This is a genomic window from Streptococcus pseudopneumoniae (assembly GCF_001074975.1).
Taxonomy (GTDB): Bacteria; Bacillota; Bacilli; order Lactobacillales; family Streptococcaceae; genus Streptococcus; species Streptococcus pseudopneumoniae_D.
This window is the reverse complement of sequence record NZ_JUUO01000067.1, coordinates 1-52,553: the sequence shown is the minus strand read 5'-3', so window position 1 is coordinate 52,553 and position 52,553 is coordinate 1. Positions and strand designations below refer to the sequence as shown.

The 52,553-nt window shown below is 37.4% G+C and carries 48 protein-coding genes and 5 pseudogenes; 9 read left to right on the top strand and 44 right to left on the bottom strand.

The genetic code is table 11. From position 1 onward, the window contains the following. On the top strand, nt 1–223 hold a 223-nt coding region (locus tag ADI86_RS03375; RefSeq protein WP_049531792.1), incomplete at its 5' end, for an ISL3 family transposase. A 75-nt stretch (nt 224–298) separates the two neighbouring features. Here ADI86_RS03375 and eno read toward each other — a convergent pair. Further along, nucleotides 299–1,603 carry a surface-displayed alpha-enolase gene (eno, locus tag ADI86_RS03370; RefSeq protein WP_049531791.1) on the bottom strand — a complete coding sequence of 435 codons (1,305 nt, stop codon included), beginning with the start codon at nt 1,601–1,603 and terminating at the stop codon, nt 299–301. Between the two features lie 165 nt (nt 1,604–1,768). On the opposite strand from eno, the gene ADI86_RS03365 reads away from it, so the two are divergent. After that, nucleotides 1,769–2,215, top strand: a complete 447-nt coding sequence (locus ADI86_RS03365; RefSeq protein WP_049531790.1) for a DUF1694 domain-containing protein — start codon at nt 1,769–1,771, stop codon at nt 2,213–2,215. On the opposite strand, the gene ADI86_RS03360 is transcribed toward ADI86_RS03365, so the two are convergent. The 11 genes and pseudogenes from ADI86_RS03360 to ADI86_RS03310 all read right to left on the bottom strand — a co-directional run bounded on the left by ADI86_RS03360 (nt 2,212) and on the right by ADI86_RS03310 (nt 18,745). Further along, nucleotides 2,212–3,327, bottom strand: a complete 1,116-nt coding sequence (locus ADI86_RS03360) for a glycerate kinase (RefSeq protein WP_049531789.1) — start codon at nt 3,325–3,327, stop codon at nt 2,212–2,214. The two genes, ADI86_RS03365 and ADI86_RS03360, sit on opposite strands and share 4 nt — an antisense overlap. A gap of 8 nt (nt 3,328–3,335) precedes the next feature. Then, nucleotides 3,336–3,980 carry a phosphoserine phosphatase SerB gene (gene serB / locus ADI86_RS03355; protein ID WP_049531788.1) on the bottom strand — a complete coding sequence of 215 codons (645 nt, stop codon included), beginning with the start codon at nt 3,978–3,980 and terminating at the stop codon, nt 3,336–3,338. Between the two features lie 163 nt (nt 3,981–4,143). Continuing rightward, nucleotides 4,144–5,577: a glycogen synthase GlgA gene (gene glgA / locus ADI86_RS03350; RefSeq protein WP_049531787.1), complete on the bottom strand. Its 1,434-nt coding sequence runs from the start codon at nt 5,575–5,577 to the stop codon at nt 4,144–4,146. After that, nucleotides 5,574–6,713, bottom strand: coding sequence for a glucose-1-phosphate adenylyltransferase subunit GlgD (gene glgD / locus ADI86_RS03345; RefSeq protein ID WP_049531786.1), 1,140 nt, complete (start codon nt 6,711–6,713; stop codon nt 5,574–5,576). Before glgD ends, glgA begins: the two co-directional genes overlap by 4 nt. Beyond that, the gene (locus tag ADI86_RS03340) at nt 6,703–7,845 is read right to left on the bottom strand and encodes a glucose-1-phosphate adenylyltransferase (RefSeq protein WP_049531785.1); all 1,143 of its coding nucleotides are present in this window, start codon (nt 7,843–7,845) and stop codon (nt 6,703–6,705) included. Before ADI86_RS03340 ends, glgD begins: the two co-directional genes overlap by 11 nt. Beyond that, complete coding sequence (gene glgB / locus ADI86_RS03335) at nt 7,835–9,763, bottom strand: 1,4-alpha-glucan branching protein GlgB (RefSeq protein ID WP_049531784.1); 1,929 nt, start codon at nt 9,761–9,763, stop codon at nt 7,835–7,837. The genes ADI86_RS03340 and glgB overlap by 11 nt, the downstream gene beginning before the upstream one ends. Nucleotides 9,764–10,238: 475 nt before the next feature. Then, entirely contained in the window at nt 10,239–12,521 is a 2,283-nt protein-coding gene (gene pulA / locus ADI86_RS03330; protein ID WP_049531783.1) for a type I pullulanase, read from the bottom strand. Between the two features lie 147 nt (nt 12,522–12,668). Next, on the bottom strand, nt 12,669–14,627 hold the full coding sequence (gene ligA, locus ADI86_RS03325) for an NAD-dependent DNA ligase LigA (protein ID WP_049531782.1): 1,959 nt from the start codon (nt 14,625–14,627) through the stop codon (nt 12,669–12,671). Nucleotides 14,628–14,732: 105 nt separating this feature from the next. Further along, nucleotides 14,733–15,898, bottom strand: a pseudogene (locus ADI86_RS03320) (MFS transporter). Between the two features lie 79 nt (nt 15,899–15,977). Then, the gene (locus tag ADI86_RS03315) at nt 15,978–16,841 is read right to left on the bottom strand and encodes an XRE/MutR family transcriptional regulator (protein WP_049531781.1); all 864 of its coding nucleotides are present in this window, start codon (nt 16,839–16,841) and stop codon (nt 15,978–15,980) included. Nucleotides 16,842–16,843: 2 nt separating this feature from the next. Continuing rightward, a complete protein-coding gene (locus ADI86_RS03310) occupies nt 16,844–18,745 on the bottom strand; it encodes an ATP-binding cassette domain-containing protein (protein ID WP_049531780.1) in 1,902 nt (633 codons plus the stop codon). Nucleotides 18,746–18,898: 153 nt separating this feature from the next. Between ADI86_RS03310 and ADI86_RS03305 the strand changes: the two genes are divergently transcribed. Both ADI86_RS03305 and ADI86_RS03300 read left to right on the top strand, forming a co-directional pair. Continuing rightward, nucleotides 18,899–20,617: a phospho-sugar mutase gene (locus ADI86_RS03305; protein ID WP_049531779.1), complete on the top strand. Its 1,719-nt coding sequence runs from the start codon at nt 18,899–18,901 to the stop codon at nt 20,615–20,617. A 111-nt stretch (nt 20,618–20,728) separates the two neighbouring features. Next, the gene (locus ADI86_RS03300; protein WP_023944304.1) at nt 20,729–21,076 is read left to right on the top strand and encodes a thioredoxin; all 348 of its coding nucleotides are present in this window, start codon (nt 20,729–20,731) and stop codon (nt 21,074–21,076) included. Between the two features lie 196 nt (nt 21,077–21,272). Here the strand turns inward: ADI86_RS03300 and ADI86_RS03295 are convergent, their stop codons facing one another. After that, nucleotides 21,273–22,151: a sensor histidine kinase gene (locus tag ADI86_RS03295; RefSeq protein WP_049531778.1), complete on the bottom strand. Its 879-nt coding sequence runs from the start codon at nt 22,149–22,151 to the stop codon at nt 21,273–21,275. Next, nucleotides 22,148–22,849, bottom strand: a complete 702-nt coding sequence (locus tag ADI86_RS03290) for a response regulator transcription factor (RefSeq protein WP_049531777.1) — start codon at nt 22,847–22,849, stop codon at nt 22,148–22,150. The genes ADI86_RS03295 and ADI86_RS03290 overlap by 4 nt, the downstream gene beginning before the upstream one ends. 163 nt (nt 22,850–23,012) lie before the next feature. Between ADI86_RS03290 and ADI86_RS03285 the strand changes: the two genes are divergently transcribed. After that, nucleotides 23,013–23,708: a VIT1/CCC1 transporter family protein gene (locus ADI86_RS03285; RefSeq protein WP_049531776.1), complete on the top strand. Its 696-nt coding sequence runs from the start codon at nt 23,013–23,015 to the stop codon at nt 23,706–23,708. A 41-nt stretch (nt 23,709–23,749) separates the two neighbouring features. Here the strand turns inward: ADI86_RS03285 and ADI86_RS03280 are convergent, their stop codons facing one another. Both ADI86_RS03280 and ADI86_RS03275 read right to left on the bottom strand, forming a co-directional pair. After that, complete coding sequence (locus tag ADI86_RS03280; protein WP_049531775.1) at nt 23,750–25,738, bottom strand: ABC transporter permease; 1,989 nt, start codon at nt 25,736–25,738, stop codon at nt 23,750–23,752. 1 nt (nt 25,739) lies between these two features. After that, nucleotides 25,740–26,498: an ABC transporter ATP-binding protein gene (locus ADI86_RS03275; RefSeq protein WP_000173372.1), complete on the bottom strand. Its 759-nt coding sequence runs from the start codon at nt 26,496–26,498 to the stop codon at nt 25,740–25,742. Between the two features lie 427 nt (nt 26,499–26,925). On the opposite strand from ADI86_RS03275, the gene ADI86_RS03270 reads away from it, so the two are divergent. Beyond that, complete coding sequence (locus tag ADI86_RS03270) at nt 26,926–27,123, top strand: hypothetical protein (RefSeq protein ID WP_000680771.1); 198 nt, start codon at nt 26,926–26,928, stop codon at nt 27,121–27,123. A 137-nt stretch (nt 27,124–27,260) separates the two neighbouring features. Here ADI86_RS03270 and ADI86_RS03265 read toward each other — a convergent pair whose 3' ends face one another. The 4 genes from ADI86_RS03265 to ADI86_RS03250 all read right to left on the bottom strand — a co-directional run bounded on the left by ADI86_RS03265 (nt 27,261) and on the right by ADI86_RS03250 (nt 31,623). Further along, the gene (locus tag ADI86_RS03265) at nt 27,261–27,533 is read right to left on the bottom strand and encodes a PspC domain-containing protein (protein WP_001085044.1); all 273 of its coding nucleotides are present in this window, start codon (nt 27,531–27,533) and stop codon (nt 27,261–27,263) included. A gap of 58 nt (nt 27,534–27,591) precedes the next feature. Further along, nucleotides 27,592–28,041, bottom strand: a complete 450-nt coding sequence (locus ADI86_RS03260) for a SprT family protein (RefSeq protein WP_049531774.1) — start codon at nt 28,039–28,041, stop codon at nt 27,592–27,594. Next, complete coding sequence (locus ADI86_RS03255; protein WP_049531773.1) at nt 28,028–30,157, bottom strand: Tex family protein; 2,130 nt, start codon at nt 30,155–30,157, stop codon at nt 28,028–28,030. The genes ADI86_RS03260 and ADI86_RS03255 overlap by 14 nt, the downstream gene beginning before the upstream one ends. 101 nt (nt 30,158–30,258) lie before the next feature. After that, a complete protein-coding gene (locus ADI86_RS03250; RefSeq protein WP_049531793.1) occupies nt 30,259–31,623 on the bottom strand; it encodes a DUF1919 domain-containing protein in 1,365 nt (454 codons plus the stop codon). Between the two features lie 204 nt (nt 31,624–31,827). Between ADI86_RS03250 and ADI86_RS12425 the strand changes: the two genes are divergently transcribed. The 3 genes from ADI86_RS12425 to ADI86_RS03235 are packed head-to-tail and all read left to right on the top strand — an operon-like array spanning nt 31,828 to nt 33,677. Continuing rightward, on the top strand, nt 31,828–31,959 hold the full coding sequence (locus ADI86_RS12425; RefSeq protein ID WP_049531772.1) for an SPJ_0845 family protein: 132 nt from the start codon (nt 31,828–31,830) through the stop codon (nt 31,957–31,959). Next, complete coding sequence (locus ADI86_RS03240) at nt 31,960–32,865, top strand: permease (protein WP_049531771.1); 906 nt, start codon at nt 31,960–31,962, stop codon at nt 32,863–32,865. It begins immediately after the preceding gene. Continuing rightward, on the top strand, nt 32,862–33,677 hold the full coding sequence (locus ADI86_RS03235) for a TIGR03943 family putative permease subunit (RefSeq protein WP_049531770.1): 816 nt from the start codon (nt 32,862–32,864) through the stop codon (nt 33,675–33,677). Before ADI86_RS03240 ends, ADI86_RS03235 begins: the two co-directional genes overlap by 4 nt. Nucleotides 33,678–33,771: 94 nt before the next feature. Here ADI86_RS03235 and ADI86_RS03230 read toward each other — a convergent pair whose 3' ends face one another. The 24 genes and pseudogenes from ADI86_RS03230 to ADI86_RS11620 all read right to left on the bottom strand — a co-directional run. After that, a complete protein-coding gene (locus ADI86_RS03230; RefSeq protein ID WP_049531769.1) occupies nt 33,772–34,185 on the bottom strand; it encodes a type II toxin-antitoxin system death-on-curing family toxin in 414 nt (137 codons plus the stop codon). Continuing rightward, the gene (locus ADI86_RS03225) at nt 34,182–34,418 is read right to left on the bottom strand and encodes a hypothetical protein (protein WP_049531768.1); all 237 of its coding nucleotides are present in this window, start codon (nt 34,416–34,418) and stop codon (nt 34,182–34,184) included. Before ADI86_RS03225 ends, ADI86_RS03230 begins: the two co-directional genes overlap by 4 nt. A gap of 195 nt (nt 34,419–34,613) precedes the next feature. After that, the gene (locus ADI86_RS03220) at nt 34,614–35,330 is read right to left on the bottom strand and encodes an alpha/beta hydrolase (RefSeq protein WP_049531767.1); all 717 of its coding nucleotides are present in this window, start codon (nt 35,328–35,330) and stop codon (nt 34,614–34,616) included. A gap of 3 nt (nt 35,331–35,333) precedes the next feature. After that, nucleotides 35,334–35,645, bottom strand: coding sequence for a hypothetical protein (locus ADI86_RS03215; RefSeq protein WP_000420573.1), 312 nt, complete (start codon nt 35,643–35,645; stop codon nt 35,334–35,336). Nucleotides 35,646–35,746: 101 nt separating this feature from the next. Beyond that, a complete protein-coding gene (locus ADI86_RS03210; RefSeq protein ID WP_049531766.1) occupies nt 35,747–35,926 on the bottom strand; it encodes a hypothetical protein in 180 nt (59 codons plus the stop codon). A 12-nt stretch (nt 35,927–35,938) separates the two neighbouring features. Then, nucleotides 35,939–36,046 (bottom strand): annotated as a pseudogene (locus tag ADI86_RS12090) (DUF4300 family protein); the annotation flags it as partial. Next, nucleotides 36,041–36,166, bottom strand: a pseudogene (locus ADI86_RS12550) (DUF4300 domain-containing protein); the annotation flags it as partial. The pseudogenes ADI86_RS12090 and ADI86_RS12550, both read right to left, overlap by 6 nt. 84 nt (nt 36,167–36,250) lie before the next feature. Continuing rightward, nucleotides 36,251–37,996, bottom strand: coding sequence for a glycoside hydrolase family 13 protein (locus ADI86_RS03200; protein WP_049531764.1), 1,746 nt, complete (start codon nt 37,994–37,996; stop codon nt 36,251–36,253). Nucleotides 37,997–38,171: 175 nt separating this feature from the next. Next, the gene (locus ADI86_RS03195; RefSeq protein ID WP_049531763.1) at nt 38,172–38,663 is read right to left on the bottom strand and encodes a nucleotidyltransferase domain-containing protein; all 492 of its coding nucleotides are present in this window, start codon (nt 38,661–38,663) and stop codon (nt 38,172–38,174) included. A gap of 63 nt (nt 38,664–38,726) precedes the next feature. Further along, nucleotides 38,727–39,608, bottom strand: coding sequence for a diacylglycerol/lipid kinase family protein (locus ADI86_RS03190; RefSeq protein WP_049531762.1), 882 nt, complete (start codon nt 39,606–39,608; stop codon nt 38,727–38,729). A gap of 122 nt (nt 39,609–39,730) precedes the next feature. Continuing rightward, nucleotides 39,731–40,583: pseudogene (locus ADI86_RS03185) on the bottom strand (ADP-ribosylglycohydrolase family protein). Nucleotides 40,584–40,616: 33 nt separating this feature from the next. Next, a complete protein-coding gene (locus ADI86_RS03180) occupies nt 40,617–41,183 on the bottom strand; it encodes a hypothetical protein (protein ID WP_049531761.1) in 567 nt (188 codons plus the stop codon). 263 nt (nt 41,184–41,446) lie between these two features. Next, nucleotides 41,447–43,198: a recombinase family protein gene (locus ADI86_RS03175; protein ID WP_049531760.1), complete on the bottom strand. Its 1,752-nt coding sequence runs from the start codon at nt 43,196–43,198 to the stop codon at nt 41,447–41,449. A gap of 457 nt (nt 43,199–43,655) precedes the next feature. Further along, complete coding sequence (locus tag ADI86_RS03170; RefSeq protein ID WP_049531759.1) at nt 43,656–43,880, bottom strand: helix-turn-helix domain-containing protein; 225 nt, start codon at nt 43,878–43,880, stop codon at nt 43,656–43,658. A 103-nt stretch (nt 43,881–43,983) separates the two neighbouring features. After that, the gene (locus ADI86_RS03165; protein WP_049531758.1) at nt 43,984–45,813 is read right to left on the bottom strand and encodes an SAG1250 family conjugative relaxase; all 1,830 of its coding nucleotides are present in this window, start codon (nt 45,811–45,813) and stop codon (nt 43,984–43,986) included. Next, complete coding sequence (locus tag ADI86_RS03160) at nt 45,800–46,165, bottom strand: MobC family plasmid mobilization relaxosome protein (protein ID WP_049531757.1); 366 nt, start codon at nt 46,163–46,165, stop codon at nt 45,800–45,802. Before ADI86_RS03160 ends, ADI86_RS03165 begins: the two co-directional genes overlap by 14 nt. A gap of 1 nt (nt 46,166) precedes the next feature. Then, nucleotides 46,167–46,526 (bottom strand): SAG1252 family conjugative relaxosome accessory protein, encoded by a 360-nt coding sequence (locus ADI86_RS03155; protein ID WP_049531756.1) that lies wholly within the window; start codon nt 46,524–46,526, stop codon nt 46,167–46,169. Nucleotides 46,527–46,819: 293 nt separating this feature from the next. After that, entirely contained in the window at nt 46,820–47,110 is a 291-nt protein-coding gene (locus tag ADI86_RS03150) for a DUF5960 family protein (protein ID WP_001080187.1), read from the bottom strand. Continuing rightward, entirely contained in the window at nt 47,100–47,465 is a 366-nt protein-coding gene (locus ADI86_RS03145; RefSeq protein ID WP_049531755.1) for a hypothetical protein, read from the bottom strand. The genes ADI86_RS03150 and ADI86_RS03145 overlap by 11 nt, the downstream gene beginning before the upstream one ends. Continuing rightward, the gene (locus ADI86_RS03140; RefSeq protein ID WP_049531754.1) at nt 47,462–48,877 is read right to left on the bottom strand and encodes a Y-family DNA polymerase; all 1,416 of its coding nucleotides are present in this window, start codon (nt 48,875–48,877) and stop codon (nt 47,462–47,464) included. Before ADI86_RS03140 ends, ADI86_RS03145 begins: the two co-directional genes overlap by 4 nt. Nucleotides 48,878–48,879: 2 nt before the next feature. Then, nucleotides 48,880–49,563 carry a LexA family transcriptional regulator gene (locus ADI86_RS03135; protein WP_049531753.1) on the bottom strand — a complete coding sequence of 228 codons (684 nt, stop codon included), beginning with the start codon at nt 49,561–49,563 and terminating at the stop codon, nt 48,880–48,882. Between the two features lie 181 nt (nt 49,564–49,744). After that, complete coding sequence (locus ADI86_RS03130; protein WP_049531752.1) at nt 49,745–50,032, bottom strand: hypothetical protein; 288 nt, start codon at nt 50,030–50,032, stop codon at nt 49,745–49,747. Between the two features lie 48 nt (nt 50,033–50,080). Beyond that, nucleotides 50,081–52,213 (bottom strand): AAA family ATPase, encoded by a 2,133-nt coding sequence (locus ADI86_RS03125; protein WP_049531751.1) that lies wholly within the window; start codon nt 52,211–52,213, stop codon nt 50,081–50,083. A gap of 231 nt (nt 52,214–52,444) precedes the next feature. Next, nucleotides 52,445–52,553: pseudogene (locus tag ADI86_RS11620) on the bottom strand (IS630 family transposase); the annotation flags it as partial.

Sequence of the window (52,553 nt, the reverse complement as noted above, 5' to 3'; positions counted from 1 at the left end):
TTTTCAGACTGTCTTTAAAACCTTTCTAAAGGACAAAGAGAAAATCGTCAACGCCCTTCAACTTCCCTATTCTAACGCCAAATTAGAAGCGACTAATAATCTCATCAAACTTATCAAGCGAAATGCATTTGGATTTCGAAACTTTGAAAACTTCAAAAAAAGGATTTTTATCGCTCTGAACATCAAAAAAGAAAGGACGAAATGTGTCCTTTCTAGATCTTAGCTTTTCTTCAACCCACTACAGTTGACAAAGAGCCTGAATTTCAAGGTTCAGGATAAAATAGTTCACTGAACTATTTTATTTTTTCAAGTTGTAGAATGATTTCAATCCACGGTATTCAGCTACTTCACCAAGTTGGTCTTCGATACGAAGCAATTGGTTATATTTAGCGATACGGTCTGTACGTGAAAGTGAACCAGTCTTGATTTGTCCTGCGTTTGTTGCAACTGCGATGTCAGCGATTGTTGAATCTTCAGTTTCACCAGAACGGTGTGATACAACAGCAGTGTAACCAGCTTCTTTAGCCATTTCGATAGCGTCGAATGTTTCAGTAAGAGTACCGATTTGGTTAACTTTGATAAGGATTGAGTTAGCAGCGCCTTCAGCGATACCTCTTTCAAGGTAAGCAGTGTTTGTTACGAAGAAGTCGTCACCAACCAATTGAACTTTACCACCAAGACGTTCAGTAAGAGCTTTCCATCCGTCCCAGTCGTTTTCGTCCATACCATCTTCGATAGTGATGATTGGGTATTTGTTTACCAATTCTTCAAGGTAATCGATTTGTTCTGCAGAAGTACGAACAGCAGCTCCTTCACCTTCGAATTTAGTGTAATCGTAAACTTTACGTTCTTTATCGTAGAACTCTGATGATGCACAGTCAAATCCGATAAATACGTCTTTACCTGGAACATATCCAGCAGCTTCGATAGCAGCAAGGATTGTTTCAACACCATCTTCAGTTCCTTCGAAACGAGGAGCGAATCCACCTTCGTCACCTACGGCAGTTTCCAAACCACGACCTTTAAGGATTTTCTTAAGAGCGTGGAAGATTTCAGCACCCCAACGAAGAGCTTCTTTGAATGTAGGTGCACCAGCAGGTACGATCATGAATTCTTGGAAAGCGATTGGAGCATCTGAGTGAGAACCACCGTTGATGATGTTCATCATTGGAGTTGGAAGAACTTTAGTGTTGAATCCACCAAGGTAGCTGTAAAGTGGGATTTCAAGGTAGTCAGCAGCAGCACGAGCTACAGCGATAGACACACCAAGGATTGCGTTCGCACCCAATTTACCTTTGTTAGGAGTACCGTCAAGAGCGATCATAGCACGGTCGATAGCTTGTTGATCACGTACATCGTAGCCGATGATAGCTTCAGCAATGATGTTGTTTACGTTGTCAACAGCTTTTTGTGTACCAAGACCACCGTAACGAGATTTGTCACCATCGCGAAGTTCAACTGCTTCGTGTTCACCAGTAGAAGCTCCTGATGGAACCATACCACGTCCGAAAGCACCTGATTCAGTGTAAACTTCTACTTCAAGTGTTGGGTTACCGCGTGAGTCTAGGACTTCGCGAGCGTAAACATCAGTAATAATTGACATTTTTTACTCTCCTTATGAGTTAAAATTTTTTACACCTCTATAATACCTTAAATACCCTCCTTTTTCAAGAAAAAACGTTATCTTTGTGCAAATTTTCCTTAACTTTATAAAGTAATCGCTTTCTTTTTGTCTGTTTTATTCTAACTTTTATGATATACTGTTTTTATGACAGATTTATCAAAACAATTACTTGAAAAAGCTCATGGTGGGTCAAAATTAAATCCGGATGAGCAAAGACGCTATCTTGGTACTTTTGAGGAAAGAGTTCTTGGATATGCAGATATTGACACGGCAAATAGCCCTCAGCTAGAAAAAGGCTTTTTATCTATTTTAGAAAACCTTCAGGAAAAGGCAGAGCCACTATTTGTGAAGATTTCGCCAAATATCGAATTTGATAAGCAAGTTTTCTACTTAAAAGAAGCAAAAGAAACGAATAGTCAAGCAACCATAGTATCTGAAGAGCATACTTCTTCTCCTTTTGGCCTGATTATCCATAGTAATGCACCAGTTCAAGTAGAAGAAAAGGACCTTCGACTTGCTTTTGCTAAACTTTGGGAAGTTAAAAAGGAAGAACCAGCCAAAACATCCTTATGGAAGAAATGGTTTGGCTAAATATTGCGCATACTTAATAAACGCCCAATATTGGCAGCCGTGTGCTCCAGATAGAGACTGGCATTTTTCAAACTATCTTCCAAAGGTTCGCATTTCTCCAAAATAGAAAAGGCCGCTTGGATATTTTCAAATGGTAAGGGAGGTAAATCTTCAGCAAGACTACCGCAAATAGCAATCACAGGAACTCCGGCAGGGGTTCTTTTTGTAACACCTATAGGCGCTTTACCTGCTAAACTTTGACGATCTAGCCTTCCTTCTCCAACAATAACCAAGTCAGCATATGCCACTTTCTTATCAAAGTTGATTAAGTTCAAGCAGGTATCAATACCAGACACAATATTGGCCTGAGCAAAGGCACACAAGTCACCAGCAATGCCTCCACCAGCTCCTGCTCCTTTAATTTCCAATGTTGCAGGTGAAACTTTTCCATAAAAATCTTGAATTGCCTGATCCACGGTCTCAAACTTAGTATGATCTAGGCCTTTTTGTTTTCCAAAAGTAGAGGTTGCCCATTGATGACCACACAAGGGACTCACAACATCTGCTAAAATATTAATTTGAACTCCTTCAGGAATTTCATAGCAATTTTCTGTTGAAACAGAAGCTAATTTTAGTAAGGATTGACCGCATGCAGGCAAGACATTTCCATCCCTATCATAAAATCGATAACCCAAACCAGCAGCAATCCCCAGTCCTCCGTCATTACTAGCCGTACCACCAACGCCAATATGGATATCTTTAATCCCTTGAGCAACGAGATGGCGAATCAACTCTCCAATTCCACAAGTTTGGATTTGAAGTGGATTTCGTTTCTCTAGCGGAATCTTTCCAAGGCCAACCAAGTCGGCAACTTCAAAGAGTGCCAGTTCCCCTTTTTGAAAATAGCGCATGGCTTCTTTTTGTCCAAAAGGTCCTGTAACTTGGATCCATTTTTCTTCTAGGTCAAGAGAATGTCGAATAGCATCAACAGTACCTTCGCCACCATCACCAACAGGGCAGAGGAGACATTCTACATCTGCTATCGATTGTTGGAAGCCTCTTTTTATTGCTTCAGCTACCTGTTGAGCGGACAAGCTTTCCTTAAACGAATCTGGTGCAATTACAATCTTCATATTTTCCCTCATTCTAAACAGTCAATCAAAGGAAGTACTTCTAAAAAATCCCTCTTATCAACATGAATCGGTATTTCTTTTTTGAGTACTTCTTTGGCACAAAAGGCGATTCCTAATCCCGCCGACTTCAACATGAATAAATCATTAGCACCATCACCGATTGCAACTGTGCTTTCTTTAGGAAGTTTTAGTTCCTTTCTCCATTGTTCCAGAGTCTCTTTTTTAACCTCGGGACTGATAATTTGTCCGACTAATTTTCCTGTCACAAGACCGTCTTTGACTTCAAGTTTATTGGCAGAGAAATAGGCAATACCGAGGGATTTTGCTAATCTATCAACTATTGGTGTAAAACCACCGGACACTAGACCGACAAGGATACCATTCTTTTGGAGAATAGAGATGAATTCTTGGGCATTTGGCGATAGATAAATAGAGTTACAGACTTTATCAAAGACCGAAATAGGAAGGCCTTCCAACAAGGAAACTCTTTTTCTTAAACTGCTTTCAAAGTCTATCTCTCCTCGCATTGCCCGACTTGTAATCTGCGAAATTTCCTCCTCACGACCTACCTCTCTTCCCAACAAATCAATCACTTCTTCTAAGATTAAAGTTCCATCAACATCCATAACACACAAGCCTTTTACTTGAGACATAATTTCTCCTCTCTAATACTCAATGAAAATCAAAGAACAAACTAGGAAACTAGCCGTAGGCTGTACTTGAGTACGACAAGGCGACGTTGATGCGGTTTGAAGAGATTTTCGAAGAGTATAAATAGCCCAAAAATCGTATGAAGTCATCATACGATTTTATCTATTAATCAACTAAACTATGGTACAAGTCAAGGTATGACTTGCAGGCTGTATCCCATGAGAAATCACACTCCATAGCTTGTTTTTGTAGATTTCTCCAAATGTCTGGATGGTTTCTATACAAGTCCAAAGCTGTTTGGAAAGTCCAATTTAACCAATAAGGAGATAGATTGTCAAAGCTAAAGCCAGTACCGCTTCCTTCAATCGGATTAAAGGCTTGAACGGTATCTCGCAATCCACCAACTTCATGGACTAATGGCAAGGTTCCGTAACGCATAGCCATCATTTGAGACAAGCCACACGGTTCAAAACGACTCGGCATGAGGAAGAGGTCACAGGCAGCGTAGATTTCTTGAGCTAGTTTGACATCAAAAGTGATATTAGATGATAGCTTATCAGGATAAATCTGAGCAAACCATGAGAAAGCTCCTTCAAAGGCAGAATCGCCAGTTCCCAAAAGAACAATCTGAACATCTTCTTGCAAGATATGGTGCAGACCTTCCACCACCACATCAAAACCTTTTTGACGTGTCAAACGAGAAACAATTCCCACCAATGGAACGTCAGATCTAACTGGCAAACCAACTCTCTCTTGTAATTTTGCCTTATTCTGGGCTTTTCCAGACAAATCTTCCTGACTAAAATGATAGTCTAAAAGGGTATCCGTCTGAGGATTATACAAATCAGCATCAATCCCATTCACGATACCAGAAACTTTACCAGACTCCATTCGAAGAATCTGATCCAAGTTACATCCGAACTGGCTGGTCATAATTTCATGAGCATAGCTAGGTGAAACGGTTGAAACACGGTCTGCGTAAAGAATACCAGCCTTCATCCAGTTCAGACAGTTGTTCCAGCGAAGGGTGCCATCAGCATAACGCTCAAAGCCAACTCCAAACAAATCCCACAACATTCCTTCAGAAAACTGTCCTTGGAATTCCAAATTATGAATGGTTAAAACAGTTTTAATTCCTTGATAGGCTTGAATCCAACGGTATTTTTCCTTTAACAAGAACGGAATCATAGCTGTATGGTAGTCATGAACATGGAGAAGGTCAGGGATAAAGTCAATTCTTTCCATAGCCTCAACGGCAGCAAGTTGGAAGAAAGCAAAGCGTTCTCCGTCATCAAAATCACCGTAAACATGACCGCGGAAGAAATAATATTGGTTGTCAATAAAGTAGAAGGTTACACTGTTTAAGACTGTTTTCTTAATCCCACAGTACTGTCTGCGCCAACCAACACTCACCTCAAAATGAAGAACATCTTCAACCTGATTTCCAAATTTAGCCTCTACCATGTCATAGTAGGGTAAAATCACTGCAACTTCATGTCCAGCTTTTACCAGTGATTTGGGAAGAGCACCAATGACGTCTCCCAAACCACCTGTTTTTGAAAAGGGTGCACCCTCTGCTGCTACAAATAAAATTTTCATGAATGAATATCCTCTGTTACTTTAGCATCTTTCTTAACGACAACTGGATGCTCTGCCGTTCCTCGAATCACAACGCCATCCGCAACTTCCACACCCTTGTCCAAGATAGCATATTCGACCTGAGCTCCTTCTCCAATCACAACACGAGGGAAGAGTAGGCTATCTTTAACCAAGCTATCCTTGTGAACATGAATATTACGTGATAAGACAGAATTAGCCACTTGACCTTCAATGATACTACCAGAAGCAAACTGAGAAGTGCTTACCTTAGATGTGTTAGCGTAGTAAGTTGGTTCTTCATTCTTAACCTTTGTATAAATCTTTTGGTTTGGAGTAAAGAGAGAGTAAAATTTTTGAGATTCAAGCATATCTTTGTTAGCTTGGTAATAAGACTCTACAGAATGAATATTTGCCAGATAACCTGTGTATTCGTAGGCAAAAGCCCCTTCTTTTGCAGCCAAATCACGTAGTACATAGCGCAATTTCTCTGGATGTTCTTTCTTAGCTTCTTCTTCTAAACGTTCAATCAACCAAGGTGTGTCAACGACAAAGATATCTGTGGACATATTGTAAACTTCATCTGTTGATTTGCCATCAAAGAGTTTATGAGAACGAACATGATCTGTTTCATCTACGTCCAAGATTGCATTTACTTCTGAAATGTCTTTTTTAGGTAGTTTTTTATAAACTACAGTGATAGGCCCTTTTGTTGTACTGTGTAGATGGAATACTTGATTCAAATCAATATTAATCAGAACATCACAGTTGAGTGAAACTGTTTGGTTTGAGCCAGAACGTTTCAAATAAGTAAGCAACTGTTGGTAGTATTCTTTTCCAACTGTGCTACTTTCCACACGGGTATTGTAAATCCCTAGATAATAGTGACTAAGAAGGGTTGACAAGCCCCACTCACGTCCAGAACGAATATGGTCAAAGACTGAGCTGATATTATCCTGTTGGAAAATACCAAAGACACTACGAACACCTGCATTAGCAAGACTTGAAAGTGGGAAGTCGATCAAGCGATATTTCCCACCAAATGGCAAACTAGCTACTGGACGGTGGTCTGTCAATGTCGCCATATCGTGAAAACCAACTGTGTTTCCTAAAATGGCAGAATATTTATCAATCTTCATCTGTTGCTACCCCCACTACTTCATCATATCCTACAACTTGTACTTCATCTGTTCCATCAATTTCGACACCGTCAGAAATAATTGCACCTTCACCAATAATGGCACGTTTAATCTTAGCTCCTTGACCAATGATAGCTCCACTCATGATAACTGAATCAACAACTTCCGCCCCTTCGCGAACTTGCGCGCCTGTTGAAAGGATAGAATGTTTAACAGTTCCATCAACGAAACATCCGTCTACAACTAATGAGTCTTCCACATCAGCATTTGCCCCGAGGAAGTTTGGTGGTGAAATCAAATTTCTTGAATAAATCTTCCATTGACGGTTACGGCTATCTAAGGCATTTTCTGGAGAAATATACTCCATGTTCGCTTCCCAAAGTGACTCAATCGTACCGACATCTTTCCAGTAACCACTAAATTCATAGGCATAGACACTTTCACCTGACTCAAGGTAATTTGGAATGACATTCTTACCAAAGTCTGACATGTCAACCTTGCTCTTTTCAGCAGCAACAAGCATATTGCGGAGACGTTGCCAATCAAAGATATAAATCCCCATAGAAGCTTTGGTAGATTTAGGTTGAGCTGGTTTTTCTTCAAATTCAACAATGCGGTTATTTGCATCTGTGTTCATGATTCCAAAACGACTTGCTTCTTTAAGGGGAACATCAAGAACTGCTACTGTCAAACTAGCATTATTATCCTTGTGAGACTGGAGCATATCATCATAGTCCATTTTGTAGATGTGGTCTCCAGACAGAATCAAAACATACTCAGGATTAACACTGTCGATATAATCAATATTTTGGTAAATAGCATGGCTTGTCCCCTCAAACCAACGATTTCCTTCACTTGCAGAATAAGGTTGAAGAATAGAGACACCAGAATTGATACCATCTAGTCCCCAGCTTGAACCGTTACCAATATGGTTGTTGAGAGCAAGTGGTTGGTACTGTGTAATGACTCCAACATTGTTGATACCTGAGTTGGCACAGTTTGAAAGAGCAAAGTCAATGATACGGTAGCGCCCACCAAATTGCACAGCTGGTTTTGCGATGCTTTGAGTGAGTTTACCGAGACGAGTTCCTTGCCCACCAGCAAGAATCAAAGCTAACATTTCATTCTTCATTTTCTACTCCTTTTTGGTTTTTACTTGTGACAGTTTTAGTAGGTTTCAAGCGACGCTTGATTTTCCAAACACTTGCTCCCATAGCCGGTAGGGTAAATGTTAAAGTCTGCTCATAATCTTTCCATAGTCCTTCTTGCGTTTGCACAGTTTGATTATGCTCTCTCCAAACACCGCCCCACTCTTCTAACTCAGTATTCCAGACTTCTTCGTAAATCCCTGCAACAGGAAGTCCGATTGTAAAATCTTTTCGTTCAACAGGTGCCATATTAAAGACACAGACTAACATATCATCCTTCTTACCCTTACGAATGAAGGAAAGGACACTCTGGTCTCGATTATCCGCATCGATGATTTCAATACCATCATAGCTAGTATCGATTTCCCACAGACAGCGATGGTCTTTGTAAAACTGGTTTAGCTGAGAAGTGAAATCCTTCATCTTAGCATTCATTGGGTCTTCTAGGTTGGACCATTCCAACTGTTCTTCAGATTTCCATTCTAGGAATTGCCCATATTCGCTACCCATGAAGAGCAATTTTTTACCTGGGTGACAAATTTGGTAAGTGTAGAGATTGCGCAAGCCTGCGAATTGATTATAACGATCTCCCCACATCTTGTGCATCATGCTCTTCTTGCCATGAACTACTTCATCGTGCGAGAATGGTAAGAGATAATTCTCCTTGAAGACATACATAAAGCTGAAAGTCACTAAATTAAAGTCATACTTACGGTAAATTGGGTCTTCTTCGTAGAATCGGAGGATATCATTCATCCAACCCATATTCCATTTGTAATCAAATCCAAGACCATCTGAATCCTTGGTGTCAGTAATCTGAGTAGCTGATGAACTTTCCTCAGCTATCATCATAACGTCTGGATGAGCTTGTTTAATGACATCATTCAAACGTTTTAAGAAATAATAGCCTTCGTAGTTGAGATTGCCTCCATCTTTATTAGGTGTCCATGGAGCATCATCGTAGTCAAGATAGAGCATATTGCTCACTGCATCCACGCGAATACCGTCCAAATGGTAAAAGTCAATCCAAAACTTAATACTAGAAATCAAGAAAGACTGGACTTCATTCTTTCCAAGGTCAAAATTGAGTGCGCCCCAACCGTAGTTATGAGCCTTATTATGGTCCTGGTACTCAAAAGTAGGCGTCCCATCATAGTAGGCTAAGGCATCATCATTAATGGTGAAGTGACCAGGTACCCAGTCAACAATAACACCGATATTGTTTAAATGACATTCCTCAACAAAATCTTGAAATTCTTCAGGACGACCATAGGCATGCTCTAAAGCAAAGTAACCCATAAGCTGATAACCCCAACTCAAACCGAGAGGGTGAGACATCAAGGGCATAAACTCAATGTGAGTATAGTTCATCTCAACCAAGTAAGGAATGAGTTCATCTTTCAATTGAGCAAAACTATAGGGACTGCCATCAGGATTTCTCTTCCAAGAGCCAGCATGAGCCTCGTAAATATTGACAGGGCGCTCTTCAAAGCTCAAGCGTTTTCTACGAGCTAACCAGAGACCATCCTTCCATTTTTTCTCTGGAATTTCTGTTAAAATAGCCCCAGTACCAGGTCGTGCCTCATACCGTACAGCCAAAGGGTCAATCTTCATAAGCTGATGACCATTTGCACGTGTGATATGGTACTTGTAAATTTGGCTTTCTTGAGCAAGACTAGTAAAGACTTCCCAGACTCCAAATTCATTTCGTTCCATCGGAATTTGATTTTCAACCCAGTTGGTGAAATCCCCTACCAAGTGAACAGCCTGAGCATTGGGAGCCCATACACGAAATGTATAACCGTACTCTCCATTTAGCTCTTCCCTATGTGCTCCTAGATAATGCTGAAGGTGAAAATTCTCACCTGTCATAAAGGTGCGCAAAGCTTCTCTTTTATCCATAATACCTCCCATTTTCTGTAAGCGTTTTCTATAGATTTATTATACTACCTTTTTAGGGAAGATTCAAGTAAATTACGGAATTTGCAAAAAAATCTTTTGAAAGTCTTCAACAAATTCACTGATGTATTCACTTGTAAATCAAGAAATTTTCAGAAATGTTTTGAAAACGAATTGTTTTTTTATTATACTATCATAAAGTTCGTTATTTTCCTAGCAAAAATATAATTTTAAGTAAAAAAATAAACCAGGAAACGAATTTCCTGATTTTATATTATGGCTTCAAGCCATAATAAAAAGACACCCTATCAAGTGTTCAAACACTTTAATAGGATGCGTTGTTTCGTAAAAATACTTATCAAATTTTCTATACAAGCGAGCTGTTAGCTAAGCTCTTTCTATTCATTCAATTTCAATGAATGAATGGATTTTTTAGTAATGCTAATTTTGCTGTGTTAAAATAGCGAGATCGATGGTATTATAAAACAGTCAAGACAGCTAGACTAATATCATCTATAACATTGTCTTCTTTTGAGCGACTGTTGGTTACCAACATGGCTAAATTTCCTGCATTTTCAAAGTATAAGGAACTTCCCTTGGCATTGAATACTACCAATAGATGTTCTGGTCCCCCGTGAATCTCGTAAACAATCCATCCGCTATTTTCTGCAGCTGTGTGGACAAAGACATGACGGTAAACTTCTTCGTATGTAGGATAAGAAAAGGCGCTAGTCTGTGTTTTCAGTCGAATAATTTGACGGACAAAGTCAATGCTTTCTTGTCTTTCATTGATTAAATCCCAGTTTATTTGGTTGACACTATCAGGAGCGTTGTAACTATTCATAGCACGTTCTCGGTCTGCTGGAGTGAGTTGCCCATGGTCACCTGTCGGAATTAATTTGGTTCGACCAAATTCTTGGCCAATTTCCATAAAGGACATTCCTTGCATGAGAAGGTTCATTGCTGTCGCCGTCTCAACCTTGCGCATAATCTGGTCTGAACTTTGATCAGGATGAAGAGTTGCCAGCAAATCATGAAGATTATAATTATCATGGGCTTCAACATAGTTGAGAACCTGATTTGGACTGAGATAAGAACCCAATTCTCGGCTACCAAGAATGGCCTTGGCTATGATTGGTTCGGTGGCTGCACCACTTACAAATCCTGACTTGATTGCACCATAAACTTCTCCTCCTTTGACCGCATCACGCTGATCATCATTGAAGAATCCGATATTTGGCATTTGGTAGGCATTGTCCTTCTTGGCCTTATCATAAGGTGCAAGACCTGTTCCCATATCCCAGCCTTCTCCATAAGTGATAATACGGGGATCAACCTCATCTAGCGCCCAACGAATCGCTTGCATGGTTTTGACATCATGAATACCCATCAAGTCAAAACGGAAGCCGTCAATATTGTATTCCTGCACCCAGTATAGGAGAGAATCAATCATATACTTGCGGAACATTTCGTGTTCACTGGCTGTTTCATTTCCAACACCCGTTCCATTCTGGAAGGTGCCGTCTGGGTTCATACGATAGTAGTAATCAGGGACAGTTGTTTGGAAAGGTGCATCAACTACTGAGAAGGTATGATTATAGACCACATCCATAATGACACCAATCCCAGCATCATGATAGGCCTGAATCATAGTTTTAAGATCGCGAATAACCTGCCCAGAATCATCTGGATTACTAGAAAAACTTGGTTCTGGTGCATTGTAGTTTTGAGGGTCATAACCCCAGTTATAGGTTACATTTCCATCCTCATCGTATTCCTTATGGCGATCAAAGATAGGCTGGAGTTGAACATAGTTGCAGCCAAGTTTTTTGATATAGTCAAAGGCGGTTGCTTGTCCGAATTGGTTTACAGTTCCAGTCTGGGCAGCACCAAGGAAGGTTCCACGGAGATGCTCTGCAACTCCAGATGTCGGAGATTTGGTTAAATCTCGGATATGCATTTCACAGATAACTGCTTTACATGGATTTTCCAAACGCCAAGGCGCTTCTGTTCCATGTTTGACCTCAAATCCTTCTACTTGTCTGTCTTGATGAGAAAGAATTACAGAACGTTTACCGTCAGGACTTGTGGCAATCGTGTAAGGATCTCTCGTCACAGTCTGGTGGTGAGGAAAGTCAATCTGATACTGATAAGCCTTGCCAGCAAGATTTTCATCTAAGTCTAGACTCCAAACACCAATGGTATTGTACTTATGACTGTATGAATAGCTATTACCACGCTCTAGATTAAAGGTTTTCCAAATCGGAGCGTCGTTACTGGTATTTTCGTAGACAACCACCTGTACAGCTGTAGCCGTAGGAGCCCAAAGTTTAAAGCTTGTTTGATAATCTGAAAGACTGTAACCTAGTTCTCCTTGGTAGCCCCAGTGGTGATCAAAACTAGCGCTATGTATTGCTCTATCAAAAGCAAATGGATTTTGATCTTTGTAGTAAGGACTAGCAATGGCTGGGTTTTCAGAATAATAAACAGTCTCGTCGCCCTCTAAAATCCAAACTTCTGTCAGAAGCGGATAGTAGTTATAACGCACGGGATAATCCTTAACTTTCCCATCAATTTCAACTGAGAATTTCAGTTTTTCTAACTTCTCTTGACTTGTAACTGTGAAGGAGAACTTTGCTCCAAAAAAGTTATTCTCATAATACAATTTTTCAACATTGTCCGCCTGTTTTCTACTAAATGAACAGGCGGCATAATCCCCATTTTTTCGATGAAAATGGATGACTACAGGGTAATTAAACATTTCTTTTCCTAATTTCTAATTTAATTTTTTATGTGGTGCTGATAGATTCAGCGATTTAATTTCTGACTCAGGATAGACTCAATCCATGTCAAAACACTTCAGGAGAGACAGTTTCAGACTATCTAACACCAAGCCTTCTACTATTCTTTACAAACTTTCTAGCCAAGCCTCATCTCGAACCTCGATTCCAAGTTCTTGTGCTTTTTGAAGTTTACTTCCAGCATCTGCACCTGCCACTACGAGGTCGGTCTTTTTAGAAACACTGCCTGTTACTTTGGCACCCAGACTTTCGAGTTTACTCTTAGCTTCTGAGCGCTTGAGCCGTTCCAATTTTCCAGTCAACACAACGGTCAAACCTGACAAGGCCACATCTGCCACTACTGTCTGTCCTTTATAGTCCAGATTGACCCCAGCTTCTTTCAATTCTTTGAGGAGAATTTCAGAGCCTTCTGTCGCAAAATAAGTCTGAAGACTCTTGGCAATCACACCACCCAGACTTTCAATACTAGCTACTTCCTCTGGATCTGCCTGAGCCAGATTTTCAATTGAATGGAAATGTTGGAGTAAGAGCTGACTGGCCTTGCTTCCGACATGGCGAATTCCTAATCCAAACAAGAGTTTTTCAGCAGAATTTTCTTTTGAATCTTGGATGGCCTGATACAGTTTAGAAGCGGACTTTTCCTTAACACCTTCTAAAAGGAGAAAATCTTCTTCTTTCAAGCGGTAAATATCTGCCACATCCTTGACTAAATTGGCAGCGAAAAGCTTCTCAACAATTGATGGACCAAGTCCTGTAATATTCATGGCATCTCGAGAAGCAAAGTGAATCAAACCTTCCATAATTTGGGCAGGGCAACGTGGATTGATACAACGCAGGGCCACTTCATCTTCAAAATGCAATAAGTCAGAATCACAACTTGGGCAGTTTGTTGGAATAACTAGTTTCTCTTCAGAAATCCGTTTGGGCTCTACCACACGTAAAACAGCAGGGATGATGTCCCCGGCCTTATAGACGATGACCGTATCGTCTTTGCGGATATCTTTTTCAGCAATATAATCCACATTGTGCAGAGTCGCACGGCTAACAGTCGTACCGGCAAGCTGAACAGGTGTAAGGTTTGCAGTTGGGGTTACAACACCTGTACGGCCAACTGTCCAGTCAACTGATAAGAGTTGAGCTTCTTTTTCTTCAGCAGGGAACTTGTATGCTACTGCCCATTTTGGAGCTTTAACGGTAAAACCAAGTTCTTCTTGGCTTGCTAGGTCATTTACCTTGATTACCACTCCATCGATATCATAAGACAGATTGTCCCGTTCCTGTCCTACTTCTTGGATAAAATTCCAGATTTCATCTATATTTTCAGCCAAGATTCGCTTAGGATTGACCACAAAACCAAGCTGTTCTAGGTGATTCAAAACCTTTTCTTGGCTGTCACGAGTTGAAGGGCTGGCTTCTTGATAGAGAAAGGTAGCAAGGTTGCGCTTGGCTACTACTGCTGTATCCAACTGTCGCAGAGTTCCTGCCGCTGCATTACGAGGATTGGCAAATTCAGGCTCTCCATTTTCTTGGCGAGCTTGGTTAACCTGGTCAAAAGAAGCGCGTGGCATATAACATTCCCCACGAACTGTGATATCTAGTTCTTCTGGTAAGGTCAAAGGGATGTCCTTAACACGCTTGAGGTTTTCTGTGATATTTTCACCAACAGAACCATCTCCACGTGTTGCACCAACAACTAAAATCCCCTTTTCATAAGTCAGCGAGATAGATAAGCCATCGATTTTCAGCTCACAAATATAGGTTGGATGGGCAACTTCCTTACGAACGCGCGCATCAAAAGCTTCAAGCTCCTCACGTGAAAAAGCATCCTGCAAACTATAAAGAGGATACTGATGACTGTATTTTTCAAAACCATCTAAAACCTTGCCACCAATACGATGGGTTGGACTGTCTGCTAACACTTGATCTGGATAGGCAGTTTCTAACTCAACCAACTCTCGGTAAAGGCGATCATACTCACTGTCAGAAACCGACGGATTATCGCTGGTATAGTACTCAGTCGCATAGCGATTTAGCAAGGCGACTAACTCATTCATTCTTTTATTCATAAAACCATTTTACCACAAAGTAAGCCCTCCTCACAAACGAGAAGGGCGGAAAAAACACTCAGATTGGAATTATTTTTGAAGTCCAAGCAAACTTATGTCTCTTTTTCAAAAATGAGTTCGAACATACACGAGGGATAGACAAGACAGAATGATAACCCCGCTTCCAATTACCAAGAAAGAAGAGAGATGTACACTTGGTAGCACTGTCATAAAGCCTTTGGCAATAGGCATAAATAGAATGGCTAAAGTAAAAATTGTGCTTAATACTCTCCCCAAATATTCCCCCTCAACCTTGGCTTGCACCTGAGTAAAAAAGTGAATATTAAAAATTGTCATAAACAGTTCACAAACTAAATTTCCAGAAAAAGAAAGGAAAGTTGCAGTGGTAATCCCATCATGAAAACTCCTACTCCAGTCAAAACTAGTAAAATCAAAAGGTTATAAACACTCGCCTTTACTTTGCTAGCTAGAATAGCTCCCACAATGGAACCAATAGCCCCCATAGTTAAAATAGTGGCATAGGCACCTTGAACTCCATAGAGCTGATTTGAAAAGGGAAGGAGGTAATTAAAGGCTGCGAAGAAAAAATTGACACTTGAAGCCATGACTAACAAAAAGAAGATTTCCTTTTGCTTCACAATATAATGAACTCCCTCCTTGATATCAGCACAAATAACTTTGAATGTAAGTCTCTTCTCTGCCATAGTCTTCTCTTCTTTCTTTGGAAGCAATGCTACCAAGCCAAAAGCGAGGAAAAAACTAAGGGCATCTAATACTAAGGTAATGCGAAGACTTGCAAACTGTAAAACCAGAAAAGAAAGCACAGGGGAACTCACACTGACAACCTGCATCACCAATTCCAAACGAGAATTGTAAAGAACCAGTTCATCTTTCTCTACCAATTCTGTGATAATTGCCTTATTTGCAGGTCTAGAAAAGGCAAAAGCAATAGCCTGCACAATATTAGCCCCAATCAAAGCTCCAATCATCCAGCTGTCATTCCTTATAAAAGAAATAGCCAGACAAAGAATCCCACAAACAAGGTCTGTCACCATTAAAATCCTACGACGAGAAAAACGGTCTGATATAACTCCACCAAAAGGATTTACGAGAATAGATGTGACGAGTTCAGAAATCTGATACATTCCTAAAACTGTCTGTCCGATAGTTCCCATGGAAGCCAACCAGATACTATTTCCATAATCATAGAGCATATTCCCTATCTTGTTAACAGCTCCGCGACTAATCAACTGTACTGCATAGCGATTCATATAAAAACTCCTCTCAAATTTTGAAACTATTGTATCAAAACCGAAAGAAGCTTTTGGTTTTTTCCCTTATTTGGGAAAATTAATCTTTGATAAATTTTTCGTAGTGTTCCTGATAATAGGCTACTTGCTCTGGAATACCTAGCAGGTCAAAGATATGCATGGCCTCTTGCATCTGCTTACAACCTTCTTTACACTGTCCTTTTTGGTACAAGGAAAAGCCTTTTAGATAATGGAAAATATTACGCTCATACAGTTTGATACCATTACCAATAATCTTCTCTGTATAAGTCTCAAAATAGCTTGCATTATCAAAAGAAAGATGCTCTAGACAATGCTGATAACAATTGAGGGCCAAAATCAACACTAATCTCTTATGGCGCCCAATTTCTTGATAAAATTCTTCCCTCTCCATAACTTCTCTACCAATCCGAGTGATATAGTTCACATCGTAGAAACTATAGAGGTTCCCGAAAAGAATCAATTCATACATGGTCCATTCTTCCGTTTTGAAGAGATAATCTGCTACTTTATCCAAATCATCCTGCTTCATATCATAACTCGAATCTCTTTGACAAATCAGACCTTGTAGCAAAATCCAGTTCAACTCAAAATAGAGGGGATTAGTTGAACTCTTAGCCTTTTCCAGTTGTTCTTCTTGAAGCTTTTGAAAACCTGCAATATCATTTGAATAGTAAAGGGGCACAATTTGTCCCATCATGGCAACATGTTCATGATTGTGAAAATTCCTTGCCTTATCCATGAAATTTTCTATTGTGACATGAATGTTATCCAAAATCTCAAAGAAACGTGAGACTGCTAGGTCAGACTCCCCAAGCTCAAAGCGAGATAACTGAGAGGTTGAACAGGAGTCCCCTGCCGCCTCCTTTAAGGAATAATTCCCACTTGTTCGAAATTCACGAAATACCTTTCCAAGATGTTCCATCTTTACACCTGCTCTGATAATTCTTCCCACTCAAGCATAGCTTCTTCCTGACGGTGGCTAATTTTGTCCAGCTCAGCCTGCAATTCCATTAGTTTGCCGGCATCGTTTGTTTCCAACATTTGTTCAGAAATGGCTTGGCTTTGACTTTCTAACTCTTCAATTTCAGCTTCTAGACTTTCGATTTGTCGCATAAGTTTTCGAACTTCTTTTTGACTTTCTTTCTGAGCCTGGTAGTCATTGACTGAACTTGCTTCTTTTTCTTGATTGTTAGTTGAAGCTTCCTCAGTCTGACTCATTTCTACTTCTGCTTTCTTCTCAACATAGTAGTCGTAATCACCCAAGTAAAGAGTCGAACCATTCTCAGACAATTCCAGTACATGAGTTGCCACACGATTGATAAAGTAACGGTCATGGCTGACAAAAAGCAAGGTGCCATCAAAGTCAATCAAGGCATTTTCCAACACTTCCTTGCTATCAATATCCAAGTGGTTGGTCGGCTCATCCAGAATCAGGAAGTTGTTGTTTTCCATGGACAATTTAGCTAAAAGCAAACGAGCTTTCTCGCCACCTGAAAGCATGCCGACTGATTTTTTAACATCATCTCCTGAGAAAAGGAAGGCCCCAAGACGATTACGGATCTCAACTTCTGGCGTCAGCTTAAAATCATTCCAGAGTTCATCAAGTACAGTATTACTTGGCGTCAGCTTGCTTTGCGTCTGGTCATAGTAACCCACCTCAACATTGGCACCAAATCGCTTTTCTCCCTTGATAAAAGGAATCTGATCCACAATTGATTTGATAAAGGTTGACTTGCCAATACCATTGGGACCAACGATGGCAATAGCATTCATCTTACGGAGGTCAAGGTTAATCGGTTGTGACAGGACTTCCCCGTCATAGCCAACAGCTGCATTTTCAACAGTCAAAACAACATTACCCGAAGTTTTCTCAGACTGGAAGGTCATGTTGGCTGATTTCTTACCAGCTTCAGGCTTGTCCAAACGCTCCATTTTTTCCAGTTGTTTACGACGAGATTGGGCACGTTTGGTCGTTGAAGCTCGGACTAGATTGCGGTTGACAAAGTCTTCCAGAGCTGCAATCTCCTTCTGTTGCTTTTCATAGTTTTTTGCCTCAGTAGCTAGTTTTTGCTCCTTCAACTCGACAAAACGAGAGTAATTCCCCACATAGCGATCCAAGGAATGCTTGGTCAAATCCAACGTAATCGTCGCAACCTTATCCAAGAAGTAACGGTCGTGGCTGACAATAATAAGGGCACCGCTATAGTTCACCAAGTAATTCTCTAGCCAGGCAATAGTTTCGATATCCAAGTGGTTGGTTGGCTCGTCCAAGACCAAGAGATTTGGTTTTTCAAGAAGCATTTTGGCTAGAGCCAGACGGGTGTTTTGGCCACCAGAAAGCTCGGCAATTTTCATCTGCCACATAGATTCGTCAAACTTAAATCCATTTAAAATCGCTCGAATATCAGCTTCATAGGTAAAGCCACCTGCTTGACGAAAATTCTCAGATAAGCGATCGTAATCTGACATCAGTTTCTCTAAATCTTCACCAGACTTTTCTCCCATCTCCAGCTCCATCTGGCGAAGTTGTTTCTCAGTCCGACGCAAGTCATCAAAAACATGAAGCATTTCATCGTAGATGGTATTTTCAGACTCAAAACGGCTATCTTGGGCTAGGTAAGACAGTGAAATGTCTTTTTTCTTATTGATTTCACCACTAGTTGGCTCCTCTTCTCCAACCAAAATCTTCAAAAGAGTAGACTTACCTGCACCATTTTTCCCGACAAGAGCAATCCTGTCTCGTTCATCTACCTGCAGATTGATATTATCAAAAAGAACCTCTCCTGCAAAAGAACGTTCAATTTTATTAGCTTGTAAAATAATCATACAAGTAGTATAGCATGTTTCCCTAAGGCATTCAAGACTTGATAAACAGGCATATGCCACTACTTTTCTGAAAATTATGCTACCGTTTTACTAAAACACTAAAAAGTGCTATAATGTGAACGGTTAAAAGAATTTACAAAAAGGAGAATTTTAATGTCTTACCAAGAAAATTACCAGAAATGGGTTGATTTTGCGGAGCTTCCTGACTACCTTCGTCAAGATTTGGAAAATATGGATGAAAAAACGAAGGAAGATGCCTTCTATACAAATCTTGAATTTGGTACTGCAGGTATGCGTGGCTTGATTGGCGCTGGTACAAACCGTATCAACATTTACGTTGTTCGCCAAGCTACTGAAGGATTGGCTCGTTTGATTGAGTCAAAAGGTGGAAATGAAAAAGAACGCGGTGTAGCAATTGCCTACGATAGCCGTCACTTCTCACCTGAGTTTGCCTTTGAATCTGCGGCAGTTCTTGCTAAACACGGCATCAAATCTTACGTATTTGAAAGCCTTCGTCCAACTCCAGAACTTTCATTTGCAGTTCGTCACCTCAACTGTTTCGCAGGTATCATGGTCACAGCCAGCCATAACCCTGCACCATTTAACGGTTACAAGGTTTACGGTGAAGACGGTGGACAAATGCCTCCACACGATGCAGACGCTTTGACTACTTATATTCGTGCAATCGAAAATCCATTTGCAGTTGAAGTTGCTGATGTGGAAGCTGAAAAAGGTTCTGGCTTAATTGAAGTTATCGGCGAAGCTGTTGACGTAGAATACCTTAAAGAGGTTAAAGACGTAAACATCAATCCAGCCTTGATTGAAGAATTCGGTAAAGACATGAAGATTGTCTACACACCACTTCATGGTACTGGTGAAATGTTGGCTCGTCGTGCTCTTGCCCAAGCAGGATTTGACTCTGTTCAAGTTGTTGAAGCGCAAGCAACTGCTGACCCAGACTTCTCAACTGTTAAATCTCCAAACCCAGAAAGCCAAGCAGCCTTTGCCCTTGCTGAAGAACTTGGTCGTCAAGTTGGTGCAGATGTTCTTGTCGCAACTGACCCAGACGCTGACCGTGTTGGTGTTGAAGTTCTTCAAAAAGATGGTAGCTACCTTAACCTATCAGGTAACCAAATCGGTGCTATCATGGCTAAATACATCTTGGAAGCCCACAAAAACGCTGGAACTCTTCCTGAAAATGCAGCCCTATGTAAATCTATCGTATCAACTGACTTGGTAACGAAGATTGCTGAAAGCTACGGCGCAACTATGTTCAACGTTTTGACAGGTTTCAAATTTATCGCTGAAAAAATCCAAGAATTCGAAGAAAAACACAATCACACTTACATGATGGGATTTGAAGAAAGCTTCGGTTACTTGATTAAACCATTCGTACGTGATAAAGACGCTATCCAAGCTGTTCTTGTCGTTGCTGAACTTGCTGCCTACTACCGTTCACGTGGTTTGACACTTGCTGACGGTATCGAAGAAATCTACAAAGAGTACGGCTACTACGCAGAAAAGACAATCTCTGTTACTCTTTCAGGTGTCGATGGTGCTGAACAAATCAAAGCGATTATGGCTAAATTCCGTAACAATGCTCCAAAAGAATGGAACACAACAGCTATCACTGTCGTAGAAGACTTCAAGGCACAAACTGCTACTGCTGCTGACGGTACTGTTACAAACTTAACAACTCCTCCAAGTGATGTTTTGAAATATACACTTGCTGACGGTTCATGGATTGCCGTTCGCCCTTCAGGTACAGAACCAAAAATCAAGTTCTACATTGCAGTTGTAGGTGAAACCAACGAAGAATCACAAGCTAAGATTGCTAACATCGAAGCAGAAATCAATGCTTTTGTAAAATAAAGACCTATAAAAGATGAGACAAACCAATCTCATCTTTTTTTCGTATCAAATCTAAGCAATTTTAGAAACTTTATGGCATACTAGACTTATCAACGAAAGCGAGGTAATCTCATGGAACAATTTTTAGATAATATCAAAGACCTTGAAGTCACTACAGTTGCGCGTGCGCAAGAAGCTCTTGATAAGAAAGAAACTGCAACCTTCTTTATCGGTCGCAAAACTTGCCCTTACTGCCGTAAATTTGCAGGTACATTGGCAGGTGTCGTAGCTGAAACCAAAGCGCACATCTACTTTATCAACAGTGAAGAACCAAGCCAACTCAATGAGTTGCAAGCATTTCGCTCACGCTATGGAATCCCAACTGTACCAGGCTTCGTTCACATTGCAGATGGACAAATCAATGTCCGTTGTGACTCTTCAATGTCAGCACAAGAAATCAAAGAATTTGCAGGATTGTAAAAGATATAAAAAAAGAAGGTTGGGCAAAAAACCACTTCTAACTATCAAAAAAACGAGCATTTCCGTAGTTGGAGATACTCGTTTTTTTATGTGACTATTAGTCAGTCTCGCTCCGATAGGTACGAGACAAGTCATAACAACCCGTTAGACGGGTCGTCATGATTTAGAAGCTAGTTTTTGCCGGAGCCTCTTTTCGTTAAAAATAAATGAAAACCGACAACCACTGTCCATCTGTGCTTAGTTTCATCTCTGAACCAAGAAGATGGCATAATTCCTCAGTGATATAAAGGCCTAAACCAGAGGATTCTTCCGTATCAGATAGATTTTCAGAATAAAAACGGTTGCTGAGATTTTCTATTCTTTTGATGGGCTGTTTGACAAGGTTTGCAATTTCTAAGACAAGCTGTTCCTTTTCCTTTCTTAAAGATAGACGTGCTTCTTCCTTGCCATGCTTGAGGACATTTCCAAGCAGATTTTGTAAAATTCGATCCAGCAAGTCTTCATCAGTCCTTATTTTCAGACCAGCTTCAACCTTAAAATCAAGCGTAATATTTGCCGCCTGAAAAACATCATAATAAGCCAGAGTCTTCTTGGTAATAAAAACTGAAAGATCCACTTCTTCCAGTTTCGGTTTGACTGCCCCTTCCATCAAACGCCGATATTCTAGGAGAGCCTCTAAACGTTTGGAAACTAAATCAAGATGCTGGGCTATTTTTTGTAAGGTTTCTGCTTTGTTTTCAGGAGACTTTATCAATTGTTGCGTGTATCCTGAAGCGATGGTCAGAGGTGTCCGAATATCATGGGAGATATTGCTGATGGCCATATCTAGAGTCTGCTTTTCCCTTTTCATAACCAACCGAGATTGTTCCACTTCCAGAAATAGATTCTCAATCTGCTGATAGAGATGTAAAAAATGTTTGGAAAAAATACTGACTCCGACTCTTTTCATACTCCCCGTAAGAATCTTGTCTTCGATTTGTTGACTCAAGTTTTTAAGTGCTAGATGGTAGCGAATCAATGAAATCGATAAAATAAGTAGGAGTACCAGTAGGACAAAGATTATCATGTAGGTCATTGCTTATCTCCTTTTAATCTTACCCCAACTCCCCAAATGGTTTCAATATATTCTTGATTTGGATCAAGTTGGTTTAATTTTTTACGAAGATTACTCAAATGCGTATTCAGGGTGTTATCTCCAGGTAGATAGCTCTCCTCCCAGACCAATTCATAAAGTTCTTCCTTGGTGAAAATTTTCTTAGGATGTTTAAGGAGAGTTTGGAGAATCAAGCATTCTTTCTTAGCAAGGCGAAGCGTTTCCTGACTATTTTTGATTTCAAAGCTTTCTGCATCAAACTGGATATTTTTCAAGTTTTGTGGCAGATGTTCAGTTTTTTCTATTTCCATAGGCTGTTTTTCTACACTTTGGCGTAACTGAACAGTAACTCTAGCAAAGACTTCGTCCAAATCAAAAGGTTTCACTATGTAATCATTGGCACCGTCTAAGAGGTATTGACTGATTAACTTCTTATCGCTCAAGGCTGTTAGCATAATGACTGGAGTTTGATTTTGTTCCCTGATAGCTTTTAAAACCTGATCCCCATTTTTCCCAGGAAGCATAATATCTAGCAAAACGAGGTCAATCCCACCTTGGTTAAAAAGTATGATTCCTTCTGTACCAGAAAAGGCTTGAATCACCTCATGTTCCTCAGTAAGAAGTGTTCTCAAAATTTCTTGAATATCACTATTGTCTTCAATAACCAATATCCTAGCCATAAATACCAACCTTTCTGCAACTATTATAGCATGTTTTATTGATAAAGCTTAAACAGAAAAGTTTTTCCTCTTTTTCATTAGAATCGTGCAACTTTTTTCATATAATTTTAAAAAATTGATTTTTATATATTTCTCCTTTATACTGGATAAAAAGGAGAATAGTATGTCAGAAACAAATCACGAAATTGATTCAAATTTTGCAGGTCGTTTAAATATCCTGCGTGCGGGTGTTCTTGGTGCCAATGATGGAATTATTTCCATTGCTGGTGTGGTTATCGGGGTTGCTAGTGCTACGAGCAATATCTGGATTATCTTTTTATCAGGATTTGCAGCTATTTTGGCCGGCGCCTTTTCAATGGCTGGTGGAGAATATGTATCCGTTTCAACTCAGAAAGATACCGAGGAAGCAGCCGTTGCGCGTGAGAAACTCTTGCTAGACCAAGATATGGAGCTAGCCAAAAAGTCTCTCTATACTGCTTATATCCAAAATGGAGAATGCGAAACCTCTGCTCAACTCTTGACCAACAAGGCCTTTCTTAAAAATCCACTCAAGGCTTTGGTAGAGGAAAAATATGGGATTGAGTATGAAGAATTTACCAATCCTTGGCACGCTGCCATCTCTAGCTTTATTTCTTTTTTCCTTGGTAGCTTGCCACCAATGCTGTCAGTGACCATTTTCCCAAGTGAATACCGCATCCCTGCTACCGTCCTTATCGTCGGTGTATCCCTTCTTCTTACTGGTTACACTAGTGCCAGACTTGGAAAAGCCCCAACCAAAACAGCTATGATTCGGAACCTTGCTATTGGTCTCTTGACTATGGGAGTGACCTTCCTGCTCGGACAACTTTTCAGCATTTAGAATACAAGAAATACCTCGATTTTGAAGTCGAGGTATCTTTTTTACATTTGCACAATCTTGCGATAACTTCTTGAAGTAATCATGAAAATCAGCACATAGGCGATGAGGAAGATAGCGCAGATAGACAAGGTCACAATCAACATCATATTCGTATCTATTACACCAATCACTTTTAAAATCAGACTAAGCATATGGTAGGCAAAGGCTAGATGTATGAAGGCAAAGAGCAAAGGAAGGAAGAAAACAGTTAAAACCTGTTTGTTGATGGTTTGCTTGATTTGCTTTTGATCTAAACCGACTTTCTGCAAGATAATAAAGCGTTCACGGTCTTCATAACCTTCAGAAATTTGTTTGTAGTAGATGACTAGAACGGTTCCGACCATAAAGATAATGGATAGGAAAATACCGATAAAGAAGACACCACCAAAGAGGGCACTCATCTGAGAACTAGCATCTGCTAGATTGCTACCATACACATAGCTACCTTCCGTGTTTAATTGAGCATTAAACTGATCGAGGTATTTATCATACTCGTCAGCGACCTTGAGTTGTTCTTCTTCGCTGGCATTTACATTCATGCCTCCGTAAAACTGATTATAGATAGCCGAATCTGGGAATTGGTCCAAAAAGGCTTGTAAATCAGGAACAACAAGGTAATTGTAATCAGCAGTCAAAATATTAAACTGATTTGGGACATGGTTCACAATGAAATCTTTAGTAAATTCTTCTTTGACAGAAAATTGATGATCATTCAGAGTTAGAGTTTTCTGTTCTTTAACTCCCTCATTCTTTGCAAAGAGTCCGACCTCATTTCCTGATAGAGACAGTTTTTGACCAGTCATATTCTCATAATCTTTTTGGTCAAATACCATGAAAACTGTTGTGGGTTGGACACGATTTTGTCCTTTTTCAAAAAGTGTTAACTTATTTCCTTCTTGATTCGCAACAGCAAAGTAAGTGTAACGAAGCACTTCTTTCTCTTTAATCTTATAACCTTTGTCACTTGCAAACTGGCTCAAGAGTTTGTCCAAATCTTCTTTTTCAACATTTTGTCCTGAAACCCCAAAATCATGAGGATTTAGAACTTTTTTAAAGGATTCTGCGGAATTGAAAATGCTTGTCGCTGCTGACATGGTTACCAAAACCATTGTTGACAAGATAGCGATGGTTGCTAGTCCAACCGCATTTTTCTTCATACGGAAAATCAAGTTGGAAACAGAGATGAGGTTATTAGGTTGGTAATAGTATTTCTTGTTTTTCTTTAAGATTTGAAGGAAAACGGTAATTCCTGCATTAAACAAGAGATAGGTCCCAAAGATAACCAGCAAAACAGCTATGAAGAAGGTTGCTAAGGCTGTAAGAGGATCTTTTACAGTAAGGGCAAGATAATAGCCAATCCCTAAACTTATGGAACCAAGAATGGTTTGGAGAGGTAGGAAACGACCTTTTTTCTCACCACTAGCTTTCTCACGAGAAAGCTGGAGAGCATTCATACGGGCAATTCGAAGGGCATTCAGGAACATGAGGACTAGAAAAATCAATCCAAAGACAACAAGTACTGTAATGACAACTTTTATCTGGAAGGTAGCGACTAGTTCTACCTTCAATTTCATCAGTTTGAGTAGGAAAGCGAAAATCAACTTGTCAAACAAGGCTCCAATACCGATACCTGCTCCAACAGTTAAAATTCCAAATAGCACTAACTCCTTAAAGGTCATACTGATTAGATGACGTTTCTCCAAGCCCAACATGCCATAAATCCCTAGTTCCTTGGAACGGTTTTTCATGACAAAACTATTTGCATAGAGGACGATAATGGCAGATGCAAGTGTCACTACGATGAGACCTAGTTGTAGGGTAAATTGAATAGAAGATCCACCCCGCATCTCTGCCATTTTAGGATTAAAAGTTAATGAATAAAATAGATAGCTGATAGTAACTGCCAAGAGAACAGCCAGCGCAAAAGGATAGTAGAGTTTGCGGTTTTTAATCAAGTTCGATACCGCTAACTTATTGGTTAATCGAAACATACTAATTCACCTCGCTTGCCATGACAGTCAAGGTATCAGAGATTTCTTGGAACATCTGACGCTCTGTCTTCTCTCCACGGTAGATTTGATTGTAAAGAATGCCGTCCTTGATAAAGAGTACACGCTTAGCCCTGCTGGCTGCTGCCGTTGAGTGGGTTACCATGAGAATGGTTTGACCACGTTCATTGATTTCGTCAAACACATCAAGTAAGGCTGCAGATGACTTGGAGTCAAGAGCTCCTGTTGGCTCATCCGCAAGGAGGATCTCAGGTTCTGTGATGATGGCGCGGGCTACTGCTACACGCTGTTTCTGACCACCTGAAATTTCGTAAGGGTACTTCTCTTGCAATTGGTTGATACCTAGATTCTCAGCTGTCACTACCAATTTCTTCATCATTTCCGTAATAGGTCTTCTTGACAAGACAAGGGGAAGCAGGATATTGTCCTTAACAGATAGGGTATCTAGCAAGTTAAAGTCTTGGAAGACAAAGCCCAATTTTTCACGACGGAAGCTAGAAGCTTGTGAATTTTTAATGGTTGCTGTATCAGTTCCATTCAGGTAAACCTGACCACGTGTTGGTTTATCCAGCATAGCTAGGATATTGAGAAGAGTGGATTTACCAGAACCAGACTCACCCATGATGGCAACGTAGTCACCCTTTTCTACGGTAAAGTGAATATCCTTTAGGGCCTCTACTTGGTTGCCCTGAAAACGAGTTTTATAAATTTTTTGAACGTGTTTTACATCTAAAAGTGTCATGAGAATCTCCTTTCTTAATATCCCATCAAATGAAATGTCGCTTGCATCATAGCGCATCCTAGCTGAACACGCTCGATTTCTTTGTGACTTGGTTTTCTAGTTTTCTTATGTAAGATTTGTTTCATAATGTTACTCCTTTGTTCTTTATGAGTCTAGTTTACATCAAAAAAAGACCGCTTGCCATAACCTAACCTTACAAAAGAGACTTTAATCTTACATTTTTGTAAGATTGGGGGAAATGTAAGCAAAATTACTTAGAAAATGATTTGATTTCCTATTTTTAAAGTTGTAAAATATAAGTGCGAAAAGGCTTACTTTGGAAAGGAGGAAGCGGGAACTAACATTTGAGTAAGCTTACCTAGATAATATACCATTAAATTGAACACTTGCAAGTCGTTCTACCTATAAGGAAAGAAGGTGCGCTTTAATGAAACACAAAGAACATATACTCATCGGACTTCTCTATCTCCTCTCTCCATTCATCGGTCAGCTCTTAGTTGAAAAGACATACTTTATCGGTACAAGAATTACAGCTACTGCTTATGCTATTTGCTGGCTATCAGTTGTTATCAGTATCCATCATTTATCAAAAAATGTATTGTCTCAGCATGAAAAATCAGATTAAAAAAATGAGTTCAAAAACATGCTTTTAGTTTGTAGATAAAGTTGGAAAAATATTATTAAAAGTAAAAAAGCTTTAAATCAAGCAGTTTAGACTATTGATTTAAAGCTTTTTTCTTATTTCAAATCTTTTGAAGAACCTCACCAAAACCAGCCTTCATTATCGTCAATGGCTTGGGCTTCTTTGCGTTTGCGTGGACCTGTTCCGTACATTTCTGCTTCGATTTCTTCCTTGGTTGGCATGATAGAAGCTAGGATGATATAAATAATCACGCCAAGTCCAAAGTTTGCGACTGTAAAAATAGCAAACAGAAAACGAACAAGGGTAACATCAAAGTTCCACTTATCTGACAGACCTGCCAGAACTCCTGAAATCATGCGATTTCTTCTCATTTTATAAAATTTACTGTTCATGATATTTCCTCTTTCTGCTAGGTTAGACATAGTATATCACAGGTAAGCTCGGCTTTCATCAGTCCTCAGGCTGATTTATTAGTAGCAACTTTCCTCGACAAACTCCACAACGATAGCGTTTGGTATCAATCCTACGCTTGCGCTGATAACTTTGCTGGCAGGATTGGCAACGATAGAGCTTGAGTGGCTTGGAGTTGCTATTGGGCAAGGACGGTACAAAGCGTAATCCATTCACTGCTTTCAACAGTTCCTTAAAATCTCGATCCTTGTGTTGATAGCCCTTCCCTTGAAAATAGAGGTGATAGTGACAGAGTTCATGTCGGACAATTTTCCTAAAAACATCCAAACCCAGTTCTTGATAAACCTTAGGGTTAAAATCTAAATGCCCATCTTTAGGGAAAAATCGCCCACCTGTCGAACGTAGACGAGAATTCCACTGGACATGATGGATAAAAGGTCTGCCGAAGTCTTCTAGTGAAACCTGCTTAACGTAATCAGTCAGTTTCATTTGGAGCGAGGAGCGACAGATTAACTTTTTCACGTTCAGTATCAATTTTCTTAACCCAAACTGTTACCAAATCTCCGACGGACACCACTTGGCTAGGATGTTTGATAAACTTGCGACTCATATGAGAAATATGAATCAATCCATCCTCGTGAATCCCAATATCAACGAAGGCACCGAAGTCAACGACATTACGCACTACTCCTTCTAGCTTTTGCCCAACCACTAAGTCCTTGATATCTAGGACATCTTGGCGAAGCACAGGTGCGTCAAAAGAATCACGGAAATCTCGACCTGGTTTGAGAAGGTCTGCAATGATATCTTTAAGGGTTTCTGGACCAAGGTCTAGCTCTTGCGCTATATCTTTGACTGATAAATACTTGAGTTTGCTTTGAGCCTCTTCATTCAAGTCTTTGATATCCAAGCGTTTGAAAAGCTCCTTAACGGCAGCGTAATTTTCAGGGTGAACTCCTGTATTATCAAGGATATTGCTACTTTCAGGGATACGGAGGAAACCAACTGCCTGTTCAAAAGCCTTGGCACCCAGACGAGGAACTTTCTTGATTTGAGCGCGTGAAGTGATTTTTCCTTCTTCTTCACGGTATTTGACAATATTTTCAGAGATGGTTTTATTAAGTCCAGCAACATGGGAAAGGAGGGCTGGGCTGGCAGTATTGATATTGACACCGACTTGGTTCACCACGGTATCGACGACAAAGTCCAGACTTTCAGACAATTTCTTTTGACTGACATCATGCTGATATTGACCGACACCGATTGACTTAGGATCGATTTTGACCAATTCAGCAAGGGGATCTTGCAAGCGACGGGCAATAGAAATAGCAGAGCGTTTTTCAACGGTCAAGTCTGGAAACTCCTGACGAGCTAGTTCACTGGCAGAATAGACAGAAGCACCACTTTCATTGACGATAACATAGCTGACCTCAGGAAAATCTTTAAGAACTTCTGCCACAAAGGCTTCGCTTTCACGACTGGCCGTCCCATTTCCGATAGCAATAATTTCCACGCCGTATTGACCAATCAAGTCTGCCAAATCTTTCTTGGCTTCTTCGATTTGACGAGCAGAGGCTGGTTTGACAGGATAAATGACCTGAGTTGTCAGCATTTTTCCTGTTGCATCCACGACAGCTAGCTTGGCACCTGTACGAAAGGCAGGGTCAAATCCTAGAACCACACGCCCTTTCAGCGGAGCAACCAAGAGGAGATTTCGCAGATTGTCAGAAAAGAGTTGGATAGCCCCTTCTTCTGCTTTTTCGGTTAATTCTGTCCGAATGCGTCGTTCGATAGCAGGCAAGACCTTTTTCTTAACTGACTGTTGAACAACTTCATCAATATAGGCATTCTTCACCTTGAAACGAGCTGCAAAGAAAGCTAGAATACGGTCCGTCGCATGTTCAAAACCGACCTTCAAAATCCCTAGTTTCTCCCCACGATTGAGCGCCAAGGTACGATAGCCTTGCATATTCCCAACTGTCTCAGAAAAATCATAGTAAATCTGAAAAACTTGCTTTTCATCCAGACTTTCATCCTTAACTTGAGAAGTGAGTTTGGAGTGTCTCAGCACCTCCTGATAAGTCATGGAACGCAAGGTCACATCTTCCGATAAGGCTTCGACCAAGATATCAACTGCACCAGACAGGGCTTCCTTCCCAGTCGCAAATCCTTCACAGACAAACTTTTCAGCCTCTTTCTCTAAGTCAGCTACATTTTGCAAAATCAAGCGAGCAAGAGGAAAGAGCCCAGCTTCACGGGCAATAGTTGCCTTGGTCCGACGCTTTTCCTTGTAAGGAAGATAGAGTTCTTCAACGTCTGCTAATTTTTCGGCAGCTAAGATAGCTTCTTCCAATTCCTTGGTCAACTTGCCTTGTTCTTGAATCTTAGCTAAGACAGCTTCCTTACGGTCGTTGAGATTTGTCAGGCTTTTATCCAAGTCGATAATGGCCTTAATTGTCACCTCATCCAGACTACCAGTCATGTCCTTGCGATAACGTGCGATAAAGGGAATAGTCGCCCCTTCAGCTGTCAAACTTAGAACGGTATCAATTTGCTTTAAAGTCACTCCCAAATCCTGGGAGATTTTTTCATATTTTTTATCCATGAATCTATTATACCATAAGCTGAACGTTTCAAATTAACTCGTAGAACATTTAAAAAATATGTAGGGAATAGATTTGTATTCTATAGCGCAATAACTTGTACTTAGAGAGCATTACCACCTTTTTTTAACCAAGCCATGATATCAAAAGTATTTAATGGATCAGACATAATAGCCAGTTCTGGAAGATGTTCCTGACCTGGAATAACGCACTGACTTTTTAAATTTTTATATGGACGATTGACCAAAATTAATTTATTAGAATAGGGAAGATTATCCATCTTACTTAGAATTTCTTCACTGGCTGAATCTTTATTATCAAATTTAAAATAGATATTGTCCCAAACTATACGTTTTTTTCTTTTTTCCCACTTAGTTCTAGCTTCCTCAATACTAGAATAATGTAGAAAATGAATATCTATATCTCCTAAGTGCCCCAAAGGATAAACTTCATGGGTCCAGCTCGGTGAAATAAGTTCCTCTTCGAAAACAAGTTCTTGTTCCATATAGTAACGAAAATCCTTTGTAAGTTTATAATAATCATCAGGAAGAATAAATAAACCAACAAAAGGTGTTCTATATTGAAAACCAAGTTGTTTATAGATTAATCCTCCAACACAATTATTACTTACAATCGTGAAATCTAATCTATCAAGGTCAAGGAAAGGAAAAATCCCTTTCTCTGCGGCTATCAACTTATGATAAACAATTTCAGAATCTAAATGTTCACCATCATTTTTTAACCAAGCGCTAAAATTTGCCAATTCTTGAATATATTGTTTTTTCGCTCTTTCTACATCATAGTTTTCTAAGACAACGCAATCTTTTATTCTATTTTCATAATTTTCTAAAATGATTTTATAGGAATCTTTAAGAGATTTAGCATCTACAATAGGTTTATAGATATATGTAGGGAAATTAATATAAGTTGCAGTTTTAGATTGAATATAAAGTCTCCAAATAAGGTTGTTTATATCAAATTGATTTATTTTTCGCAAAAGCTTACTATTGAATAATTTTCCGAATAATGAGCAATATTGTTTTCTAATTCGATGATCTGTATCATTCATCTTTTGCAAAACTTGGTCATTCGTTAAGTTTTCTGTCAACCAATTATCCCCCCAAGGATAAAAGTAAAATACTCCATCAATCAAATCAGCAAAATGACCAAGAACAACATCAGTATCGGATAATTTTATCGCATGATACATCTTTTCAAATGTCCAATCAAATAATGAATCATGTGAAGATAGAAACGTAATATAATCTCCTGTAATCATATCAGACAACTCAGCAAAAGAATTTTCGTCTATAATCTTAATATTGAACGATAGATCCATCTGTTGGCTAATGGAATCGATTTCCTCTGTAGATTGATTTACAATAATAACTTCTATATCTTTTAATGTTTGTCTATCCACTATTGATAACGACTCTAGTAAACTATCTCTATCTCTTTGGTGTAACAAAATAACACTGATTAAGCAAGTCAATTTGACTACCTCCCATAATTTTCTGATAATGATTTTCTTTTTATTTAATTATATCACACTTATGATATATATCAGGTAATATCAAGCTATATATTAGCTACTCAATTTGAAATTTCAACTTTTCCCTTTTCTTCAAAATAATAGTATAATAGAGGTAGAATTTAGAATCGAGGTACACCTATGGCTGTAAAATTTACAAAAACGGACGACTTGGACAAGATGTTTGAAGAGTTTGCGAAACTCCCTGATTTAAAACAAGTCACTTTCCCTGATGACAAAGAGAAAAAAGCCAAAGTAGAAAAGAAAAACTAGATGACTGCTTTCCAACAACTCCCATCTAGCGTGCTTCAGACTGGGGCTATTTTTCTCTCCATTATCATTGAAGCCCTACCTTTTGTTCTGATAGGAAGTATTGTATCAGGGTTAATTGAGGTTTATATCACACCTGACAAGGTTTATCATTTTCTCCCTCGAAATCGTTGGGGGAGAATCTTTTTTGGAACCTTTGTCGGGATTCTTTTTCCCTCTTGTGAATGTGGAATTGTCCCCATTATCAATCGTTTTCTGGAAAAAAGGGTTCCCAGTTACACAGCTGTTCCCTTCCTTGTGACAGCACCTGTCATCAATCCCATTGTTCTCTTTGCGACCTATTCTGCCTTTGGCAACTCCTTCCATATCGCCCTGTTACGAGCTCTGGGTTCCATTCTTGTAGCTGTGATACTTGGGATTTTTCTTGGATTTTTCTGGCAAGAACCAATTCAAAAAGAAAATCGTATGGCCTGTCATGAACATGATTTTTCTCACTTGAGCCCTGCAAAAAAAGTTTTTCAGGTCTTTGTGCAAGCCATTGATGAATTTTTTGATACAGGGCGTTATTTGGTATTTGGCTGTCTCTTCGCCTCAATAATACAGGTTTATGTTCCGACACGGATTCTAACCTCTATCAGTGCGCCCCCTATTTTTGCCATCCTGCTCTTGATGCTTTTGGCCTTCCTTCTCTCGCTATGTAGTGAGGCGGATGCCTTTATCGGAGCTTCTCTTCTCTCGAGTTTTGGTTTGGCACCAGTTCTGGCCTTTCTCGTCATTGGCCCAATGCTGGATATCAAAAATATTCTCATGATGAAACATTACTTGAAAACACGATTTATCAGTCAATTCATTATGATTGTGACTCTTGTCGTCTTAGTGTATTCTCTCTTGATTGGAGTCATCCTATGATTCGATTTTTAGTTTTAGCTGGCTATTTTGAACTGACCATTTATCTGCATCTGTCAGGCAAATTAAACCAGTACATCAACATGCACTATTCCTATCTGGCCTATATTTCCATGGTACTTTCCTTTATCTTAGCAATTGTTCAATTGTATATCTGGATGAAGCAAGTTAAAACCCACAGTCATCTGAACAGCCGATTGGCGAAGGTGACGAGTATTGCTCTTCTGGTCATTCCTATTGTCGTCGGCTTAACTTTCCCAACTGTTAGCTTGGATTCTCAAACCGTTTCGGCTAAAGGCTATCATTTCCCCTTATCAGAAGGCACGGATCAAGCCATTCAGACAAGTGAAGGGACGACAAGCCAATATTTGAAACCAGATACTAGTTCTTATTTTTCAAAATCAGCTTATGAAAAGGAGATGCGAACGGCTGCGGATAAATACTTATCCCAAGATAGCATTCAAATCACTAATGAAAACTATATGGAAGTCATGGAAGCCATCTACGACTATCCAGATGAATTTGAGGGCAAGACAGTCCAGTTTACAGGCTTTGTCTATAACGACCCCAGCCATGCCAATAGCCAATTTCTGTTCCGCTTCGGCATTATTCACTGTATCGCAGATTCGGGTGTCTATGGATTGCTGACAAAGGGAAATACCCGTCAGTATGAGAATAACACCTGGATAACGGCCAAAGGAAAACTGATCAATCACTACCATAAAGAACTCAAACAAAACCTCCCAACCTTGGAAATTGACAGCTTTACCAAAGTCGATAAACCAGAAAATCCCTATGTGTATCGTGTGTTTTAATAAAAAAGAGACAATATCAGAGTTTCTGTATTACAGAATTCTAATATTGTCTCTTCATTTTTTTCTTATGCTCATTTCAATCTAACAAACTAGCTTACTTTTTGTTCTTTTCTCTGACAGAATGTTCAGAAACCCATTTAGAATAGCTTATCATTTTTTCATCAGTTAAAGCTTCTACCGCTATAGTCACACACATTTCAACCGCTTCTTCCACAGAAACAGAAAAGTAATAACCATTTAATTGTAAAAATTTCACCAAAACATAAAAGGCTGTTCGTTTATTAGCATTGACAAAAACATGCTTCTTTATCAATTGGACAAATAATATTGTTGCTTTATCAAAAATTGTTGGATATAGAGGTTTACCAAAAACAAATTGTTCTGGTAAGTTCACAATCATATTTAAGGCAGAAGGACTAACTGTTTGAATTTGCTCATTTGGAGAATACCGTTGAATTACTAAAGCATTGATTTTTTCAATTTGCTTTTCTGTTAAATAGACTGTCATTTTTCCACCAAAGCTTTGAAAACATCGTCGAATTCATCAAAAATTGTATCCAATTTCAAGTCAAAGTCATCATCAGATACATAAGAGACCTGATGATCCAATTCTTCAGGAGTAAAGATAATTTCACCACTTGCTAACAATTTTGCTTCGTATTTAACACCACTTGGAATATTGAATTCGCTGGGAATGGTAATGGTGATTGAATTTCCTTGTTTTCTTGTTTTTACTACCATCTGATTTCCTCCTTTGAAGTATTATAACAAATAATTACCGTAATTACAATGGCAGGATAATTCGCTCCAGTAGCAATCTCTATCATTTGATTTGTTAATCTATCAGAGAAAATAAATATTATGGTTTGAAAAGTTATTAATGCCATTATTTTAACAGATTTCGAAGCTTATACCATTTCAAGCAATACAAGTATCTCAGAGAGAATAAGAGAGCCATTCATTAATCATACTAGCAATTTCTTTGGGAGCTTCAGTATAAAGCTCATGGCTAACGTTTTCTAGAAAAATAGTATCAAAATAATCTGGCAATTCGTTTAGGGCTGTCTCTCTCCATGTAGCTTCATTAGAATAGCAAGGACTGATAAACAAGGTATCTCCCACTTCTCTCTTAAAAGCTGGTATTTTCCTCCGTAGGCTGAGTATCGCTTCTATATTTTCATAATTTATAGCTAACTCATATCTATTATACTCAGAATTCCAGTGATAGGACTGTCTTACGGCTTTCTCCATATTTTCTGACCAATGCTTTGCTTCAGATTTTTCTTTAGAAATAAGAACATCTAAGTCCGAAATAATTTGAGATTTGATATAGTTTTTAGTTTCCTCTAATTCCACATCTAAAGTTAAAATCTTATCTAAATCTAAATAGCCACCATCCAAAAGAATTAGTTTCTTCACTTCTTCAAATTCCGATGCAAGATAACGAGCTAAATCTCCTCCAAGAGAATGACCTATCAGACAGATAGATTCTTCCTCCACAATCTCATTTTTAAACCATGATTTCAATTCTGTTTCATCTCGAAGATGCGTTTCATATGGATTTAGAAAATAGACCTGCGAATCTAGTTCTTGAAGAAAATCCTTGCTATGATAGACATTGCTTCCCAAACCGCCAATAAAATATATTTTCATTCTCTACTTAATACTATGCTTATTCATCTTTTGTTCAAAGATAGTCGTGATAATCTGACGTAATTCTTCGCGTTCTTTTTCTGGGATTTCACCACTTGTTTGAGCTGCAGCGTAGAGTTCAGGGTGTTCAATTGAAATGCGTTTAATCGTACGTGTTGTTGCATGTTTTCTGACGAAAAATGGGATTCGCTTAATCAAGTCTTGTGGTACTAGCGCAAGAATCTTCTCAGCAGTTTCCTTGTCACTAATCTTAGACGTTGTAAGCCCATTCTTTATCATTTCCTGTTCTTTTTCTGTAAAATCTTTTAATTCCATTCAATTAGTCCTCCTATTTACTCTAAGTTAAATTATATACCAATCCAGATAAAACTACAAACGGACTGTTTGGAAATATGAGCAATGACTCTGTTCTTTAATTATGAATCTTCCTCCTCAGTCACTTCCCATACTTCTGCTTGATAGCCTTCCCCATCAATATCATATCTTTGGATATAACCGATAAATGTTTCATTATTTCGTGGTTTCTGGCTATTAACGATTGAAATAACCCACCAACTCATCAAAAATAGAAATATCAGTCCTAGGATTAACGTCATATCATACCACCTTTAAAGATTAACCCACTTATCATTATCCATGATGAACGGCTTAGCCAGTCCGTCACCTGTGTAATCTGCATACTTAGTACCTAAATACTTGTAGCAATCTTCCTTAGATGAACTGATTTGCCTTTGACTAGTCCGCTCAGAAGTAGTATTTTGTTGTTGACAAGCAGCCAAGCCTAAAAACAAGACTGAACAGATTCCTAATGTGGCTAATTTTCTTGATTTCTTCATCTTTTTCTCCTTTACAAGTTTAGTAACTAGCCTTATTATACTATACAAGTTGAGTAAAAGATCATAATCTTCATCAACTAGTTTTTAGAAAATCACAAACCCTTTTGGAGAAATAACAAGCTGATTTTCCAATTCTTGGCAACTGCTCGCCAGGGCTACTACTTCCGCTTCTTTCTCTTCAATATAGTCTTCTGTTGATTGGTTAAAAATGGCTTTAAGGACCTGTCCTTCGTATTTCCATTCCAAAGCTACTAGATCTGATTTGATTTCTTGGAGGCTATACTTACCATTCGGATTGATTGCTGACGCGTGTTTGCGAATCTGGATTAGCTTCTTCATGAAATTCAGCATATCATTGTCACTTGATACACGTTCCCAAGGCATACAACGACGACAATCTGGGTCTGGACCGCCAGTCAAGGCTAGCTCGGTTCCATAATAGATGCAGGGGGTTCCTTTTTGTAAAAAGAGAAAGGCTAGAGCTGATTTGACCAGTTGAATATCTTCATTTGCCGTCCACAAGATTCGTTCTGTATCATGCGAATCCAAGAGATTAAACATAACTTCGGAAATCTGCTGTTTGTAATACATAGACTGGCCATTGATTTCATCGATGAACTGGTCTGTCTTCTTAACTCCTCGTAAAAAATAGTCCTTGATGCTATCAGATAAAGGATAATTCATGACCGCGTGGAACTCATCGCCATTTAACCAAGGCTGAGAGGTATGCCAGACTTCTCCTAAAATATAAAAATCAGGCTTTTTAGCTAAAACTGCCTTTCGAAAATCCTTCCAAAACTGATGGTCAATCTCATTCGCCACATCCAAACGCCAAGCATCGATATCAAACTCTTCAATCCAATAAGTCGCAACCTTTAAAAGATAGTCCTTGACCTCTGGATTGGCTGTATTTAGCTTAGGCATATAGTCCTCAAAACCAAAAGCATGATAAGGTAACTCTCTCTTATTAGCTAGCTTTTCAGTTGTCACTGGGAATTGTTGAATATGGAACCAATCTTTATAAGCAGATTGTTCTCCATTTTTGATAACATCTTGCCATTGAGGCGATTGCGAACCAATATGATTAAAAACAGCATCCAGCATGACTTTCATGCCACGCTGATGAGCTTGCTCGACCAGCTCCCGAAAGGTCTCTTTATCTCCAAAATGACGGTCGATTTCAAAGTAATCTGTCGTATTGTACTTATGATTGCTCGTAGATTCAAAGATAGGACAAAGATAAAGTCCAGTAATGCCCAAGCCTTGCAAATAATCCAAATGGTCAATAATCCCCTGTAAATCACCACCAAAGAAATCATCAATCTTAGGTGAGACAGATGAATCCCAGTCTAAAGTACCTTCTGGATTTAATCGAGCATTTCCATTGGCAAATCTCTCAGGAAATATCTGATACCATACCGTATTTGAAACCCAGTCAGGAACCTGGCATGCATCAATCTCATGAAGATAAGGCAACTTAAATCCGTTTCCAATAGCATGAAGATTTTCTAGAGAATGGTCCACACACCCTTTATCACCATACAAAATACTTTGACCTTCTATATCCGTGAGTTCAAAGAGATACTGGAATCGTGCATAGCCGACTGTAACCTCCACCTGCCAGTAATCAAACAAAGCATCAGAAGTTACTTTGGCCATCTCCTTGATTGCTTCATAATGGTCCTCTATAAAAATAAAAGGATCTCCATAATGTAAGTTGATGCTTTCAATATCTCCCTTTTTCGTTCGAATGCGAATGTGCATTGTCTTGTCTTTATAAAGGTAAGCGTACTCCGACTCTGGTCTGTGGTAAATGGCTGTTAATTCCATTGAGCTGTCTCCTAGTTTACTTTGAATCTCTTTACAACGCAAACGTTTTCATAATTGTGATTCTAGTATACTACTTTAAAATTTTATTTTCAAGACTTGTCCGTAGTTTCGAGTGGATTGTTTTACAAAATAAAAAGCAGTAAGTCTTAATACCTACTACTTTCTGATTGATGATTTACAAATTTCTTTCCAGCCACTCTATCTTTTTAAAATCCTTATTGTTATTGTGGTCATTTCGATAGGAATCTTGGGAAGAAGCCTTGTATATACTGAAATACTGTTCTAAACTTGGAACACGAAACGTGGTGTCCTCGAGATGAATCAACTCTATTTCTGATTCCAAAACTCCTGCAAAATCAGGTAAAGAATCAATACTTCCAAACTCAACACTCAGACCATCTTTTTGGAATTCATGCTCATGAATATCTATTAAGGTATAGCCTAAGTGTTTCATCACTTTCATTATCTTGTCCCATTCATAAATTCTGAGATGATCAGGTGCTTCCCAACCTCTAGGGTCACCAGGCACATGAATGTCAATGTCAGACGGCTCCCAATCTTCATTTGAACGGTATTCAAAACCCAAAGATCCCATGAGCGTGGGTGTGATTCCGACTTGGTTTAAATGTGAACAAATTGTTCGAAATTCATCAAATAGAGAATTCATTCCTCCTCCAATCGTTGATATGAAACTCGATTTCGCAGTGAAAAATAAACTAATTTTTAATTTCTACTCTTTCGGTTTTGAAAATACTTCTACTCTCTGTGCTAGGACTTTGATTTCAACAGGTAGGTTATCCGACTTATCGCCGTCAACATCTGACTCCAATTCACTATCTGAAGAAATCTTAATATTTCGAGCTCTGATATACTCAATATTATCATTGCCGACAACATCTCCTTTTAGTAAATCAGGAATAACGGATAATTTAGAGAATATAGAGGCATCTTTTAGAATCAAAATGTTGGCATAGCCGTCTTTGTTTTCTTCAAAGATTTTCTTATCAGCGAAGTAATTTGTCAAGAGAACTAAAACATAGCTAGCTTCACCAACATAATTTCCATTTTCCGTCTCCACCTTAATGTTAAAGACCTGATCCGTCATGACAGACTTCATGGTATTTACAGCATAAGCTAAAATACCGAATTTTGTCTTGTCCTCGATTTCAACATTGTGAATCGCTTCAGGAAGAGAGCCGATACTAAAGATATAACCAAAATAGTTGTCATTTGCTTTTCCGATATCAATCTTATTGGTTAAATCAAAATCCAGTTCATCAATCGCGCCATCGATATCTTGATTGATTTCCAACAGTTTTGTAATGAGGTTACCCGTCCCACCTGGGATGATACCCAACTTAGGAATGTAGTCTCTCTCAGCAATACCCGAAATGACTTCATTGACAGTCCCGTCTCCACCAAAAACAAGGACAGCATCGTACTGCTCACTAGAAGCTTCTGCTGCAAAATGTGTTGCATCTAGCGCCTTTTCGGTAATTTTGGTTTCCACGTGCTCAAAGTATTCTTTTGCTTTATTATCCAGCTTTTCTTTATAATCCAAAGCCTTTTCCCCACCAGAAGTAGGGTTGATAATTACCATTGCTTTTTTCATTAACTTTCTCCTTAATCTTCGTTAGAAATGGTTACATTTCATCGTGTGTAAATAAATGTACTCCCATTATATAATGAAAATGCTGAAAAGAAAAATATGACGTACTGGAGATTGAAACTCTTTTATTTTATATCAACCTTATTATCCCATCGCCTGAGTACATCCTTTAATGGTTCATCCAAGTAAGAATAGGCCTTATCCTTAATCCAATCAGGAATACCATAAGCTGCCTCGGCTATGCTACCAGTGATTGCAGCAAGTGTATCACTATCGCCACCAATGGAAATGGCATTTCTTATCGCATCTTCAAAGTCTCTACTCTCAAGAAAGGCGATAATGGCTTGAGGGACAGTTTCCTGGCATGTTTCATTAAAACGGTATGTAGGGCGAATCTCATATAAAGTTTGAGATAAATTGTAGCTGTATTCCTTCTCTATATAATCCTTAATCCGTCTTTTACACTCTGTATGATTGTCATTAATTGGTTGCTCGTATTCTCTACAATAACCACCAAAGTAAAAACGACATAGAAAAATAGCATCAGCTGTAGCCATAGCACCTTTGACACCTTCTGGATGATTATGAGTTACCTCTGCAGAAAGGCTCGCAAGTTCTCTAGATGATGGCCACATTCCGGTTCTCGCATAAAAACTACAGTCCATGTCCCAAGCGCATGGAGAAACACGCATAGCCGAACCATTCCCAAAGCTATTATAAGGCTCACGGTTATCGCTGTTTAACCATGTATTAAAGCGAGCACCGTAATCAGCATTCGGATACATTCTTCCATATTTCTTCATCGCGTCAATGAAGTCGTCTTTTTGTCCCCCATTCATAATTGCTTCTGCAACAGCACAGGTCATGACAGTATCATCCGTGAAAAAAATCCTCACGAAATAAAGGAAAATCCTTCGTTTTGATATTATTCCATTCGTAAACAGAACCGACAATATCTCCAATAATTGCTCCGAGCATCAGACTCCTCCTTTTATAGTATTCTTCAATTCCTTATATCAATCCTTCTAGTACTTCCTTCACATATTCCTCTAAATCTTCAATTTCTACAAATATTGGATCTAAATGACATAAGAAGTGCCAATCTTCGCTCCCTTTTTTTCTGTAGACGATAGCTTCACCATCTTCACTTCCGAAATAACTTCTATCAACTTCAAAACCATTACTCTCTAATAATTTCTTTATGAAATGATACTTAGCTTCTCTATCTTGAACATAATCTTTTGCATCTTCGTTGTTCACAACATAAGCATCTACTTTTGTAGCTCCTTCGAACACTTTATCGTTTTTAACGGATAGATTCGAAATCTCTTTCCAAATAATCTCGATATTTTCTTCAGGATTAAAAGAAAAACTAGATAAAGGGACAATATTTCCATTGAAGACAATTTCCATATAATCCGGCAAGTGTTTAGGATTCACATACTCCACTTCAAACCCATCTTCTTGCTCTATGGTATATCCAGGTATTTTTGATACAAATTCTTTCCCCTCTTCTAAAGAATCAAAAGCTACTAGGTCTTTTGAAAAAAGATTTTGATACAATTCTAATATATACATCAACAATCCTTCCAATCTTTCAAGATTTATACGTGATTCTTTAATAACCTTTTCGTCTCAAGGTAAAGTGTTGACGGCACTCTAACAATTCAGAGAACCTTTTGAGGATTAATTGCGTATTACTAACAAACTTACACACTCAGCGGTTCGCTGTTACCGTATCGTTTCGTCGTACACTCCTTACTCTACGACAGCTACCCCATGGGCGGAGCATCTACTTCTACTTCGCTGATACCTCAGCTCGCACAAGTAGTGATACCGCCTCAACATGCGTTGTTTTCTTTATTTGTACACTTTTTTTCGTCATTGTTTACGGAATTAAAACACAATTTATCATTATCTATTTTAGCATTCTTTCTTTTAGATTTGTAAGATTTTGCATCTTTAATCGAAGAATCTCCCGTTTTAAAAATTATAGTCAACATTGCTGGATCAATTTCTCCATCAGAATTTATTCCGCCTACTATTATTTTTTCAACGATACTTTCAAAAATGTCCTTGTCAAACTCCGTCAAAGTCTTTTGTGAAGTTAAAATTTCTTTAAAATTCTCTAATCTACTTTTTATATCAACTTCTGATTTTAAAGTTACTTCTAAGTTTACTTTTTCTTCTAAAAGTTTTTCTTTCTCAATTTGTATTTGATTGAATTTATCTTCATATACAGAATCACTTATTTTTCCATCTAGATTCATTGAAACTAATTTTTCTTCTTTTTTGTACAACGAATTTAATTTACTAACTATCTTATTCAACTCCACTTTTAAGGTATCATCAGTAAGCTCTTCTTTTATAATTGCAAGAAAGTCTTCAGTTAAGTTATTATTTTCATAAAACAACTGTTGGTAGCTCTGTAAAAAAGCATTTTCTATTGCTTTTTCCTCTATTCCTTTACTATGAGTGCAATACTTTTTACCTCTCTTTATAGATGTTGTACAGTGCCAAATAATCTTTTTGTACTCTGAACTAGAGTGCCAACTTCTTCTAGACAGAACAGTACCACAAAAACCACATTCTAATCTACTGCTAAAAGGGTACATTCTTGAATATCTTTCTCGTTTACCTTTTGTATTTGCTATGGTTTTTTTGTTTCCTGATCTCCGTAATCGAATTTCTTGCGCCTGTGTAAAAATTTCTGGACTAATTATCGCATCATGATTATTTTTAATGTAGTATTTATCTTCTTCACCGAAATTTATTAAACGTCTCTTACTAATTGGGTCAACAGTGAAAGTTTTTCCCATTAGAATATCACCTTTATACTTCTCGTTTTTAATAATTCCTAAAACTGTTGTATCTTGCCAGTGATCAAGACCTCTCGGAGTTTTATAACCTAGTTCATCAAGTTCTCTAGCTATTGCCCTACCCCCAATACCATCAATGTATCGTTCAAAAATATAACGTACTATCTTGGCTTCTTTTTCATTTATTGATATCGACTTTGTATCTTGATTATAGTCATAACCAAGACAACCTTGAAAACCAATAAGTTCTCCACGTTGCATCTTCATTTTTAAACCCTTTTTAACATGGGCAGATGTATTTTCAACTTCCTGTTGAGCCACTGAACTTAATATCGTCAATAGTAACTCACCATCCATAGTTAAAGTATCAATATTTTCTTCTTCGAAAAACACACCAATTTGTTTATCTTTGAGCAAACGAACATATTTGAGAGTATCTAATGTATTTCTAGCAAAGCGAGCAATGGCTTTGGTAATGATATAGTCTATTTTTCCATCAAGGCAATCTGAAATCAATCTTTGAAAATCTTGTCTTTTTCCAACTTGAGTTCCTGAAATCCCTTCATCAGCATAAATGTCAACCAAAATCCAATCTTGGTGCTGTGATATATACTCTCTATAATGACGAACTTGAGAATCATAGCTATTTTTTTGATCATCACTATCGGAACTAACACGACAATATGCTGCTACTCTCCTCGATAAAGAACCACTATTATCATTTCTTCTAGTTACTAAAGGATTTGCTTTTATAATTTCAACGTTGTTTGACATGGCTTAACCTCCTATTTCTCTGCATTTATTTTACCGCAACCAATAAAAAAGGTCAGCTAATTTGTGTATATTTTACGCAGTTTCAGCTTTATTTTTTCATATTCTTTTTCGCTAATAAGTTTTTTTAAGAATAATAGATTTAGCATCTCTAGCTCGACTATATAATTTTCTAAATTTGATTTCAAAAAATCACTTCCCTTTTATTTTTTATCAATCTCCTCCATAGCATGACTGATGAAGTCATCATAAGAATTTCACTTGCTGCTCTTTTACGGTGGCAGCCTGAACGGTCAGAAGTATCATTGTATATCATTTGTATCATGGCATATAAAGTATCGCTCTATTTTATTGATGGTTTTAAAATCGCTCTTATCATGGCGAGCCATTCAAATTTGCTCCACAAATGAGGAAAGTACCATTTTGGACTATTCAATTGTCAATGTGCTTTCTTAACCTACTACTTTTTGGAGTAATGGTCTTCTTTATTATCCACTCGACCTACAAGGTAATCTAAACTTACATTATAAAAATCTGCAAGTTTGATAAGGTCATCTATAGAGATTAACCTGGTACCTGATTCCATTTTAGAATACGCTGATCTTGTACAATTTAAGATTGTTTTTGCAACATATTCTTGTGTCAAATCAGTATCCTCACGTAAATCTCTAATCCTTTTCAACATCTAATGTCTCCTAAAATAAGTATAGTATAGTTACTTTCTTATTTTATGAAATGTGACAAATTGGCACACGAAAGTCTTTTATACATACTTTTTAGGAAATTGTTTACTCTATATGTAGCTCTTTTTCCTTGCTAGATTTCGTATTTTTTGTTTTCTTGTAGTTCTTTATCGTACGATTAAACATCTCAAATGTAATTTCAGCCTCTCTATGTTGTTCCTTCAGTTTTTCAAGCCTTCCTTTATAAATGAACAAATCTTTCTCTATTGTGTCCACTGATATTTTGACATTAATATTATCTTCTAAATTTCCTGAACCATTTTCCATATCATTCAACAATATCTCCTCTAAATTAGACAAATTATCAATTTTATCTTGAACTTGTTGAATCATATTCTCTAGATATGATATTTGGTCAATGAAATCTTTTGTTATGTCTTCAAAAGTATTCGAACTAGTTTCTGAAGATATAAGAAAATCTAATTGTTCTATTTTTTCTTTAATTTTGCTAAGAGAAATTCTTCTATACATATACTGCGGTTCATACTGAAGATTGAATTGTCTAATCAAAGTTTTACCTTTCATAAAGCGATTTTTTTCTGCTGAGTCTTTATGATATATATAGTAAGAACTGGTTTCTTTGATAAATACTTTAACTTTTTCTTCTTCAATATTGATTTGAATATTTGGTACAAAAATAAGTCCTTCTTGGCGGATACCAAACTGCACCTTAATGTAAATTCCATCGTCTACTACTTCTTCTACTTGATTAAGATTCAACTCTACTTCAAACTCATGAACAGCATCCCTATTCCTCTTGAAATCTTGATATGATTTCCATACCACATCTTCTATCGGCAACTTTTTTTCTTTAATTAACTTTTCTTCATTGTAAAGTTCAACTAAATTTTTATTATCTAAGACAACAGTTTCATTTTTGTTATTAAAAATGTCTTGAAAATAACTAACATTATACTGATTCGTTTTTACCAATTCCTGCTCTGAAAGCTTAATCCCATCAAATTCAAATAGAACATGTTTTGCTTTCGGAATTATTTTTAAGCCAAAAAATTGTGCTTGTTGAATCAATTCATTCATATTCTTCATTTTCGGAAGTAAAAATTCTAAGATGTTTATGATTTCCCTTTGAACAAACTTTTTCTTAAAGTAAGTTTCATTATAAGGTTGTTTTCTACTCAATTTACTATCACGTACGACTTGTTTCATATTTGAATCAGTCATAAAAAAAGTAACATGCTTGTGTCTAAAATCAATTTTTAAATGTAAAGCTTTTGCTTTTTTCTTGAAATCTTCAAAATTTTTTGAGTTCTCGATTAGAAAATATACTCGTTGTTTTATTTCATATTTGTAATTTGTTTTGCGATAAACTTCATACTGATGATGTGAATAACGATTTTCTATAATTTTTGCGCCTGCAATTTTTGAAAGACGATCTGAAACCATTCTTAGATTACGTTCTGCTTTATAATCCCATAGAAACTTTTTATCAGAATTCTTATCAATTGAATTTAGGATGATGTGATTGTGGATATGATCTTTATCAACATGAGTTGCTACGATAAAACGAAATCTACCTCCTGTCAACTCTTTAACTGTCTCATAACCAATCCGATTGATTTGTTCGGGAGTAAGATGGTCATCTGGAGAAAAGGACTGAATGATGTGATGAGAATGAATTTTTCGTTGATTTACTTCTTGCCTATCATGACGAAATTCGTAAATATTATCATTACTTAAAAAATTATCATCGTACATCTTCACTAGTTCTTCATAACTAGGAAAATCTAAATAATTTCTCATGCCAAAATCTGAAACTAGTGTTAGGTTTTTTGTTTTACTTGGATTCAAAATATATTTGATTAATTTACTACGATAATTTTTTCCATGTATCGCAAAGTGTTTAGTGATGACCATAAAATTTCCTCAATTTTTCAGATTGGATAAGAAAATATTTCTCCACTTCTACTATTAACTCTTCTATACCTTTTCTCAATTCATCTAATTCAACTTCCGTTAATAAGTTCGAATAATTTATGCTTCTGGCGATTTGATTAATATTATTTCCGATTCGTTTTAATTCAAAAATTAAATCATGATAACTATTTGTATCAATGGTGATGAAATTCATACCAGGATCTAATAGAGTTCGTCTAGCATATTCTGAGAATGATAAGCAGTTACTTTTTGAGATATTTTCATTCAATTTGACTAATTCTAGGTCAGATAAAAAGACTTTTTTTAAATTTGTTCTATATCGGTGCTCCACTTTACTGCCTCATATATTTGTTACGAAAATTTTCACTAAGAGGACTTGTTTTTTCTACTTCTTTAATTAATTCCTGAATACAAGTTAATAAAATAGAAACATGTTCTTGAGTAACCTGATGATTTATTTTAGCAATTATGAATATTTCATAAACATCACGGCTAATTTGTTCCAACTTTTGATTTTTCCAAAGGTTGAACCATTTTTCCATCTGTTTTTTTCCATCAGACAATAGTAAGCTTTTACGGAGAAAATCAGAAAAATTATCCTCTCCTTTCTCTCTCATTAAATCTAGTATTTGTTTTTCTTCCGTTTCTGTTAAGCGAAATTGTTTCCGAATACTACGTATATCTCTTTTCATATGACTTTTCCTCCCTCATTGATACCTGTACTGACAATGTAAGCTTACAGACACTGTCAGTACATTTTTCAAAATAGATTCAACATTTTTGTAAGGCTTTGCGAGCTCAGATATTGTGTCCACAATATCCCAAAAATCATATCGCCTGCCATTTCAAACCTCACGGTTCAAAAACAAACGATATGACAATGTGGTGGCACGCCCCCAAACCCCCAAGATAAATCTAAATTAAAAAAAGTATAACAAATACTTTTTGATAAAATTATCACAGAAAAAAGAGCCCTGTCGGACTCTTACAAATTAAAACAATGTCTCTGATATTCATACTGCCTAATCCCACTACTATCTTTGTTCATCTTGATAGAAAAAACAAAGTAATGATCACGATTGTCTAAAGATTTACTTTTGTTTAGTTTAAAATAATGTTTTTGAGACATAGCCATTGTACGTAAAATATCATCAGTGATAAATGTTAATGGTATGTCTAAAGCAGAATACTTATAAAAATCTGACTCAAACCGTAAATAAGAATCAGAAAAATAATCTAGCTGCAATTTATCATCATATAATTCTTTACGATTCATATAAATCTACCCCTTCTATCTGTATATCGAGTATATCTTCCCATTTTAAGCGAAAAAAACCAAAGTCTGATTTAATGGATATAGACTCTCTCCCAATCTCTTTAACAATACCCGATACTACTTTTCTTCTATTTGAGAGCTTACAAACAAAAGTTGCTGGGAATACATTCGTATAAAGTTGACGAACAAATAGAACTTTCTCTTCCATTGATAGGGAAATGGAGAGGTCTTCTCTATTTTTTTCTTCCCAAAGAGAACTGGAATGTTCTGACAAAAAGAATCCCATCCACTTAGCCATCCCACGGTCTTGATACTCTCTTGCAGACAAAAAAGGTAAATAAGAACGATTCATCATTTTAGTCCATCTAATCCTCCAGCTGAATGACCACCAATGAGTTTACTTCTTGCGATTGTTCTAGAAGCCTGATCCAGGGCATTCCCTTTCAATAGTGAAGTAAAACCAAATTCTGTTCGAATAGCATCAATTGCGGACTGGAGCCTTTCTTCTTTTTCTATTTTTTCAATATCATCAAATAATGAAATCAATCCAAATGATTCATCTACTAAACCTGAATAGCTCACTGCAACACTTCTGATAGCTCCTGAAGTATATTTAGTGTGAAATAACTTTAAAACATAGTTTGTAAGTAGTGCTGTTTGATTAGTTGGTTCAATCTTCATTTGAGTATGAATAGATCGTTTCTGTTCCACTTTAGAATACCCTAAGTGTATAGAAACTACAGTTGCTTTCTTACCAGCTCTTCTCAATCTAACAGCAACTTGCTCTGCCATCTCACGAAGTATGATCTCAATATCTCTTTGTTTGACATAATCTCTAGGTAAAACTTGAGAGTTCCCTATCCCTTTTGACTTTGGCTTATAAGGTTTATGAACATTACTTTCATCAATCCCATTAGCATGAAACCATAGCTCTAAGCCCATGATACCAAGCTCTTTTTTAATCAAGTCAGGATTAGCTTGTGCCAATCCTTTAATCGAAAAGATGCCTAAACTATGTAATCTTTTCTCCATACGATTCCCAATTCCCCAGAAATCTGTCATTTTAGGGATAGACCATACTTTCTTTTCAACATCTTCATAGGACCAATTGGATCTCATTGTCGAAGTTTTTTTAGCCTCATTATCAAGTGCTAACTTAGCCAATAAGGGATTAGCATTAGACATACCTACCGTTGAATAGATTCCTGTTTTTCTCCAAATCTTTTTTTGAATAGCAGCTGAGATAATATCTAATTTATCTTTCCGACTAATACTTTTATCTGGCACAAAATAATTTAATGAACTTGATAAATCAATAAATCCTTCATCAATTGAATAAGGATAAATATCGTCTGTTGCCGCAAAATCTTGAAAGATTTTTTGAATTTCCATATTGACTGCTATATAAGTATCCATTCTCGGAGGAACAATCACAGTTGATTTTGCCCATTCCTCAATAAAACGTACATAATCTATTGTTGTCGGTAAACCTTGCTTCTTAGCGTTATAGTAAGAGAACTTCCTAGTTTTTACATCAAATGGTAAATCATAGGAACGTCCAACATTTGATTTTCCAAAGACCTTTTTAAACATAGGAGAGGAAGCAAGAATTAAACCAGCAGAATTATCTGCACGACTCATAACACAAAGCGAAGTCTTAAGTGGGTGTAATCCTCTATCGACACATTCTACACTTGCGTAAAAAGATTTCATATCAATAAAGGCAATATCACTTTTAGGTTCGAGACTATAATCAAACCAACTCATACTTAGTCCTCTAAAGGCATAAAGTTCCCAACGATTTTCCCTATAATGCGAGGATTCTCATCATATGGCGCAAACTTATCTGAATAGTTCCGATTGAGTGAAACTAATCGAAGACCATTTTCTTCACGATACACTTTCTTGATATAGGTTTGACCATCCCAATCGATCGCATAAATAGCCCCGTCATAATCAAATCCCGTTTGCTTAATAAGGGCAACTGAACCATTTTCATATGTCGGTTCCATTGAATTACCAAACACCCACGATGCAAAATCATAATCAAATTGATGATCGAAGTAAACTGTATCGTAATTACCATCATCAAAATAAGCTGTTCCTGTACCAGCTGATAATTTTTCGTAGACCTTATAGGCAAAACGCTGAGGAATGTCTACAACCTTTGCATTCTGTTTATTCAACAATTCTGTAGCATAATTAAGTGTTGCTTCTTGGTTCCTTTCCGTTAGTTTGAGATAGGTTTCAACTATTTCATACTCTGATTCAAAATATCGAAGATCTACATTCAAAATCTCACTCAATTTGCTTAAATTGTTTTGATTAGGCTTTGTTTTACCTGATTCCCAATTAAAGTATGAGGCTCTACTAATTCCCAAACTGGATGCAAGTTGAGATTGAGATAATCCTTGACTTTCTCTTTTTCTTTTTAATTTAGTAGGTGAAAACATTCGTCCTCCTTTGTAAGTTTATTAACTAACAAAAAGAATACCATAGCTTGTTGAAAAAATCAAGAGTTTAATAACCCTCAAGTTCTAATTCCGAGAATACATTTGAAATAAAAAAGAATGCTGACAAATCAACATTCTTATATATGTGAAAATCTTATTAACCGTTCCAAAAACTATTTTATTACATATTTCCTTTATCTATTTGATACTTTTTAGCAATTCTGGTGGCCTCAGAACGGTCAAATCTATTAGTATCGAAAAAGTAGAAATATGGAACTGCATAGCCATGGGATACTTCTAATTGAGTTTCTTTCTCCAATAATTCAACTAATTGATATGTGTACTTCTTGCAAAACATCGATTCTAGAGAGCTGAATTGAGACTCAAATACAATTCCTTCTCTTTTAAACTCAGAAATAATGTCTTCAAAATCATTCCCTAACATATTTCTTACTTCTTGTAATTTCATAACTTACTCCCTATCCTTCTTTTTCTTTCATTTTATTAATTATATTTTTTAAGAAATCATCGAATCATAATGTACTTTATCAAGTTTCTGAATGAGATTCATCAAAAATTTTGCATTCGCAATCACAGCATCTGAACGATAAGGCGTGTGCGAAAGCACATTTATAAAACTTAGTAACTCACCTAATTTCCTGCGATAGTTATTACTAAGTGGTTCACCAGTTGCTTTCATATAAAATTCTTCAATTGCTGAATGATTACTACGTTGAGGTAATAGATTTGGCTTTTTAAAATATAAAAATTCTTCAAAAACTCTTCTCATGCTATTAGCAGTATGATATCTTTCGGCTTCAGTAAGCTCTTCTGAATAATTTTTTCTACTTACCTCTATAATTTCTTTGAATAGTAGTTTATAAGGAGGTAAATTTTCATGAATTTTCCTAACCTCGCTCGTTTCTTTTTTGTACACTTCAAATAACGAATAAACATTTTCATCATTCAAACGGTAGCCTAATCTACTGAAATCATTCCAAGAATGAGTAAAGATAAAAACTTGTGGTTGGTCTTCTTCAAAAATCCTTTTTATAATTTCTAGTACATAAAATCTATTCGATTCATCTAAACTAGATATCGGGTCATCAACAACAATTAACTCAATTGTTTCTTTTATTTGTAATTGTTCTTTATCAGAATACAACTCAAAATAAAAAAATAACAAAGCTAATAGATTTTTTTCACCCTCACTAATATCATTTATTGACAAAACAACATCGTGAAAATTATGCTGAAGATAATAATTTTTACCATGTAATTGTAAAGAGAATTGAATCCCTAAATCTTTCAATACTTCATTCAAAAACTCCGCAAAATCGCTATACTCAGATAAACTTTTATTTAAATTTTCAATTTCAAGTCGTTTAATATTATTGGATCGTTCGATAGATATTAACTCCTTTTCAGAATTTTCTATAGAATTAATGCTCTGTAAAATATCAGTATCTTTTATAGCTAAATAAATAGCCCCCTTAGTTAATGTTTCTATATTAGATAGGTCACTATTAATTCTATTTAATTTAGAACTACGAAGATTCTTTAAATTGAGATCTAGTTTGTTGACCTGATTTTCAAATTTCTTTATACTATCAAGATTTACTGAATGAGTATTATTCATATCAGAAAGTTTTGTAATAATAATATTAATAATTTCTATGAGTCCCTGTTCACTCTCTATAGTATAGTAGTTATGTATTTCTTCCTCAGAGACTTCCAATATTCGTAAAGAATTTGTGCTATTTTTTGCTTCATTAAAGAGAGATAAATTATTTTTTAACTTTTCGAGTATGAGAGACAGTCGTTGAGTATCTTTTTGAACCTGATTTCGTTTATATTTTTCTACTCTTAATTTAATCTCCTCTATATTCAACTGACTATGACAAAATAAACACTCATGTTCATCTTGATGATGTATACTCAGTCCCTCTTCTATCCAATTAACAATTTTAAAGCTGGGAATATCTTCAAGCTTATAATTTTTTGATAAACAAGTATCCAAAAATTCCAAATCCTCTGATGAAAGAGCTTTAATTTCTAAATTAGGAAGAACAATATTCTGAACCCTTTCTAATTCCTTTTCAAGGGACTCGCTATCCCCTGAAAAATCTTTTATGTTAGTAAGATTGGGATTGACTTTTTTGGCATCTTCCAAATCGTTTTCATAGCTAGAAATTACTTGTCTTAATGTAAAACTTGAGTTCTTTTTAGATATCCTTGCTTTGCCTTTTTTAGAATCGTGAATATCATTAATTTTCTGTCTAACAGTATCACTATCTTCCTTAATTGACATTTTAAGCTGAATCGTATCTACGATTTCAGATTCTAGTTTAATAATCTTATTTTGAATATCAGTGTCTTTTTCACCAAAAAAAGCCTTTACCCCCTTTAATTCATTGTTTGAGTCTGTCAATAAGAGCTTATCCCGTACATAGTCTCTATTAAAAAAACGGTATCCATCTGAAGACGTCTCTGGAAAAGACCTATATTCATCAATAATCGCTCTGGCTAATGAACTCTTTCCTCTACCATTGTGACCAAATACTAAATTTTTTCGTTTAAAAAAATCATCGGGAATATCATAATTATCAAACGACTTTATCGTCAGTTTCTTAAGAGTTGAAATTATCATTGCTAAACCTCCATTACAATTTTATTGTACCATATTTCATATGAATAGAAACATTTATATTATCAATAAAATTCTGCTAGCCTTACTTCCTCCTCTTCTTAAACTCCTCTATCCGTTTCTCTAATTTATCCGTCTTAAGTTGAGACTTGGCTTTATCGATACAGTCATCTATGCTTTCCACTTTTGGAAGTGGAACAACGGTAACGCTATCCTTAGTTGATACTGTTATAGTCAATTGAAACAAGAATAAGACAAAAGAGCCTCGAAAAAAGTATTACAACTTGGTAATACCTTTTTGAGGTGCTTTTTGATATGAGCCCATGTTTTCTCAATAGGATTG

Excerpts from the sequence above, each read along its gene's own strand:
- ADI86_RS03150 (WP_001080187.1), bottom strand. The coding sequence starts at position 47,110 with ATGAATCGTAAAGAATTATATGATGATAAATTGCAGCTAGATTATTTT.
- ADI86_RS03215 (WP_000420573.1), bottom strand. The coding sequence starts at position 35,645 with ATGGAATTAAAAGATTTTACAGAAAAAGAACAGGAAATGATAAAGAAT.
- pulA (WP_049531783.1), bottom strand. The coding sequence starts at position 12,521 with ATGTTTAATTACCCTGTAGTCATCCATTTTCATCGAAAAAATGGGGAT.
- ADI86_RS03310 (WP_049531780.1), bottom strand. The coding sequence starts at position 18,745 with ATGATTATTTTACAAGCTAATAAAATTGAACGTTCTTTTGCAGGAGAG.
- ADI86_RS03300 (WP_023944304.1), top strand. The coding sequence starts at position 20,729 with ATGGAACAATTTTTAGATAATATCAAAGACCTTGAAGTCACTACAGTT.
- ADI86_RS03230 (WP_049531769.1), bottom strand. The coding sequence starts at position 34,185 with ATGACAGTCTATTTAACAGAAAAGCAAATTGAAAAAATCAATGCTTTA.
- ADI86_RS03365 (WP_049531790.1), top strand. The coding sequence starts at position 1,769 with ATGACAGATTTATCAAAACAATTACTTGAAAAAGCTCATGGTGGGTCA.
- ADI86_RS03280 (WP_049531775.1), bottom strand. The coding sequence starts at position 25,738 with ATGTTTCGATTAACCAATAAGTTAGCGGTATCGAACTTGATTAAAAAC.
- ADI86_RS03165 (WP_049531758.1), bottom strand. The coding sequence starts at position 45,813 with ATGGTCATCACTAAACACTTTGCGATACATGGAAAAAATTATCGTAGT.
- ADI86_RS03130 (WP_049531752.1), bottom strand. The coding sequence starts at position 50,032 with ATGAAATTACAAGAAGTAAGAAATATGTTAGGGAATGATTTTGAAGAC.
- ADI86_RS03135 (WP_049531753.1), bottom strand. The coding sequence starts at position 49,563 with ATGTTTTCACCTACTAAATTAAAAAGAAAAAGAGAAAGTCAAGGATTA.
- ADI86_RS03180 (WP_049531761.1), bottom strand. The coding sequence starts at position 41,183 with ATGTATATATTAGAATTGTATCAAAATCTTTTTTCAAAAGACCTAGTA.
- ADI86_RS03225 (WP_049531768.1), bottom strand. The coding sequence starts at position 34,418 with ATGGTAGTAAAAACAAGAAAACAAGGAAATTCAATCACCATTACCATT.
- ADI86_RS03340 (WP_049531785.1), bottom strand. The coding sequence starts at position 7,845 with ATGAAGAATGAAATGTTAGCTTTGATTCTTGCTGGTGGGCAAGGAACT.
- ADI86_RS03125 (WP_049531751.1), bottom strand. The coding sequence starts at position 52,213 with ATGATAATTTCAACTCTTAAGAAACTGACGATAAAGTCGTTTGATAAT.
- eno (WP_049531791.1), bottom strand. The coding sequence starts at position 1,603 with ATGTCAATTATTACTGATGTTTACGCTCGCGAAGTCCTAGACTCACGC.
- ADI86_RS03270 (WP_000680771.1), top strand. The coding sequence starts at position 26,926 with ATGAAACACAAAGAACATATACTCATCGGACTTCTCTATCTCCTCTCT.
- ADI86_RS03200 (WP_049531764.1), bottom strand. The coding sequence starts at position 37,996 with ATGGAATTAACAGCCATTTACCACAGACCAGAGTCGGAGTACGCTTAC.
- ADI86_RS03235 (WP_049531770.1), top strand. The coding sequence starts at position 32,862 with ATGATTCGATTTTTAGTTTTAGCTGGCTATTTTGAACTGACCATTTAT.
- ADI86_RS03240 (WP_049531771.1), top strand. The coding sequence starts at position 31,960 with ATGACTGCTTTCCAACAACTCCCATCTAGCGTGCTTCAGACTGGGGCT.
- glgB (WP_049531784.1), bottom strand. The coding sequence starts at position 9,763 with ATGGATAAAAGAGAAGCTTTGCGCACCTTTATGACAGGTGAGAATTTT.
- ADI86_RS03175 (WP_049531760.1), bottom strand. The coding sequence starts at position 43,198 with ATGTCAAACAACGTTGAAATTATAAAAGCAAATCCTTTAGTAACTAGA.
- ADI86_RS03360 (WP_049531789.1), bottom strand. The coding sequence starts at position 3,327 with ATGAAGATTGTAATTGCACCAGATTCGTTTAAGGAAAGCTTGTCCGCT.
- ADI86_RS03275 (WP_000173372.1), bottom strand. The coding sequence starts at position 26,498 with ATGACACTTTTAGATGTAAAACACGTTCAAAAAATTTATAAAACTCGT.
- ADI86_RS03140 (WP_049531754.1), bottom strand. The coding sequence starts at position 48,877 with ATGAGTTGGTTTGATTATAGTCTCGAACCTAAAAGTGATATTGCCTTT.
- ADI86_RS03290 (WP_049531777.1), bottom strand. The coding sequence starts at position 22,849 with ATGGCTAGGATATTGGTTATTGAAGACAATAGTGATATTCAAGAAATT.
- ADI86_RS03255 (WP_049531773.1), bottom strand. The coding sequence starts at position 30,157 with ATGGATAAAAAATATGAAAAAATCTCCCAGGATTTGGGAGTGACTTTA.
- ADI86_RS03265 (WP_001085044.1), bottom strand. The coding sequence starts at position 27,533 with ATGAACAGTAAATTTTATAAAATGAGAAGAAATCGCATGATTTCAGGA.
- ligA (WP_049531782.1), bottom strand. The coding sequence starts at position 14,627 with ATGAATAAAAGAATGAATGAGTTAGTCGCCTTGCTAAATCGCTATGCG.
- ADI86_RS03220 (WP_049531767.1), bottom strand. The coding sequence starts at position 35,330 with ATGAAAATATATTTTATTGGCGGTTTGGGAAGCAATGTCTATCATAGC.
- ADI86_RS03195 (WP_049531763.1), bottom strand. The coding sequence starts at position 38,663 with ATGAATTCTCTATTTGATGAATTTCGAACAATTTGTTCACATTTAAAC.
- ADI86_RS03285 (WP_049531776.1), top strand. The coding sequence starts at position 23,013 with ATGTCAGAAACAAATCACGAAATTGATTCAAATTTTGCAGGTCGTTTA.
- ADI86_RS03210 (WP_049531766.1), bottom strand. The coding sequence starts at position 35,926 with ATGACGTTAATCCTAGGACTGATATTTCTATTTTTGATGAGTTGGTGG.
- ADI86_RS03305 (WP_049531779.1), top strand. The coding sequence starts at position 18,899 with ATGTCTTACCAAGAAAATTACCAGAAATGGGTTGATTTTGCGGAGCTT.
- ADI86_RS03260 (WP_049531774.1), bottom strand. The coding sequence starts at position 28,041 with ATGAAACTGACTGATTACGTTAAGCAGGTTTCACTAGAAGACTTCGGC.
- glgA (WP_049531787.1), bottom strand. The coding sequence starts at position 5,577 with ATGAAAATTTTATTTGTAGCAGCAGAGGGTGCACCCTTTTCAAAAACA.
- ADI86_RS03315 (WP_049531781.1), bottom strand. The coding sequence starts at position 16,841 with ATGGAACATCTTGGAAAGGTATTTCGTGAATTTCGAACAAGTGGGAAT.
- ADI86_RS03155 (WP_049531756.1), bottom strand. The coding sequence starts at position 46,526 with ATGAAAAGAGATATACGTAGTATTCGGAAACAATTTCGCTTAACAGAA.
- ADI86_RS03170 (WP_049531759.1), bottom strand. The coding sequence starts at position 43,880 with ATGTTGAAAAGGATTAGAGATTTACGTGAGGATACTGATTTGACACAA.
- ADI86_RS12425 (WP_049531772.1), top strand. The coding sequence starts at position 31,828 with ATGGCTGTAAAATTTACAAAAACGGACGACTTGGACAAGATGTTTGAA.
- ADI86_RS03145 (WP_049531755.1), bottom strand. The coding sequence starts at position 47,465 with ATGATGAATCGTTCTTATTTACCTTTTTTGTCTGCAAGAGAGTATCAA.
- ADI86_RS03295 (WP_049531778.1), bottom strand. The coding sequence starts at position 22,151 with ATGACCTACATGATAATCTTTGTCCTACTGGTACTCCTACTTATTTTA.
- glgD (WP_049531786.1), bottom strand. The coding sequence starts at position 6,713 with ATGAAGATTGATAAATATTCTGCCATTTTAGGAAACACAGTTGGTTTT.
- ADI86_RS03190 (WP_049531762.1), bottom strand. The coding sequence starts at position 39,608 with ATGAAAAAAGCAATGGTAATTATCAACCCTACTTCTGGTGGGGAAAAG.
- serB (WP_049531788.1), bottom strand. The coding sequence starts at position 3,980 with ATGTCTCAAGTAAAAGGCTTGTGTGTTATGGATGTTGATGGAACTTTA.